The organism is Ornithinimicrobium cavernae (assembly GCF_003121625.1).
Taxonomy (GTDB): Bacteria; Actinomycetota; Actinomycetes; order Actinomycetales; family Dermatophilaceae; genus Ornithinicoccus; species Ornithinicoccus cavernae.
On the sequence record NZ_QDDJ01000008.1, the window covers coordinates 1 to 57,671 of the forward strand.

Below are 57,671 nucleotides of genomic sequence, written 5' to 3' on the forward strand. Positions count from 1 at the left end.
TCCCGCTGCCGATCCGCCTCACCCTGCATCACGCAAGGATCCCAGCCAGCGCTCAGGCCGAACGCACGCCACGCGGATTCTTCAGCAGTCTCCTAAGGGCCCAGGGGCGCCGTGGGCGCGACTGAGTTGAGCCCACGTCGTGGGCGCGACTGAGTTGAGCCCACGCCGCCGTGAGCGCGACCGGGGATAACCAGCCGCAACCGGCATCCCCGGGCCGGGCACCCGCCTAGGGAGTGTGGGCCACTCCGGCCCGCACCGCCGCACGGACCTGCTCCAGACCCTCGGCCGAGACCAGGCCGAGCTCGTGCGCCCGGGCCGCGGCGTCGTCATACCCGTCGAACAACCAGATCCCCTCGGCGGCTAGTGCGGCACGCTCGTCCTCGCCCGCGCCGGTCACATTGTGGATGAAGACCGCCCGCACGTGGTCCGGGTCCCTGGCGAGCATCGCTCGCCCGACCTCGACGTCCGCCTGCCCGTTGTCGCCGATGAAGACGACCTGGCACTCGGGGAACAGCAGCCGGGACCGGTCGAAGTTGACCATCTTGCGCTCGGCGATGCGGCCCTTGGTCGCCAGGTTGAGGATGTGGCCGGTCATCACCGAGTGCTGCGGGAGCCCCAGGCCGGCCAGGCCGTTGCGGGTGTAGCTCTCGACGAGCCCCCGTGGGTCGCTGGGCCTGGCCGTGATGAAGGTCAGGTCTCCGGGACGTCCGGGGTGTTGCGCGGCCCCACGGTCCAGTGCCTGGAGGAGCTCCACGACACCCGGATAGACGCTCCCGCGGGGGTAGCGCTTGTCGTGCAGCATGCACAGCACCGTGTCGTCGATGTCGCACAGGATGCGCAGGTCCTCCGACGGGTTGCCGGCGGCCTCCCGTGCGATGTGCGTGAGGATGTCGGCCCGCACCCCCTCGTCGTCGATGTCGTCGAAGACGAGGTGGTCCAGGTCGTGGTGGCTGCCGGCGGTGTTGGTCAGCGTCTTGAACAGGCGGAGGTCCTCACCGCGCAGGGAGAGCACGAGGTCGCGGATCGCGTGCTCGTGGCTGCGCGGGGTGGGCCCGGTGTGCAGGGCCCGCACCAAGCGGGTGAGGGTCGCCAGGGACAGGTGCTCGCGCCGCTCGCGCACGAGCAGGTCCAGCAGGTCACTGCGGTGGTCGGGCCCGAACCGGCGGTCGTCGACCTTGCGCACCAGCGACACCAGGTCGAGCTCGGTCAGCACGTCGTCGAGCTCAGCGGGTGGGGTGTGCCGCAGCAGCTGGACGATCCGCGCCTCGGCCCGGCGCCCGGCCCAGCCCCTCATGAGCTCCGCGATCTCGGTGGCCCGGGCCGAGCGGGGTGTCCGCACCGTGAGCGCCCGGGGCAGCACGGTCGCGTCGACCTCGAGCACCTCGGGGTGCGGGTCGCCGTCGATCTGGATCGTGACCGGGTCCTCGCTGAAGACCCGCAGCCCGCGCCCCTGCTGGTAGGCCAGGCCCGGCACGTCCCGGCGCCAGCCGAGCAGGCCCTTGAGGGCGATCGGCCCCCAGTGCAGCACGCTCGGCGGGGCGACCCGGACCAGGTCGAGCAAGCCGTCGTCCAGCTCGGCGTCCGCCACGACGGTGATGCCGGCCGGGATCAGGCCGCAGTTGCCGATCAGCATGCTCCAGGCCGGGACGTCCTGTCGCGGCCCGCCGTCCACCTCGAGGCGCAGCGGGAGCAGGGGGCTGCCGAGCCGCCGCGCGCCCGGGGCGAAGTAGGCCAGCCAGCGGACCCACCGCTTCAGGTCCTGCCGTGTGTCGGCCACGGTGGCGGCGTCGTGACCGATCCCGACCAGCACGAGGAAGTGGTGCGGCGAGGACTCGACCGGGCCGGCCGGCCCCAGCTGGACGTAGGTCACCAGCCCGACGTCGAGCTCCCGCTGTCCGCCCTGCAGGGCTACGCGGACCATCTCCTGGACCCCGTGGCGGGGCAGCCCGAGGTTGCGCGCGAACAGGTTGGCGGTGCCCAGCGGCAGGATCCCCAGTGGCACGCCCGTGCCGGCGAGCACACCCGCGACCTGGCGGACGGTGCCGTCACCGCCGCCGGCCAGGACCAGGTCCGCCCCGTCCTGCAACGCCTCCCGCGCCTGCCTGGCCCCCGGCTCGGTGACCGTCGTGTAGCGGACCACCGGGTCCGGCCAGCCCAGCACACGGCATACCCGGTGCAGCTCGGCCTGCGCGGCCCAGGCACGGTCGGCGGCCGGGTTGAGCACCGCCGCGACCTGTGTGGTCCCGGACATGGGTCGCTAGTCGCGCAGGCGTTCGGTGAGGGACGTGGCGATCGTGTCGGGGGTCAGGCCGATCCGCTCGAGGACCTGGCCGCGGGAGCCGTGGTCCAGGAACTGCTTGGGTATGCCGTAGGTCCAGACCGGGGTGCGGTGCCCCGTCGCGCGGAGCCGGGCGGCCAGGGCCGCGCCGATGCCGGTGTCGACCACGTTGTCCTCGATCACCGCCACGGCCGCGGCGCGTGAGGCGAGGTCGAGCAGGTCGTCGCTGACCGGCAGCACCCACCGTGGGTCGACGACGCGGGTCGACAGTCCCTGGGCGCCCAGCTTCTCGGCGACCTCGGTGGAGATCCCGGCCATCGAGCCGACCGAGACCAGCAGCAGGTCCGGGGCCTCGGCCTCGCGCAGGATGTCGACGGAGCCGTGCGCGCCGACCGCCTGGATCGGCTCGGCCACGGTGCCCTTCGGGAAGCGGATCACGGTGGGCGCGTCGGTGACCTCGACGGCCTCGCGCAGCGCCGCGCGGATCTGGGCGCCGTCGCGTGGTGCCGCCAGGTGCAGGCCGGGCACGATCGAGAGGAGCCCCATGTCCCACATGCCGTTGTGGCTGGCGCCGTCGGTGCCGGTCACCCCTGCCCGGTCGAGCACGAAGGTGACCCCCTGCCGGTGCAGGGCGCAGTCCATGAGCAGCTGGTCGAAGGCGCGGTTGAGGAAGGTCGCGTAGATCGCGACCACCGGGTGCATCCCGGCGAAGGAGAGCCCGGCGGCCATGGTCACCGCGTGCTGCTCGGCGATCCCGACGTCGAAGACCCGCTCCGGGTAGCGGTGGGCGAACCCCGACAGCCCCACCGGGATGAGCATCGACGCGGTGAGCGCCACGATGTCCTGCCGCTCGTCGGCCAGGTCCAGCAGCTCGTCGCTGAACTCGTCGGTCCACGAGCGTCCGGACAGCTCGAGCGGCAGCCCCGTCTCGGGGTTGATGACACCCACCGCGTGGAAGCGGTCGGCCTCGTCACTGGTCGCGGGCGTGTAGCCGTGGCCCTTCTCGGTGATGACGTGCACGAGCACGACCCCGCCGAAGTCGTGGGCCCGGCGCAGCGCGGTCTCCACCGCCGGCAGGTCGTGGCCGTCGACCGGGCCGAGGTACTTCAGACCGAGGTCCTCGAACATGCCCTGCGGGCTGACGATGTCCTTGAGACCCTTCTTCACGCCGTGCAGCGTGCCGTACATCTGCCGGCCGACGACGGGCGTCCGGTTGAGGACGCGCTTGCCCCAGGACAGGACGTTCTCGTAGTTGCGCGTGGCACGCAGGGAGGCGAGGTAGTCGGCCATGCCGCCGACCGTCGGCGCGTAGGAGCGCTCGTTGTCGTTGACCACGATGACCAGCGGCAGGTCGGGGTTGGCGGCGATGTTGTTCAGCGCCTCCCAGGCCATCCCACCGGTGAGTGCACCGTCACCGATCACCGCGACGGTGTGCCGGTCGGTCTCGCCCCGCAGCTTGCGCCCGGCGGCGATGCCGATCGCCCAGGACAGGGAGGTGGAGGCGTGACTGTTCTCGACGACGTCGTGCCGCGACTCGGTCCGGCTCGGATACCCGGAGAGGCCGCCCTCCTTGCGGAGCGTGGCGAAGTCGTGCCGGCCGGTCAGCAGCTTGTGCACGTAGGACTGGTGCCCGGTGTCGAAGACAATGGAGTCGCGGGGGCTGTCGAAGACCCGGTGGATCGCCATGGTCAGCTCGACCACACCCAGGTTGGGCCCGAGGTGACCACCGGTGCGGGAGACGGAGTCCACCAGGAAGGCCCGGATCTCCTCGGCGAGGTCGAGCAGTTGTGTCGGGGACAGCCGTCTGAGGTCGGCTGGTCCGGCAATGGTGCTGAGCAGACCCACGATGCGTCGGCGCCTTTCCTGCGGGGACGTGGCACCCGAGTCTACGACCAGTTGCTCCCACCACCCTCAGAGAGCGCCCGCAGCACACACGATCGGCACAGAACCCTCACGTCCTCACGGGGGCACGCACCCGCATCGCCTCCAGCAGCAGCTCGGCGCTGCGCAGCGCGGCGCGGAGCCGCAACCCCTCCTGGGTCAGCGAGCCCAGCACGTCCCCGAGCGAGCCCGGTGGCAGCAGCGGCCCGAGGTCGGCACGGACGTCCCGCCAGGCACCTCGCATCGCGTCCAGCTCGGCCCGCAGGTGACGCACGGTGATCCAGGCCAGCGCCACCGGGTGCCGGCGCCACGCGCGGTACGCGCGGTAGTCGGCCGGGCACTGGTCGAGCAGCCACGCGACCGCGGCCTCCTCCCACCCGGGCACGCCCGTGGGCGGCACGCGCTCTGGCCATCCGGGCGGTCCTGACATACGAACAAGTGTACGACAGCAAAGGCAGCTACGGAGGCAGCAGTGGCGGGCACCGGGGCATACCACGGCGAGCACGCTCGTGAGTGGCTTTCCACACCCCTGGAGGGGCTCGCAAGCCACTCACGAACCGCACCAGCGCGGCCACCGCAGCCACCGCGGGCGCGGTGTGACATATACGACAGGGCGACGTTTGATAATTCACGGGACGCCAGGTTAGGTTTGCCTTACTCAAGCCACTGCCTTCACACATCGGAGCACGCAGACCATGACCCGGATGACGATCCGCACCCGCCCCCTGGCCGCCCTCACGCTCACCGCAGCCCTCGCGCTCACCGCGTGCGGCTCCGACTCCCAGGCCGACGAGGGCGCGGGCGCCGGGGGCGAGACCGTCTCGATCACCGATGCACAGGGGCGCACGGTGGAGGTCCCGGCCGACCCCGGGGTCGTCGTGACGACCGACTGGAGCGTGGCGCGGACGCTGTCCGACCTGGGCGTCGAGGTGGATGCCGTGCCGGTGTCCAACACCGCCCTGCCGGAGGACCTGTCGGAGTACGACGGCGGTGACATCCCCACCGTGGGCACCGTCAAGGAGCCGGACTACGAGGCGATCAACGAGCTGGAGCCCGACCTCATCATCATCGGCTCGCGCACGGGCACCCCGGAGGTGCTCGCCGAGATGGAGAAGATCTCCCCGGTCGTCCTCGACATGTCGGTCCGTTTCGAGGAGCCCGGCGAGCAGCTCCCGATGACCGAGGAGCGGGTCGTCCAGCTCGGCTCGATCTTCGGCAAGGAGACCGAGGCCCAGGCGCTCATGGACGACCTGGCCACGCAGGTGGAGGAGATCGGCACCGAGGCCGCCGACGGCGGGGAGACCGCCCTGTTCGTGCAGGTCTCCGGCGGCACGGCCAGCGCCTACGGGCCGGGCTCGCGCTTCGGCATCGTCTACGACGCGTTCGGCTACGCCGACACCGGGGCCCCCGTCGACGAGGAGGGCTCGCACGGGCAGGAGATCAGCCAGGAGTTCTTCACCGAGTTCAACCCCGGCGTGCTGCTGGTCCTGGACCGCGCCGCGGCGATCGGCTCCGACGAGGCGCCGGCCCTGGAGGTCCTGAACAACGACCTGGTCAACACCACCGACGCCGCCACCAACGACAAGATCCACGTCGTCGACGGCTTCTCCTGGTACATCGCGAACGCTGCCCCGAGCTCGATCCAGCAGATGATCGACGACGTGCGGGCGACGCTCTGAGCGTGACCGCTCCCCCGGCGACCACAGCCCCCGCCCCGGCTCCGAGCCGGGGCGGGGTGCGTGCCGTCCACCTGGTGATCGCGGTCGCGGTCCTGGTGCTCGGCAGCTACGTGTCGCTGGGCATCGGCGCGGCCAGCAGCGTCGGCGTCGCGGACCTGTTCCCGCCCAGCGCGCAGGAGTGGCACCTCCTGGCCACCTCCCGCATCCCCCGGCTGCTGGCCATCCTCATGGCCGGTGCGTCCCTGGCGGTGGCCGGGCTGATCATGCAGCGGATCACCGCCAACCGCTTCGTCTCCCCCAGCACCTCCGGGACCGTCGAGGCCGCGGTGCTCGGCATCCTGGTCGCCACCATGTTCTTCAACTCGACGTCGCTGGTCGTCAAGATGCTGATCGCCATCGTCACGGCGATCCTCGGCACGATGGTCTTCCTGCAGATGCTGCAGCGCATCCAGCACCGGGAGGGCATCGTGGTGGCCCTGGTGGGGCTGATGTACGGCGGCGTCCTGGCCGCGGTCACCACCTTCGTCGCCTACCAGCGCGACATGGTCCAGTACCTCGACATCTGGACCACGGGCTCGTTCTCCGGGATCCTCGAGGGTCGTTACGAGCCGCTCTACACGGTGCTGGTGGTCGGGGTGGTCGGTTACCTGTTCGCCGACCGGTTCACCGTCATCGGCATGGGCGAGTCGTTCGCCACCAACCTCGGCCTGAACTACCAGCGCATCCTCTACACCGGCCTCATCGTGGTCTCGGTCATGGCAGCGGTCGTCGTCGTGGTGGTCGGCGCGATCCCCTTCCTCGGCCTGATCGTGCCCAACGTGGTCACCCTGCTCATGGGCGACAACGTCAAGAAGGTGCTGCCGGTCACTGCCCTGGCCGGGGCCGGCTTCGTGCTCGCCTGCGACGTCGTGGGCCGCCTGGTCATCCACCCCTACGAGATCCCCGTGGCTACCATCGCCGGCGCGATCGGTGGCGTGGTCTTCATCTGGCTCATCCTGAGGTCTGCCCGGGGGGCGGCCGTATGACGACACTCCAGTCCCGGCGCGAGCGCGCCTCCGTCCCGGGCCGGGTGCGCCCGGACAGCACCCACGCCAGCCCGGTCGAGCAGCGGCGGCGCCGCCGGATCAGGGTGAGCCTCGGCATACTGGCCCTCCTGTGCGTCCTGGGGGTCGTGGCCTACCTCACCTACGACGTGCGCGGCTCCTGGGAGTACGCCATGGACCTGCGCGGCCGGCAGGTCGGCTCGCTCGTCGTCGTCGGCGCCGCGGTCGGCGCCTCCAGCCTGGTCTTCCAGACGATCGCCGGCAGCCGGATCCTGACCCCGAGCGTGATGGGGTTCGACGCGCTCTACCTACTGGTGCAGACGGTCATCGTCTTCTTCTTCGGCGGGACGGCGTTCCTGATGATGGGCGTCGGTGAGCGCTTCCTGCTCAACACGGCCGTGCTGACGGTCTTCGGGATGCTGCTGTTCCGCTGGCTGTTCGGCCGCAACAGCCGCAACCTGCTCGTCCTGGTGCTGGTCGGCATCGTCATCGGCTCACTGTTCGGCTCCCTCACCTCGCTGGCCTCGCGCGTGCTCAACCCCAACGACTTCCTGACCCTGCAGGACGTCATGTTCGCCACCTTCAACACCGTGGACGGGACGCTGCTGTGGTTCGCCGCGGCCGTGTGCCTCCTCGGGCTCGCCGCCCTCGTGCCGCTGCTGCGGTCCCTCGACGTGGTGGACCTCGGCTACGACAACGCGGTGGCGCTCGGCCTGCCGTACCACCGGGTCGTCACCCTGACCCTGGCCGTGGTGACCGTCCTGGTCGCCGTGTCGACCGCGCTCGTGGGACCGATGCTGTTCCTCGGTCTCATCGTGGCCAACCTGGCCCGGCAGGTGCTGCCGACCCATCGGCATACCGAGCTGGTCCTGGGGTCCGTGCTGGTCGGGGTGCTCTGCACGGTCGGCGGCCAGTTCGTGGCCGGCCACCTGATGGACAACGGCACCACCCTGAGTGTCGTGGTCAACCTGGTGGGCGGCATCTATTTCATCCTGCTCCTGATGAGGACGGTCAAGCTGTGATCAGCGTGCGCAAGGTCAGCCACCGCTACGACAAGCAGGTCGTGCTCGACGACGTCGGGCTGACGCTGCCCGTGGGTCAGCTCACCTCGATCGTCGGCGCGAACGGTGCCGGCAAGTCGACCCTGCTGTCGGTGATCAGCCGGCTCCTGAGGCCCGAGACCGGCACGGTGTTCATCGACGACCTCGACGTGCAGAGCGCCGGCGACGACGCCATCGCGCGGAGGCTGGCCGTGCTGCGGCAGGACAACCGGGTCACCGCCCGGCTGACCGTCGTGGACCTGGTCCGGTTCGGGCGCTTCCCCTACAGCAGGGGACGCCTGACACCCGAGGACCACGCGCTGGTCGACGAGGCGCTGGACTACCTGGACCTGCAGCCCCTGCGAGACCGGTTCCTCGACCAGCTCTCCGGCGGCCAGCGGCAGCGCGCCTACATCGCCATGATCCTGGCGCAGGACACGGACTACATCCTGCTGGACGAGCCGCTGAACAACCTGGACATGAAGCACTCCTCGTCGATGATGACCCTGCTGCGGCGCGCGGCCGACGACCTCGGCAAGACCATCGTCCTGGTGCTGCACGACATCAACTTCGCCTCGTGCTACTCCGACCACATCGTCGCGATGCGGGACGGGCGGGTCGTCGTCCAGGGGACGCCCCGGGAGATCATGCAGCGCGAGGTGCTGCGCGAGGTCTTCGACATGGACATCCACGTCCAGGACCTGCACGGGGTGCGACTGGGCATCTTCTGGACCACCGGAGCGCCCGTCGGGCCCGGCCCCCTCGCGCCCGAGCCGGGCGAGGTCGGACAGCCAGCGGTCACCGTCGGCTAGCCACTGCTCGGCTGGCCGCCCACCGGTCCGCCGCCCGTCGGCTCGTCCCCTCCGGCTGCGGCCACGGTCACGCAGCAGCGCCCGGGCGCGGGCTCGAGCCGCGCGGTGAGACGCGCCGGTGCCAGCTCCTCGGTCAGCCCCTCCAGCATGGCGTGGTTCATACCGCACACCAGCTGGGTGTGCCGCTGCGCGAGCGCATGGAACGGGCAGTTCGCCAGGACCACCCGCTCCCCCTCGGGCCGCGGCTCGTAGCCGTGCTGCTCCAGCACCGAGGACACGCGGGCGAGCGCCGCACCGGAGTCGGGAGCGACCGGCGCTCCGCGCACCGCCTCGCGACCGAGGGCGGCGCCGCGGGTGGCGGCGACCTCGTGCAGCACCTCGCGCACCGGTCGGCCGTCGTCCGCCGCTCCCTCGACCGCCTCGGCGAGCAGCTCACCGGCGAGGGCGTACTCGCGCGGCGGCAGGGAGACGGCCACCTCCTCCCCGCTCGCGCGGTACACCTTGGCGGGCCGCCCCGCACCAGGTCCGGTGCGGCCACCGAGGCGCTGGTAGTCCACGCTCAGCAGCCCGTCGTCCGCCAGGCGGTCGAGGTGGAACTTCACGGTGTGGTGGGCGATCCCCGTGGCCTCGGCGACCTCCTCGCGGCCGACCGGCTCGTCCCGGCGGCAGACATAGCGGTACAGCTCGCGGCGCACCGGTTCATTCAGTGAGGCGATGCCGCTGACGGCGCGGCCGAAGGGGTCCTCCGGTCCGCTCGCGGTGTCGCCCGGGCCGGCAGGGTCCTCGTGCGCGGCAACCATCAGAACTCCTCTTGCGATCCGTCTCCAACAGGTCTAACGTCAACTGTACTCTCCGTTAGAAGCGCCGTCCAGGAGGACCCAGGTGACGACATACTCAGAGCTCTCCCCCAGCCCGGTGCCACACGCCGTGGACCGGCTCGAGGAGGCGACCCGCGCCGCGGCCGCCTTCCTCGCCGCCCTCGGCGTCGACTGCGACACCGAGAGCATGGCCCGCAGTCCCCGCCGGATGGCCCAGGCCTACGCCGCGATGCTCACCGCCCGGCCGTTCGAGATGACGACGTTCGACAACGACGAGGGCTACGACGAGCTGGTCCTGGTCCGCGCCATCCCGGTCCAGTCGGTGTGTGAGCACCACCTGCTGCCGTTCACCGGTATCGCGCACGTCGGCTACCTGCCCGGCTCGCGCATCCTCGGCCTGTCCAAGTTCGCCCGCGTCGTGGAGCTCTTCGCCCGCCGCCCGCAGGTGCAGGAACGGCTCACCCAGCAGATCGCCGACTGGATCGACGGGGAGCTCGCCCCGCGCGGCGTCGGTGTCGTCGTCGAGGCGGAGCACACCTGCATGACCCTGCGGGGCGTCCGTGCCCGGGGCACCACCACCCGCACCAGCGCGCTGCGCGGCACCCTGCGCGACCCCGCCCAGCGCGCCGAGTTCCTCACCCTCATCAGCTAGGAGCACCTCATGAGCAGCCAACCCAGCACGGACGCCGGTGTCGTCGTCATCGGCGCCGGTCTCGCCGGCGCACACGTCGTGGAGGCACTGCGCGAGCGGGCGTATGCCGGACCGCTCACCCTGGTCGGTGACGAGCAGGACCGACCCTACGAGCGCCCTCCGCTGAGCAAGGGCTACCTGCAGGGCGCCGCGGAGATCGAGGAGGCCTACGTGCACCCGGAGGGGTGGTACGCCGAGCACGACGTCTCCACGCGGTTCGGGGACGCCGCCGTCGCGGTCGACCGGGAGGCGCACGTGGTGGAGCTGGCCGACGGTGAGCGCCTCCCCTACCGGACGCTCGTGCTGGCCACCGGGGCGACACCGCGGCGCCTCAGCGTGCCCGGCTCCGACCTGGGGGGCGTCCTGACCCTGCGCCGGATCGCCGACAGCGACGCCCTGAAGGAGGCCATCGGCAGCCACCGTCGGATGGTGATCGTCGGCGGTGGCTGGATCGGGCTGGAGGTTGCAGCTGCCGCCCGTGCCGGCGGGTGCGAGGTCACCGTCCTCGAGATGGCCGAGCTGCCGCTGCTGCAGGTGCTCGGGCCACGGGTCGCGGAGTACTTCGCGCAGCTGCACCGCGACCAGGGGGTCCGACTGCGGACGGGGGTGGGCGTAGAGGAGATCACCGGCACGGACGGCCGGGTGACCGGCGTGGTGGTCGACGGGGAGACGATCCCCGCCGATGTCGTCGTGGTGGGGGTCGGCGCCGCCCCGAACACCGACCTCGCGCGCGCCGCCGGCCTCTCCGTGGGCTCCGGCGTCCTGGTGGACGAACACCTGCGGTCGGTGGACGACCCGGACGTGCTGGCGGTGGGTGACGTGGCGGAGGCGCGGCACGTCCCGACCGGCGAGCCGTTGCGGGTGGAGCACTGGGACAACGCGATCCGGCAGGGCAAGCTGGCCGCCGCCAGCATCACCGGTGGCCCGGAGGTCTACGACTGGGCGCCGTACTTCTACACCGACCAGTACGACCTGGGCATGGAGTACGTCGGGCACGGCGGCGCCGCCGACGACGTGGTGATCCGTGGCGACCTGACCTCTGGTGAGTTCATCGCCTTCTGGCTGCGTGACGGTGTCGTGAGCGCCGCGATGAATGTCAACATCTGGGACGTCAGCGACGACCTGCGAGCGCTCCTCGGGCGCGAGATCTCCCCCGAGCGGCTATCGGACGAGAGCATCGGGCTCACCGAGCTCTGAGGCGACGAGGGACGTCCCAGCGACCGGTCAGGATCTCAGGGCCCTGACCCACTTGGGGCCCGCGCGGCAACACCTCAGCCGTCGAGGCTCCGAACGGCACGCAGCACGGCCTCGACGGAGACGTCGATGTCCGCGGCGGTGGTGAGGTGGTTGGAGACGGCGATCCGCATCAACCGCCGGCCGTGCCAGGTGGTGCCGCCCATCCAGCAGGTGCCGTCCCGCTGGATCCGGGCGATCACGGCGTCGGTGCGCCGGTCGGCCTCCGCCCCCTCCCCGCCGAAGCCCACGAGCACCTGGTTGAGGACCACGTCGTTGACCACCTCGAGGCCGGCACCGGCCAGCGCGTCAGCGAAACGCCGGGCGTGCTCGCAGCACCGGTCGACCAGGTCGGCGATCCCCTGCCGGCCGAGCTCCTGCACAGCCGCCCACACCGCGAAGCCGCGGGCGCGGCGGGAGGACTCGGCCGTGTAGTCGGCCACCCCCGGCGCCACGCCGGAGCCGGTCAGGTAGGACGCGGTGTAGGACATCGCGGCCGTCTGCACGTCGGGGCGGGAGCAGAACGCGAACCCCGAGTCGTAGGGCACATTGAGCCACTTGTGACCGTCGCAGCCCCAGGAGTCCGCCAGCTCCACGCCGTCGACCAGGTGCCTGAGGGAAGGGCTCGCCGCGGCCCACAGCCCGAAGGCGCCGTCGACGTGCACCCAGGCACCGTGCTCGTGAGCCAGCGTGATGGCAGTGCGCAGGTCGTCGACGGCACCGGTGTTGACGTTGCCGGCCTGCAGGCACAGCACCGTCAGCACATCGTGGTCGTCGCCCTCCGTGGCGAGCACCCGGGCGAGGTCGTCGGTGTCGATCGCGCCCTGGGCGTTGACGGCGACCTCCTGCAGCGCGTCGGAGCCGAGCCCCAGCAGCCGCAGCGACCGGTCGATGGTGGCGTGCCGTTCGGCGCCGGCAAGCACCCTGATCCGCGGCGCCCCGAACAGTCCGCGGCGTTCGACGTCCCAGCCTGACTCTCGCATCAGGTGGTGCCGCGCCGCCGCGAGCCCGACGGTGTTGGCACCCTGGGCACCGGTCACGAAGCCGACGCCGGCTGAGGCCGGCAGGCCCAGCAGGTCCTTGAGCCAGGCGCCGGCGACCTCCTCGGCTGCGGCAGCGGCCGGCGCCAGGTGACCGTTGAAGGCGCACTGGTCCCAGCCGACAGCGAGGATGTCCGCGGCCGAGGCGGCGGGCAGGGCGCCACCGATGACGAAACCGAAGTAGCGCGGCCCCGGCGTCGCCATGAGACCGGGTCGGGCGGCGGTGATGAGCTGCTCCACCACCTCCCCCGGGTCGCGCGGTCCGTCGGGCAACGGCACGGCCAGCAACCGCTTCGCGTCGGCCTGGTCGGCCGGCGCCTGCACCGGACGCGTGTCCAGGGACTCGCGGAAGTCGGCGGCCTCCTCGGCGGCGAGGTGGAACAACGAGCGCAGATCGGCCATGGCGGTGATGCTACGGCGGTGTCGCCGGCGACCACGAGCGGGTCCCGACCCGGCCGCGCGACGCTGCGTCACCTCCTGGCCACCGGCCGCGCGCTGCTCACGGCAGCGCGCCCTTCCCCCGCACCGACGTGACGCGCAGCCTGGATCCATGACGACAGAGACGACCGACTCCGCCCAGGGGCTCGACCACGAGATCTACCGACAGCTCTTCGACCGCCGCACCCTGGTGCTGGGCGAGGCGCTGGAGGAGCGCAACAGCAACCGGCTGTGCACCGCGCTCCTGCTGCTCGCCGACGCCGACCCACGGGAGGACATCCGCCTGCTGATCAACTCGGTCGGCGGCTCGGTCCCGGGCATGCTCGCCATCCGCGACTGCATGCGGATGATCCCCAACGACGTCGTGACGGTCAATGTAGGCATGGCCTACAGCGCCGGCCAGTTCCTGCTCTCCTCCGGGACCAGGGGCAGGCGCTTCACCATGCCGCACGCCAAGGTGCTCCTGCACCAGGGCTCCGCGGGCATCGGCGGGAGCGCCATGGACATCGCGATCCAGGCCGACGACCTGCGGCACACGCGGGACACCGTCCTCGGGTGCATCGCCGAGGACACGGGTCAGCCCGTCGACCGCGTCGAGGAGGACTCGCGCAGGGACCGCTGGTTCTCGGCGGAGGAGGCACTCGACTACGGCTTCGTCGACGCGATCGTCGGCTCCCTCGAGGACGTCATGCCCGGGCGCACCTCCCGGATCGGGTTGGGGAGCACGCGATGAGCACCTACTCCCTCCCCTACGTCACGACGCAGAGCCCGCGGGGCGAGCGCACGCTCGACATCTACAGCCGGCTGCTGGCGGACCGGATCGTCTACCTGGGCACCGGCATCGACGAGGGCGTCGCCAACGCCGTCATCGCCCAGCTCCTGCACCTGGAGAACGAGAACCCGGACGCACCGATCGCGCTCTACCTCAACTCGGTGGGTGGCTCCATCCCCGCCACCCTGGCGATCTACGACGCGATGCAGTTCGTCCGACCGCGCATCGACACCACCTGCGTCGGGCAGGTCGTGGCCAGCTCGGCCGTCCTCCTGGCCGGGGGCGCGGCCGGTCACCGCTCGATCCTCCCCCACGGCCGGGTCGTGATCCACGCCCCCGCGGCGGAGGGCCGCGGCACGGTGCCCGACCTGATCCTGGAGGCGGACGAGGTCGAGAGGGTGCGACGGATGCAGGAGGAGATCCTCGGCCTGCACACCGGCCACCCTGCGGAGCAGGTGCGCCGGGACACCGACCGCGATCTCATCCTCACGGCGCAGGCCGCTGTCGACTACGGCGTGGTCGACCAGGTGCTCGCCTCGCGCGTGGCACCGGCCCTCACCGCGTGAGCACCGGCGCCCAGGTGGAGCCTGCACCCGGCAGACGGTAGGCCGCCCCTGGCCCCGGAGGACGCAGCACCGGCGATCACGACCGACGCCACGGGAGTCTCGTCAGCTCACGCAGCGAGCAGGACCGGTCCGGTCGCCTGACGCTGCGGCGGCACCGCGCCGAGGTGGGCTCCGGCGCGGCGGGTCAGGTCGATCACGGAGAGGTCGAGGGCCCCGGCCAGCGCCTCGAGCATCTCGGACGACGGGTCCTTCTTGCCGCGCTCGAGCTCGGAGAGGTACTGCGGCGAGAGTCCCGCCCGCCCGGCCACGTCGGCGATGCGCTCGCCGCGGAACTCCCGCTCGCCGCGGAGCTGGCGCCCGAGCGCCTCGCGCCACAGGGGCGCGGGCCGCAGAGGCACCTCGGCGGGCAGCCCACGTCCCGGATGCTGCGACCGACGCCTCGCGCGCGCCAGTCGGTCGGGCAGTCGCACCATGTCTCCCATGGCGCAACGCTAGCGCCGAGCGCTCTCCGCCGGGAGGGTTTTACGCCCTCGGCGGAGGGCTTGACCCTGCGCCCGCCCGGCCGGCCGTCGCTGCGGGTGAGCGTCCCGGAGGACGTGAGCGACGGCATACCGCCTCTGGTCAGTCGGCGGCGCGGACGTTGATCAGGTTGGCCCACGGGTCGTCGAAGGAGACGGTCCGACCGTCGTCCCGGGTCGGCACGCCGTAGTGCGTCATCCGCTCGGTCAGGGCACCGACCTCGTCCGCCGTCGGCACCACGATGTCGACCTGGCCCAGTCCCAGCGTGCGCTGGCGGGGGCCGGCTCCACGGGAGTTCCACACGTTCATCGCCATGTGGTGGTGGTACTTGCCGGCGCTGACGAACAGCGCCTGGTCGCCCAGCGACGCGGTCGTCTCGAAGCCGAGCTTGTGCACGTAGAACTCCTGAGCGCTGCGCACGTCACCCACGGACAGGTGCACGTGACCGACGACGGCGCTGCCCAGGGAGGTCGGGTCCGCCAGGCCCCGCTCGCTGAGGTGCTCGCGCAGGAACTGGTTGGGGTCCAGGTAGAGCGTGGACATCTCGACCTGACCGTGGGTCCAGCTCCACTGGGTGCGGTCCCGGTCCCAGTAGAGCTCGATGCCGTTGCCCTCCGGGTCGTCGAAGTAGAACGCCTGGCTCACCAGGTGGTCGCTCGAGCCGACGAACCGGACACCGGGGTACTGCGCGGCGGTTGCCACCGCGGCGGCCAGCGCCTCCTGGGTCTCGAACAGGATGGCGGTGTGGAACAGGCCGGCCTGGCCGGGGGTGGCGGCCTTGAGGGCCGGGCTGTGCCGCAGTATGACGACGGGCTCGGTCCCGCGTCCGAGAGTCACCTGGTCGCCGGTGCTGGAGACGACCTCCAGCGCGATCGCGTCGCGGTAGTAGGCGGTCATCACGTCGAGGTGGGCGACGTCCAGCGTGACCGCACCCATGGCCGTGTCGGCCGCGAGCAGGTCCTTGGGGGCGAGCAGGTCAGGGGTAGCCATCGGTTCCATCCTCTGAGTAGTTGATTGTTCAAGTATTACAACAGAGGGGTGCCCGTGTCCATTCCCGAGGTAGGACGTGGTGCCCGAACGCGGGGCAGGCCCCGCACCGATCATGCTGGTGCGGGGCCTGCCGGGGCGGTCTGCGGCGCGTGTCAGGCAGAGACGAGCGAGCGCAGGACGTACTGCAGGATGCCGTCGTTGCGGTAGTAGTCCGCCTCGCCGGGGGTGTCGATGCGGAGCACCGCGTCGAACTCGACCTTCTCGCCGCCGTCCTTCTCGGCGGTGACGTGCACCGTCTCCGGGATCGTCCCGTCGTTCAGCGCGGTGATGCCGGTGAACGAGAAGGTCTCCGTGCCGTCCAGGCCGAGGGACTCGGCCGTCTGCCCCTCGGGGTACTGCAGCGGCAGCACACCCATGCCGATCAGGTTGGAGCGGTGGATCCGCTCGTAGGACTCCGCGATGACGACCTTGACGCCCAGCAGGCGGGTGCCCTTGGCCGCCCAGTCCCGCGAGGAACCCGAGCCGTACTCCTTGCCGGAGAGGATCACCAGCGGGACACCGGCCTCGGCGTAGGTCTGGGCCGCGTCGTAGATCGCGACCGGCTCGGTCGAGCCGTCCAGCAGGTTGCGGGTGAAGCCGCCCTCGACCCCGTCCAGCAGCTGGTTGCGCAGCCGGATGTTGGCGAAGGTGCCCCGGATCATGACCTCGTGGTTGCCGCGGCGCGAGCCGTAGGAGTTGAAGTCCTTGCGCTCGATCCCGTGCTCGGCCAGGTAGCGACCGGCGGGGCTGTCGCCCTTGATCGAACCGGCCGGGCTGATGTGGTCGGTCGTGACCGAGTCACCCAGCTTGGCCAGGACCCGCGCGCCGGAGACGTCCTCCACCGGCGCCGGCTGCGCCTGCATGCCCTCGAAGTACGGAGGCTTGCGGACGTAGGTCGAGTCCTCGGCCCACTCGAAGGTGTCGCCCTCCGGGGTGGACAACGACTGCCAGCGCTCGTCACCGGCGAACACGTCGGCGTAGTCCTCGGTGAACATCTCGCGGCTGATCGAGGTGGCGATCGTCGCCTCGACGTCCTCGGGGTTCGGCCAGATGTCCTTCAGGAACACCTCGTTGCCCTCGGTGTCCACCCCGAGCGGCTCGGCCTCGAAGTCGAAGTCCATCGTGCCGGCCAGGGCGTAGGCGATGACCAGCGGCGGGGACGCCAGGTAGTTCATCTTGACGTCCGGGTTGATCCGCCCCTCGAAGTTCCGGTTGCCCGACAGGACCGAGGTCACCGCGAGGTCGCCTGCGTTGACCGCCTCGGAGACCTCCTCGATGATCGGGCCCGAGTTGCCGATGCAGGTGGTGCAGCCGTAGCCCACCAGGTGGAAGCCGAGCTTCTCCAGGTAGGGCCACATGCCGGCCTTCTCGAAGTAGCCGGTGACGACCTTGGAGCCCGGCGCCATCGACGTCTTGACCCACGGCGGCACGGTCAGCCCGCGCTCCACGGCGCTCTTGGCCAGCATCGCGGCCGCCATCATCACCGAGGGGTTGGAGGTGTTGGTGCAGCTGGTGATCGAGGCAATCACCACGTGGCCGTGGTCGATCTCCACCTCCTTGCCGTCCAGGTTGACCGTCACCGGGTTGCTGGCGCGCGTGCCGTTGGCAAAGAGTGCCGAGTGCGTGGGACGACCAGCCTCCTGGGACTCCTCGTGCGCGTCGTGCGACGGGGCGTCCGAGGCCGGGAACGTGTCGCGCAGCTCCTGGTCCACGGCGCTCTTCTCGATGCCGTTGCCGTCGACCACGTAGTTCTTCAGGTCGGCCCAGAACTGCTGCTTGGAGTCGGTCAGGGCGATCCGGTCCTGCGGGCGCTTCGGCCCGGCGATGGAGGGCACCACCGTGGACAGGTCCAGCTCGAGGCGCTCGCTGTAGCGCGCCTCGACCGAGGCGTCCAGCCACATGCCCTGCTCCTTGGCGTAGGCCTCGACCAGGGCGACCTGCTCCTCGGAGCGGCCCGTCAGACGCAGGTAGTCCAGGGTCACGCCGTCGATCGGGAAGATCGCGCAGGTGGAGCCGAACTCCGGGCTCATGTTGCCGATGGTGGCCCGGTTGGCCAGCGGCACCTGGGCCACGCCCTCGCCGTAGAACTCCACGAACTTGCCGACCACGCCGTGGTCGCGCAGCATCTCGGTGATCGTCAGCACGACGTCGGTGGCGGTCGCACCGGCCGGGATCGACCCGGAGAGCTTGAAGCCCACCACGCGCGGGATGAGCATGGAGACCGGCTGGCCGAGCATCGCCGCCTCGGCCTCGATGCCGCCCACACCCCAGCCCAGCACGCCCAGGCCGTTGACCATCGTGGTGTGGCTGTCGGTGCCGACACAGGAGTCCGGGTAGGCCGTGAGCTCACCGTCGACCTCCCGCGTCATGACCGTCCGGGCCAGGTGCTCGATGTTGACCTGGTGCACGATGCCGGTGCCCGGCGGCACGACCTTGAAGTCCTCGAACGCGGTCTGGCCCCAGCGCAGGAACTGGTAGCGCTCGCCGTTGCGCTCGTACTCGATCTCCACGTTGCGCTCGAAGGCGTCGGGCCGGCCGAACACGTCGATGATCACCGAGTGGTCGATGACCAGCTCGGCGGGGGCCAGCGGGTTGATCTTGGTCGGGTCGCCGCCCAGGTCGACCATCGCCTCGCGCATCGTGGCCAGGTCGACCACGCACGGCACGCCGGTGAAGTCCTGCATGATCACCCGCGCGGGGGTGAACTGGATCTCGGTGCTCGGCTCGGCGGTCTCGTCCCACTGGGCGAGCGCGTTGATGTGGTCGGCGGTGATGTTCTTGCCGTCCTCGGTGCGCAGCAGGTTCTCCAGCAGCACCTTCAGGCTGAACGGGAGGTTCGCCGCGCCCTCGAGGTCGGTGATGCGATAGATCTCGTAGCTGGCGTCACCTACCTGGAGGGTGCCCTTGGCCCCGAAACTGTTGGTCGTGTCGCTCACGCCGACTCCTCTCAGATTATCTTGACGTCAAGATAGTTCTATCACAGAACCGTCCTCAGCAGCCAGTCTCCCCCACCCGACCAACCCCGTCCACGGAAGGCTTGCCTAACTGCGGCACGTCCCCGCTGCCGCACCGGTGACAGTGACCTGCCCCTCTGTCAGCCGGTCGCGGGCGGGATGTTGTGGTTGTGCCGGAAGAGGTTGCCCGGGTCATAGGCGGCCTTGACCGCTCGCAGCCGCTCCCAGGTCGCCGGCGGATAGGCGTCGGCAGGCGCGACCGGGCCCGGGGAGCCCAGGAAGTTGACGTATGCCGCACGGTCGCCCTGGTCCAGCGCCGCGAGGAGGTCGTCGGCCCACTGCGTGGCCTCGGCCAGCGTGTCCGGGCCGGTCGCCATGCACGACAGGTAGCTCACCATCGAGCGGTCGCGGAACCCGAAAGCCGTGGCGTCCTCGGCCGGGTCGCTGATCGCACCCCCGAGGACCCGGAGCTGGACCAACCGCGTGGGCCCCGGTCCGTCGGCGACGGCGCGGATCACGTCGGCGGCCAGCTGCTCGTCGACCCGCTCCAGGAAGTTGGTCCTCGACACGAACGTCATCCTGGGGATCTCCTCCCAGCCGAGCAGGTCGGCATACGGCGCCGGCCGGATCAGGTCGGCCAGGGGTGTCGCCAGCGCCCGGAAGGCTGCGATCGCCTGCTCCGCCTCCTCAGGGGGACCGACATGGACCAGCGTGCCGAAGAGCACCGGGGAACCGTGGTGCTCGGTCGCCACGAACGGCACCGGCGGGCACGGCATCAGGGTGGCGATCGTGGTCAGCTCGCGCGGCGCCCGCCCGGCCGCTGCCAGGAAGCCGGCCAGCACGTCCGGGGTCGCGGGCAGCACGAGCGGCCCACCCGTGGTCTGGCTGACGTCGTCGAGCCGGAACGTCATTGCCGTGACGACTCCCAGGTTGCCGCCGCCCCCGCGCAGCGCCCAGAACAGGTCCGGCTCGCGGTCGGCGTCGACCTCGCGCACCCGACCGTCGGCCGTGACGACCTCGGCAGACAGGAGGGCGTCGATCGTCAGGCCGTAGCGGCGGCTGAGCAGCCCCACTCCCCCGCCCAGCGTGATCCCGGCGATCCCGACCGCCGCGGTGTCACCGAAACCCGTGGCCAGGCCGTGCTCCCCGGCGGCCCGGACGTAGTCCCCGGCGGTCAGGCCCGCCCCCGCCCGGGCGGTCCGGCTGTCCGGGTCGATCGACAGACCCCGCAGTCCCGAGAGATCGAGGACCAGACCACCCTCGACGGTGCCGTGAGCCGCCGCGCTGTGCCCACCGCCACGGACCGCCAGCACGGTGCCCGACCCACGGGCCGCGTCCACGACCGCCCGAACGTCGGCGACATCGCGGGCCCGGACGATGGCCAGGGGCCGCACGTCCGGGTGACTGGCCTCCGTGAGGCGAGCCACGGCATACTCCTCCGCCTGCTCCGGGGTGATCACCGCACCACTGACGGTGGAAGCCAGCCGGGCGATCAGAGCCTCTGTCGAGTCCATCCCCACACCGTGGCACCCCGCACCGACAGTCACCCCGGCTCCGTGGAGGATCACCGTCTCAGCGACCCTCCGGACCCGCCGTGCGTCAGCGTGCGCCGGACTCCCGGTCGACGACGTGCATGCCGTGGTGCCGTTGTGGGGGCGCGGCGCCGTGCTGCCCACTGCGCAGGTGCCACGCCACGGCCTCGGCGCGTCCCCGCACTGCGAGCTTGCGGTAGATCCGGGAGGTGTGGTGCATCACGGTCTTGGGGCTGATCCCGAGGGTGGCCGCGATCTCACGGTTGGTCTGGCCGGAGGACAGCAGGGTCAGGACCTCGAGCTCGCGCGGGGTGAGCTCCTCCTCCCCACCACGGTCCTGCAGGATCTGGGCCATCCTGATCACCCGGGCGGCAGGCAGAGCGGCTGGCTGGGGAGCGGGGGGCTGCGATGCGACTGCGGCCAGCAGGCGGCCCGCCTCCGCCGCATACGACAGCGCAGCCTCCACGGCAGCGTCCGGCGACAGGGCCGCACCCCAGGCCACCTCGACATCGGACCGGGACCGCGGCACCCTCGCGGTGTAGGCGACGACCGCGCCGTCGTAGGCCCTCACGGCAGCCGGGGGGACGGATGGCCGGAGCACGCCCAGCCGGCGGGTGAGCATGCCGTGCAGGCGACCGGCCCAGGTCAGGTCGGCACGGGCCAGCGCCACGAGGAACAGGCACAGCATCGGCGGCCACGCCCGCGCCTCGGCACCCGTCACCCGGCTGCGTCTCAGGGTCGCGGCACTGTGCCGCACCGCTCCCCCCAGGTCACCGGCGTGCAGCGCCCCGAAGGCGGCGACCGGCTCCAGCCAGTCCAGGCTGCGCAGGTCGCCGGCGTCCCGGGCCAGGACGACCAGCTGCTCGGGGCGGGGCACGTCGTCGGGACCGCGCACCTCCTGCGGCAGGCTGCTGAGCAGACCGGCCGGCGACAGGAGCAGGGACTGGTCGTCGACCTGCCGGGCGTGGGCCACGGCGGACCTGGCCCACCGGGCGGCCTCCGCGAGGTCCCCCCGCTGGTGCGCCATCATGCCGCTCCAGGTCTCGAAACGCACCAGGCGCGGCAGGTCGCCGCGCCGCGTCGCGATCTCCACGCCCTCGCGGGCCCAGCCCTCCGCCGCGGTGCGGTCGGACATCGCCCGGGCGGCCTGCACGGCGACGTAGCTCACCTTCAGGAGCGGGTGCTCACCGAGCGCACGCGCGTCCTCACGCAGCCGCTCGAGCACGGGCGTGGACACGACGACCTCCTCGGCCGTCGAGGCGAGCTCCACGCGGAACAGCTCGCGCCAGGCGGCCAGGAGCAGCCACTCCGCCGCGGTGCCGGGCGCGTGGGCCGTGCCGACTTCGTGCAGACGCAGCACGGCATCGATGGTCGCCACGTGCTCGGGCGTCGCTCCCCGGTTGAACCACATCGGTAGGAGGCCGAGGCTCAGGGTGCTCGCCGCGGGGGCGTCACCGGCAGCGAGGGCACCCGTGAGGGCGTCGACGAGGTCGGGCTCGGCTGCGGTGACCAGCGAGCGCGCGGTGCTCAGGTGGCCGGACTCCTCCAGGGTGGCCGCCTCGCGGGCGACGCGACACGCCCAGCGCGTGTGCCGCCGGAGCCGTTCGGCCGGCGGGGGCCAGGCCCCGGCGCGGCGCAGGTGCTCCCGGACCAGCGGAGGCAGCACGAACCGGCTGGTGCGCCCGTCGTGCTGGGGATGGACCAGGTGGGCGTCGACGAGCGCTGACAGGTCGTCCAGGACGTCCGCGCCGACGCACACGTCCTCGATCACGTCCAGCGGGACCAGCGACCGGAAGATCGTCAGGTCACCGAGGAGCTCCTGCTGGTCCGGCGTCAGGAGGCTGATGCTCCAGGCGACCGCCGTGTCCAGGTCGTGGTCCGGGGTCGCCGGGGACCGGAGCAGCTGCGAGGGCACACGGTCGAGCAGGTCCACGAGGGTGGCCGGCGAGAAGGTCGCGGCACGGACCGCGACCAGCTGGATCGCCAGCGGCAGTCCCCCGACCTGTCGGCAGACCTGGGCGATGTCGCCCAGGACCCCGTCCTCCAGCACCACTGATGTGCCGGTGCGTGCCGCCACATCGAGGAAGAGCCGGACCGTCGGGTGGCGCCGCAGGGCTCCCGGCTCGTCGCGCGGGTCGGGCAGCGGCAGGGGCAGCACCCGCACCACGACCTCACCCGGGAGCCCGACGGGCGTCCGTGAGGTCAGCAGCACCCGGACGTCGGGGCGCGACCGGCACAGCTCGTCCAGCACGACTCGCGCCTCGTCGACCCGGTCGACGTCGTCGACCAGGACCAACGCATCGGGGGCCGCGGCCTCCAGGGCGACCGTGAGCCCCTCACGGGTGGGGCTCCGGCGTCCCTCGACGAGGCAGAGGCCGGGCTGGGTGTCCGGGCCCGCGGCGACCACACGCTCGGCGGCTGCCCGTGCCAGGGAGGTGGTGCCCGCTCCCGGCAGCCCGGTCAGCGTCACCACGGCACCCGGTGCCTCCAGGGCACGCACCGTGGTGCGCATCTCCTCGTCGCGCCCGTACAGGTTCGCGACCATGAGCGGCAGTATGGCAGCCCGCGCCCTGGTCGCGCAGGGCGGCTCGTCAGCCCTCGTCGTCGTCCCGCTCGACCCGGATCCGGCTCTCCGGGTTGAGCGTGACCGCCAGCTGGCGCTCGGCCTCGGGCGGGCAGATGAACAGGATCTCGTCCCCGGCCTCGATCGCCTCGTCACGGCTGGGTGAGACCGCCTGGCCGTCGCGCAGGATCGCGATGAGCGAGGTGTCCTCCGGCAGGGGGACGTCGCCGACCCGGGCACCCACGAACGGGCTGGACTCGGGCAGGGTCAGCTCGACCATGTGGGTCTCACCGTGCTGGAACTCGAAGAGCCGGACGATATCGCCGACCGAGACCGCCTCCTCGACCAGCGCGGTCATCAGGCGCGGGGTCGACACGGCCACGTCGACGCCCCACGAGTCGTTGAACAACCACTCGTTGCGGGGGTTGTTGACCCGGGCGACAGTGCGCGGCACGGCGAACTCCGTGCGCGCCAGGAACGAGACGACGAGGTTGACCTTGTCGTCCCCGGTCGCGCAGACCACGTGGTCGTAGGTCTCCAGCTCGGCCGTGGTGAGCGTGCTGATCTCGCACGCGTCACCGATGATCCAGTCGGCGGCGGGGACCATCGAGGTCCGCTCCTCGGTGGCGTCCCGGTCGATGATGAGCACGTCGTGCCCGTTGTGGATGAGCTCGCGGCAGATGGAGCGACCCACGCTCCCGGCACCGATGACAGCGACCCGCACGGCGTCTCCTCACTCCTCCGGCCGGACGGTGTCCAGCCGGTGCTCGAGCTCGGCCAGCGAGCCGCGGGGGGCGACCAGGTGCAGCTCGTCGCCCTCCTGGTAGACGGTCTCCCCCGTCGGGATCAGCGCGTCGCCGAGCCGGGTGACGAACGCGACGCGGACACCGAAGGTCTCCTCGATCTCGGTGAGCCGCCGTCCGGCCCACCGGACGTTGACGTGGATCTGCGCCAGCACCAGCGTGCCGCTGGGGTCGAAGTAGTCCGGGGTGCTGCCCTCCGGCAGCAGGTGGTGCAGCGTCTGGTCCGCGGTCCACCGCACCGTGGCCACGGTCGGGATCCCGAGCCGCTGGAAGATCTCGGCCCGCCGGGGGTCGTAGATCCGGGCGACGACCCGCTCCACGCCGAAGGTCTCGCGGGCCACCCGCGCGGCGATGATGTTGGAGTTGTCGCCGCTGCTCACCGCGGCGAACGCGTAGGCCTGCGGCACGCCGGCGTCCTTCATGACCTCCCGGTCGAAACCGACACCCTTGATCCTGCGCCCGGGGAAGTCCGACCCGAGCCGACGGAACGCGGCCGGGTCCTGGTCGATGACGGCCACGTCGTGGCCGCGTTGGATCAGGCTGTGCGCGAGGGTGGCCCCCACGCGCCCGCAGCCCATGATGACGAAGTGCACGGAGTCGACGCTACCGCGGCGCCCGCCGAGATGTCGGACTCAACGCCGTTCCCTCCCTAGAGTGGCCACCATGGAGTCCGGCAGCCTGCTGAAGCGGGTTCTCATCGGTCGCGCCCTGCGCACCGACCGGCTCAGTGACACCCTCCTGCCCCGTCGGCTCGGGATGCCGGTGTTCGCCAGCGACGCGCTGTCCTCGGTGGCGTATGCCGTGGACGAGATCGTGCTGACCCTCGCCCTGGCCGGTGGTGCGGCGGTGTACTTCTACTCCTGGGAGGTCGGGGTCGCCGTCGGTCTGGTGATGCTGGTGGTCGTGGCCTCCTACCGGCAGACGGTGCACGCCTACCCCGGCGGCGGCGGGGACTACGAGGTCGCGTCGGACAACCTCGGCCCCCGGGCCGGTGTGGCCGTGGGCTCCGCGCTCATCGTCGACTACACGCTGACCGTCGCGGTGTCGGTCTCCGCGGGGGTGCAGAACGCGGCGGCGGCCCTGCAGTTCATCAGGGGCTACGAGGCCGCCGTCGCCGCTGGTCTGATCGCCCTGCTGACGCTGATCAACCTGCGCGGGGTCCGCGAGTCCGGCCGGGCGCTGGCGGTGCCGGTCTATGCCTTCCTGGGCTCGCTGGCCATCCTCATCCTCACGGGCGCCGTGCAGCTGTTCACCGGCAATCTCGACCGCGCCGCGAGCGCCCGCTACGAGCTGCTCCCCGCCCAGGGCTACGAGGAGGCGACGGGGCTGTTCCTCGTCTTCCTGCTCCTGCGGTCGTTCGCCTCCGGCTCGGTGGCGCTCACGGGTGTCCAGGGTGTGGCCAACGGCGTGCCCGCCCTGCGACGACCCAAGAGCCGCAACGCCGCCTCGATCCTGGCGGTCATGGCCGCGATCTCGATCACGATCACGGTCTCGGTGCTGTGGCTGACCCGCGAGAGCGGCATCCAGATGGCCGTCAACCCGCAGCAGCAGCTCCGTCTGCAGGGCGAACCGGTCGGCCCGGACTTCGTGCAGGACACCGTGCTGGGCCAGCTCTCGCAGGTGGTCTTCGGCCAGGGCAGCTTCGGTGTCCTCCTGGTCGCGGTCACGACGGGCGTGATGCTCTTCGTGGCCGCCAACACCGCCTTCAACGGCTTCCCGGTGCTCGCCTCCCGCCTGGCCCGGGACCGGTTCCTGCCGCGAGGACTGGTCAGCCGCGGGCAGCGCCTGACCTACTCCAACGGCATACTCCTGCTGGCCGCCGCCTCCGCCGCCCTGGTGCTGGTCTACCGGGCCACCGTCACCGAGCTGATCCAGATGTACATCGTCGGGGTGTTCATCTCGTTCACCCTCAGCCAGGCGGGGATGGTGCGGCACTGGAACCGGCGGTTGCGCACCGAGCTCAGCCTGCGCGAGCGGGTCGGCATGGTCCGCAGCCGCACCATCAACCAGGTCGGCGTCGTCGTCTCGGCGTTCGTCCTGGTCATTGTCCTGCTCACCCGCTTCACGAACGGGGCGGGCCTGTCCCTCCTCGCGATCGGTCTCATCTGGATGGGGATGACCATGGTCTACCGCTACCACCGCACGATGGACAACGACATCTCGCTGCCCGCCGAGGGCGTCGATGCCAGTCAGGTGGTGCCCTCCCGGGTGCACGCCCTCGTCTACGTCCCGCAGCTGGACCGCCCCACGATGCGTGCCCTGGCCTACGCCCGCGCCACCAGGCCGCACACCCTGGAGGCGGTGACCGTCGACGTCGTGCCCGAGGCCACCCGTGAGCTGCGCACGGCCTGGCAGCAGCGCGAGCTGCCGGTGACCCTGCGGGCGCTGGACTCGCCCTACCGCGAGTCCGCCCGGCCGGTGATCGACTATGTCCGCCGGGTGCGCCGGGACCGCCCCCGGGACGTGGTGGTCGTCTATGTCGCCGAGTACGTCGGGCGCGAGGGCTGGTGGATCCGGCTCGTCCGCGACCGGACCCTGGAGCGCCTGCGGCGGGGACTGCTGCGCACCCCGGGTGTGATGCTGGTGACCGTGCCGTGGCAGGGAGAGGGACTGGATGAGGACTGAGCAGGGCGAGGCCGCTGTCGGCGACCTCCTGGTCGTGGACGTGGGGCCGGTGGCGCACGGTGGCCACTGCGTCGCCCGCCACGAGGGCCGGGTGCTCTTCGTCCGGCACACGCTGCCCGGTGAGCAGGTCCGCGCCCAGGTGACCGAGATCGGCCCGGGCGGACGGTTCCTCCGCGCCGACGCCGTCGAGGTGCTGCGCCCCGCGCCGGCGCGGGTGGCCCCGCCGTGCCCGTGGTCCGGCCCCGGCCGGTGCGGCGGGTGCGACTGGCAGCACGTCGGGCTGGACGGCCAGCGCGCCCTGAAGAGGGACGTGGTCCTCGAGCAGTTCTCCCGCCTGGCGGGTCTGGACCTCGTCGCACACCTGGGCCGTGACGTGGTCGTCGAGGCGGTGCCCGGCGACCGGGACGGTCTGGGGTGGCGCACCCGGGTCGAGTTCGCGGTGACCGCCGAGGGCCGGCCCGGGCTGCGTCGCCACCGCAGCCACGACATCGTCCCGGTCGATGACTGTCTCATCGCGGACCCGCAGGTGACCGGCACGGGCGTGCTGTCGGGGTCCTACCCGGGCGCGACGGCGGTCGACGTGGTCGCCCCGTCGGTCGGCGAGCCCGTGGTCGTGCCGGTGCCTGACGGACCGGTGCCGGTCCTGCAGGAGCGGGTGGCGCTGGCCGACGGCGACCTGGAGCTGGAGGTCTCGGCGCGCGGGTTCTGGCAGGTGCACCCGGGGGCCGCCCGGACCTTCGTGTCGACCGTCCTGGAGTGGCTCGCCCCGCGCACCGGCGAGCACGCCCTCGACCTGTATGCCGGAGTGGGCGTCTTTGCCGCCGCGCTCGCCCGACGCGTGGGTCCCCAGGGCTCGGTCACCGCTGTGGAGGGTGACCGGACCGCCACCGGGCACGCCCGGGACAACCTGGCACAGTTCGCGTCCGTGGAGGTCCTGCGCGACCGGGTCGACCGTGCGGTCCGCCGGATGGCACGCAGCGGCCGGGTGACCGACCTGGTCGTCCTCGACCCACCGCGCACCGGCGCCGGCCGGCAGGTCTGCCGGGACGTCGCCGCACTGCGCCCCCGCGCGATCGGCTACGTCGCCTGCGACCCCGCGGCCCTGGCCCGCGACGTGGGCTATCTGGCGGAGCACGGCTACGTCCTGCGTGACCTCCGAGCGTTCGACGCCTTCCCGATGACCCACCACCTGGAGCTCGTCGCGGTCCTCGATCCGCCCTGAGAGCCGTCCGCGTCCGGGCCAGCCCGACCCAGCCCACCGGCGGATAGCCGCTCCTGCGGGACGGGCGCGACGGCCCTACCTCGAGCACCTACGCCATCTGGGAGCCTCCTCGTGCCGGCTCGAAGAACCACGTGCCGCTCCACGACGGTGTGCTCCCGTCGGGGCAGGCTCGGTGGACGCTACTGCGCGACGGTGCCGGAGCCCTCGGCGTGGGCGGCGAGCCGCTCCAGCGAGGCCTCGAGGGACTGGGTGGTGGTCGCGCGGGCTCGAGGGAGCCGGGACTCGTCCGTCAACCGCGTCCAGTCGTAGGTGTGGGTGACCAGGGTGTGCGCGGTGTCGACCGGCTCGAGCTCCCACCGCCACAGGTGGCCCGGCGGCTCCTTCCCCGGCTCGGCCGGTTGCCACGCGATCAGACGGCCCTCGTCGAACTCGACGACGTGGTTCTCCCGCTGCTTGCCGTTGGTGAGTGTCATGACGAACACGTCACCGGCGGCGCGGACGCGTTGCCCGGAGGGGGCCTCGGCGAGGTTGTCATTGCCGTCCCACGCCGGCTGACGTGCCGGGTCGGCGATGAGCTCGAAGATCTGGTCGGCTCCGGCGGCGACCTGCCGCTGGGCGGTCACGACGCGCACAGCGTCATCGGGGCGTGTTGTCATGCCTGCATCAAAGCACCTTGCCGGTGCCGGGCGCTCACTCGCCGGATCGCTGCGCCGCGCCCTGGCCGCTCTGCGTGCCCTCGTCCTGCGTCACCGGGGTGCGGCCCGTGGCGAGCATGAAGCCCATGATGACGACCGCCGTCAGGTAGGCCGGCCACCCCAGGGCGATCTTGGTCACGCCGAGCCAGGCGACCTCCCCTGCCAGGTAGAGCGGCAGCATGATCGCCACACGCACCACGAACAGGCCCACGAGCACCCAGGTCAGGCGGCTGCAGACCCGCACCAGGGCCTTGTCCTGACGCCACTGGGTGGGGTGCTCGGCATACCCCGGATCGCCGGCGGCGACGATGAAGCCGACCGCGGGCCACCGCGCGAGGATGGAGACCAGGGTCCCCACGCCGTAGGCGGCCGAGGTGAGGATGCCGGGCAGGAAGGCGTCCTCGGCGTTCCCCGACCGCAGCGCGAAGAACGCGGCGATCGCCGTGGCGAAGATGGAGGTCAGCACGAACCGCACCGAGCCACCGATGGACAGCCGGATCCCCAGGAGGATGATCGCCACGCCCCCGGCGGCGAAGAGGGCCGGTCGCACCTCGTCACGGAGCAGCCACAGCACGACGAAGGCCACGGTGGGCAGCGCGGTCTCCAGCGAGCCGTACCACCCGCCGAGGACGTCGGAGATGCGGCGGCGGATCACCTGCTCCACGGTCTCCACGACCTCGACCTCATGCTGAGGTCCAGCGCCCTGCCCGGCTCCGGCCGCCTGCTCAGGCATTGCTCGGCAGCATCTGGTAGCCGGGGTTGAAGATCGTGCGCCGGCCGTCCACCATCGTCACCCGTCCGGTGAGGGTCAGGTAGGCCCCCGGGCGGATGCCGGTGATCTCCCGCCGTCCGAGCCAGATGACCTCGAGGATGCCGGTGCCGTCCCAGAGCTCGATGCGCAGCTCCGGTGCCCGGTCCGCGGGCAGGACGGCGATGCTGTGCACCGTGCCCGTGACCGAGGTCAGGCTGCGGACCTGGAGGTCAGCGATGCGGGTGCACCCCGGCCGGGCGCACTCGGCCGCGAGCTCCTCGGCCTCCAGCTCGGAGGAGTCCACGGCCAGGTCGTCGAGGGCCTTGCGCAGGCTCATCGCTCGGTCTGCCCCGTCCCGTCCGCCGACGACTCACCCGGGGCCGCTGCCTGCGCTGTGCCGGGGGCACTGGTGGTCGTGCCGCCCGTTGCCGGCGCGGCCCCGGACTGCTCGGCGGCCTTCGCCTCGGCGGCCGCCTGCTGGGCGGCGGCCCGGCGCCGGGCGGCCTCCTCCAGCACGGCCTGCGGCGGCGTGAGCGCGAGCACCTCGCGCGGCGGTCGCGGCTCGCTGCCGCGGTTGACGACCACCTCGCGCAGGAACGTACGGATCGTGGCGAGCTGGGTCGGGTCGGTCGCGGCCGGTCCGTTGACCACGGCCCGGAGGAACCAGCGCGGCCCGTCGACACCGATGAACCGGTTGGGCGCATAGGCGACCCGTCCCGAGGAGTCGCGCCCCGGCATACGGGCCAGCAGCTCCTTGCCCATCACGCCGTCGGGGTCGACCTGGGAGGAGCCCCCCGCGGCCTTGATGCCGTCGACCAGGCCCTGGCGGATCTCGTCCCACAGGCCCTCGCTGCGCGGGGCCGCGAACGCCTGGATCTGCACCTTGGTGCCGGCGAAGGTGCAGGTGACGCCCACGATGCGGTTGGTGTCCTTCTCGAGGTCCAGCCGCATCTCCATGCCGCGGACCGCGGGCACCCGGAGGGCACCCAGGTCGACCCGACCGGTCAGCTCCTCGCGCTCGGCGAGGTCGTAGGGACCGTCGAACTCGCGCTGCCAGTCGCGGTCGACACCCGGCTCGCCCTCCGGCACGACCGGTGCGGTCTCTTCGACCGCCTCGACGGTCTCCTTCTTCTTGCGGCCGAAGATGCCCACGGGGTGTCAGTCCTTCTCAGTCTGGAGGGTGTCGCTGGTGGTCAGTGTGGCGTCCGTCCCGAACCCACCGGAGGCGCCGTGCCCGCTGCTCCCCCGGGCGCTGCCCGGCAGGACGCTCACCTCGGTGAAGGCCACGACCGACACCGGCTGCACGATCAGCTGGGCGATCCGGTCACCGCGCCGCACCGTGAACGCCTCGCTGGCGTCCGTGTTGAGCAGGTTGACCATGATCTCGCCGCGGTACCCGGCGTCGATGGTGCCGGGCGCGTTGACGATCGTGATGCCGTGGCGCGTGGCCAGGCCGGAGCGCGGGTGCGTGAAGGCGGCGTAGCCGTCAGGCAGCGCGATCGCGACCCCCGTCGGCACCAGGGCCCGCTGCCCCGGCGCGAGGGTCACGTCCTCGCGCGCGTGCAGGTCGACCCCGGCGTCACCCGGGTGTGCCCTGCCGGGGACCGGCAGGGCTTCGTCGAGCCGGTGCAGCAGCACCGGTACGGGTTGGGTGGTCACGTGGCACGAGGGTACCCGCAAAGCGTGGGCACCCCGCCCCCACGGGTGGTCAGGCCGCGCACTCGGTGCACACGGGCTGGCCCCCGACCTCCTTGGCGAGCTGGCTGCGGTGGTGCACCAGGAAGCAGCGCGAGCAGGTGAACTCGTCGGCCTGGCGGGGAAGGACCCGCACCGACAGCTCCTCACCCGACAGGTCTGCCCCCGGGAGCTCAAAGCCCTCGGCGTGCTCCGTCTCGTCGACGTCGACGCTGGATGAGCTCTTGTCTGCCCGCCGTGCCTTCAGCTCCTCCAGAGAGTCCTCATTGATGTCGTCCTCAGACTTACGAGGTGCGTCGTAGTCAGTTGCCATGACGTCCCTCTCCTCTCTCGAGCTGGTGTCGCAGGATCTGGCGTGAGCCTGCGGTGTACGAATGGTCTGGGTGTGAACGTCGGATGATCCGATTTTGTGCCCGACTCCGGCAAGTGCTTCACCGGGGCCGGACGGCTACGTCGCGGCGTCGCTGCCGCAGGTGCGGATGCACCCGAAACGCGTTCGTCGCCGGGATTGTGCCGTATGAGGGGTGGTCGAGTCGAACCGGGGGGTCACCGGGTCCTCGTCGCCCCGTCCTCCGGTCGGCCCACCAGGTCAGCAGACACAGTCCCACGGCCGCCAGCTCGACCCGGTCGACCAGCACGCGAGCGCGGGTCACCTCCCGCGTCCGGGGGCGCGGCCCGTCCCCCAGTCGCGGCCGGTCCTCGGTCCGTTCGCCGTAGCGGAGCGGGCCCCCCAGCTTCACGCCCAGGGCACCTGCGAGGGCGCTCTCGGCGACCCCGGCGTTGGGTGAGGGGTGGGCACCGGCGTCCCGGCGCACGGTGGCCACCACCTGCCGGGCGCGGCGGGGAGTGCACCCGGCCAGCAGGACCGGGAAGGCCCTGGCCGGGGCCCAGGCGAGCACGTCGTCCAGCCGCGCCGAGGCCCAGCCGTAGCGCTCGTAGCGCACGCTGTGGTGCCCGACCATGGCGTCCAGGGTGTTCGAGGCGCGGTGGGCCAGCGCCCCCGGTGCACCGCCGACGAGACCCCAGAACGCCGGCGCGAGCACCGCGTCCACGGTGTTCTCCGCGAGCGACTCCACCACGGCAGCGGCCACGCCGGAGGCGTCGAGCTCCGAGGGGTCGCGCCCGGCGAGCCAGGGCAGCCTTTCCCGTGCCATCGTGAGGTCGTCCCGGCGCAGGTGGTCCTCGATCTGGCCGGCGGTGTCGCGCAGCAGACGGCCCGCACTGGCGAGCCACACGGCCACGGCGGTCGAGAGCACCTCACCCTGAGAGCCTCGGGCGCCGGTGGACCGTCGCAGCACTCCCCCGGCCGTCACACCGAGCCCGACCCCGAGCGCCGCGTGCCACGTGCCTCGGGGCCGGGAGTCGGCATACAGCACCTGTTCCACCCGCTGCATGGCCGTGCCGAACCACGCGACGGGGTGCAACCGGTCGGGTGGCTCACCGAGCAGGCGGTCCAGCACCAGGCCCACGGCGACGCCGAGCGCACGGTCACCCAGGCGGCTCACCAGCCCGGCTCCGCGCCGGGCTCGACCGCCGTCCGGGCCAGCTCCAGCAGGCCCGGGACGTCCAGGTGCGCCTCGAGCCAGTCGGCCAGGTGGTCGAGGTGGGCGTCCAGGGCCCGGGCGTAGGGCGTGTGCGAGGGCGTGAAGGAGCGGTCACGCTCTGCGGCCACCTCGGCCAGCAGCCCGTGGCGCAGCCCGTCGCTGTCGAGCACACCGTGCAGGCTGGTGCCGTGCACCCGGCCGTCGGCGCTCCGGCAGCCCTCAGGCCCTTCCTCCAGGTGCAGCCACGCCTGGCCCGTGCCGTGGCGCTCCGGGTGGCCCCACCGGATCTGGTAGCCGGACACGTGAGGCGTCCCGGCTGGGCCGTCGGCGACGCCGCTCGACCGGGTGACGACCTTCGGTGCCGCGAACGTCGTGGCGACGGGCAGCAGCCCCAGGCCGGGAACCGTCCCGGCCCCGGACTCCACCTCGTCGTGGACGACCTCGCCGAGCATCTGGTAGCCGCCGCAGATCCCGAGGACCCGGGCGCTGCTGGTCGCGACCGCCCGGTCCAGCCCCCGCTCCCGGAGCCAGGCGAGGTCGGCCACCGTGGCGCGGGTGCCAGGGAGCACGATCAGGTCGGCGTCGGCCAGGTCACCGGGCCGGGTGGCCCAGCGCAGCTCGACGGACGGCTCGAGCACCAGGGGGTCCAGGTCGGAGGGGTTGGCCAGCCGGGGCAGGTGGATGACCGCCACGCGCAGCGGCCGGGCGGGCGCGCCCTCGCCGTCCTCCGGCTCCGGCGCCGGTCTCCCGGGCGACACCAGGTCCAGTGAGTCCTCGACCCCCAGCATCAGGTGGTCGCCCAGGTGGGGCAGCACCCCCAGCACCGGCAGCCCCGTGCGCTCCTCCAGCTCCCGCAGCCCGTCGGCCAGCAGCGACGCGTCGCCGCGGAAGCTGTTGAGGACGACGCCGGCGAGGCGCTCGCGCAGCCGGTCGGGCAGCAGTGCCCAGGTGCCGTAGGCCGCGGCGAAGGCCCCTCCCCGGTCGATGTCGACCACGAGCACGGCCGGGACGCCCGCGGCAGCCGCCAGCGGCAGGTTCACCAGGTCGCGGTCCAGGAGGTTGATCTCCGCGGCCCCGCCGGCGCCCTCCAGCACGACCACCTCGTGCATGGCCCGCAGCCCGACCAGCGACCGGAGGACCAGTGGCCGCAGCCGCACGGCGCGCTCGCCGTAGCCGTCGGCCTCGTCGACGGCCACCTCGTCACCCAGCACGACCACGTGGGAGGTGCGCGCCCCGGACGGTTTGAGCAGGACCGGGCCCATCCGCCGGTCGGTGTCGACGCGGGCGGCCAGCGCCTGCATCGCCTGCGCCCGACCGAGCTCACCGCCGTCGGGGGTGACGGCGGAGTGGTTGGACATGTTCTGCGCCTTGAACGGCGCGACCTGCACACCCCGGCGCGCCAGGGCCCGGCACAGCGCGGACACCACGGTCGACTTGCCGGCGCCGCTGGTCGCTCCCACGACCATGAGCGCTCCGCGGGCGGTGCTCAATAGTCGATCCCGCGCCGTGCCCGGATCCCGCGCTCGAAGGCGTGCTTGACCTTGACCATCTCGGTGACGGTATCGGCCACCTCGATGACCGGCTCCGGCATCTCCCGGCCGGTCAGGAAGACGCTGACGTCCTCGGGGCGGTCGCGCAGGGCACCGGCGACCTCGGCGGGGTCGATCCAGCCCCAGTTCATGGGGTAGGAGATCTCGTCGAGCATCACCATCCGGTGCGACCCTGCGGCGATCAGGTCCTTGCTGAAGGACCAGGCCGCGACCGCCTTGGCGCGGCTCTCGTCCAGGTCGGTGGACTCCCAGGAGAAGCCGTCCCCCGCGCTGGCCCACTCCACCCCGAGCTGACGGAGCATCGCCTCCTCCCCCGTGCGCCACTTCCCCGACTTCAGGAACTGGACCACGACGGTCGGCCAGTCCCGCGCCCTGCTCCGCAGCAGCGTCCCGAAGGCCGCGGTGGACTTGCCCTTGCCGTGGCCGGTGGTGACGAGGACGAGGGACGGCGCCGAGCGCAGTGCCCTCCGGTCGTAGGGCCGTGCGGTGCGCGGCTCGGTGTGCTCGGGGTCGTTCACGAGACCTCCTGGGCTCGGTCGGGGACGGGTCGGTGGTCGGTGGGGACGCCCCACGACGGGGCTGGTGCGGCACTGTGGTCCGGGACGGCGTCGGTATGCCGTGGGGCCCGGGGGGCGGGCACGACGACCAGGTGCCCGTCGAGGTCGTGGACGTGCAGGGGCCAACCGTAGACCTGGCTGAGCAGCGCGTCCTGCAGCACCTCGCGGGGCGTGCCCAGGGCGATCCGCCTTCCGCCCTCGAGCAGCAGCAGCCGGTCGGCGTAGCGGGAGGCGATCCCCAGGTCGTGCATCGCGGCCACCACCGTCAGCCCGTCCCGGTGGCGCAGGTCATCGACCAGCTCGAGCACCTCCACCTGGTGCCCGGGGTCGAGGGCGCTGGTCGGCTCGTCGAGCAGCAGCACCGGCGCCTGCTGGGTCAGGGCGCGGGCGATGACGACGCGTTGGGTCTCACCACCGGACAACCCGCGCAGCGTCCGGTCGGCGAACCCGCCCATCCCGAGCCGGCGCAGCGCGTCGACGGCGATGCGCCGGTCCGCGGCCGACTCCCGCTCGAGCCACCCGAGGTGCGCGGTGCGCCCGAGGAGGACGTACTCGACCACGGTCATCCCGGGCGGCAGCTCGGGGGCCTGGGGCATCAGCGACACGTCCCGCGGGCCGGGGGCCGTGCCGTCGCCGAGGTGCACCCGCCCCGTGCTCGCGACCATCCCGACGAGGGACCTGAGGAAGGTGGACTTGCCCGACCCGTTGGGGCCGATCAGGCCGAGCCACTCACCTCGGTGCAGGTCCAGGTCCACCCCGGCGAGCACCTCCACCCCGCCGAAGCCGACCCGCACGTCGCGGGCGCTCAGGACCACGGCGGAGCGGGAGGTCGAGGACCTCATGCGTCGTGCCTCCGCCGCCACAGGATGACGCAGAAGAACGGCGCGCCGACGAAGGCGGTGATGACGCCGACCGGCAGCTCTGCCGGCGCGGTCAGGGTGCGTGCCCCGATGTCGACCAGGGCCAGGAAGCCACCTCCCACGACCGCGGACAACGGCACGATCGCCCGGTAGGAGTGCCCGACGAGGAGCCGCACGATGTGCGGTGTCACGAGGCCGACGAAGGCGATGAGGCCACTCACCGACACCGCGGCCGCCGTGATGAGGGTCGCGGCTGTCACCACGAGCAGGCGAGAGCGGGCCGGTCTGAGTCCCAGGGCGCGGGCCTCGTCGTCCCCCAGCCGCAGGACGTCCAGGTGCCGGGCGTGCAGCAGCAGGACCAGCCCGGCGACCAGGACATACGGCAGCAGGAGCAGCACGGGGTGCCAGCCGTCGGCGGCCAGCCGGCCGAACAGCCAGGACAGCACCTCCCGCGCCCGGGTCTGGTCCAGCCGTTGCAGGGCGAACGTCTGGGCCGCCGAGAACAGGGCTGCCATCGCCACCCCGGCCAGGAGCAGCGTCGCCGGGTTCCGGAACGAGGCCCTGGCCACGAGCACGGACCCGGTGACGGCCAGCAGCGCGCCGACGAACGCGGCCATCGGCAGGGCCGCGACGGGCCCGAGGGCCAGGTCCAGGCCGAACCCGAGGGCCAGCACCGCCCCCAGCCCGGCGCCCGCCGAGACCCCCAGCAGGTAGGGGTCGGCCAGCGGGTTGCGGAAGACCCCCTGGTAGCCGGCCCCGGCCACGGCCAGCGACGCGCCGACCAGGGCCGCCAGCACGGTGCGCGGGAGCCGGATCTGCCACAGCACGGCCTCGTGCTGGGACGACAGCGTCCGGTCGACCTCGACGAAGGGGACGGCGTCCAGCAGGGAGCGGATGACGCCACCCACCGGGAGCCCGGCGGCGCCCTGCGTGGCTGAGAGCAGGCACGCGAGCAGCAGGAGGGCCAGGCTGCCCACCAGCGCGGGAACGGGCAGCCGGAAGGCCCGCTCGGCGGACTGCTCCAGGGTGTCGGCCGAGCTGGTGGCGTGCGCGCGGGTGGTCACCGACCGACCGGGGCCCCGACCTGGCTCATCGCCCCGGCCACGGTCTCCACGAGCTGGGGAAGGCGCGGACCCCAGCGGGAGGCGATGTCGGCATCGACCACGACGATGTTCCCCTCCCGGACGGCGGAGACGTCGGCCCAGCCCGGCCGTGCCGCCACGTCCTCGGCGGTGTACGACACCTGGTCGGTGATCACGATGAGCTGCGGGTCGGCCTCGATGATGGCCTCCTCCGTGAGCTGGGGGTAGCCGGCCCGGTCGGCGTCGGCCTCGTCGGCGATGTTGACCGCCCCCATCCGCTCGTACACCGACCCGATGAAGCTGTGGCTGCTCGCGGAGTAGAAGCTGTCGTCGAGCTCGTGGTAGACGCGCAGCCCCTCCTCCTGCGGAGCACCCTGGAAGGCCGCGTCGATCTGGGCGCGCAGGTCCTCGACCACACCCGCGGTCTCGTCCACGCGACCGGTGGCGATCCCGAGGGCCGCCATCCCGTCGTAGCCGGCCTCGATGTCGGCCGGCGCCGGGTTGACCAGGACGGGGATGTCGAGCGCGTCCAGGGAGGCGACGAGGTCGTTGCTGTCGTTGGCGACGACCACCAGGTCCGGTTCGTAGCCGACGATGGCCTCGACGTTCGGGTCGTAGCCGGACAGGTCGGTGACCGGTGCCTCCTCCGGGTAGGTCGAGTAGGCGTCGACGGCGACGACCTGCTCGCCGGCGCCGATGGCGAACAGGGTCTCGGTGGCCGACGGGGACAGCGACACGATGCGCTGGGGCTGCTCGTCGATGGTGACCTCACCGGCGGCGGTGTCGAGTGTCACCGGGAACGCGGCCGCGGCGCTCGTCGTCGCGGAGTCGTCACCCGCCGAGGTGCCGTCGGCGGCGTCCGGTGCGGTGGTGGCGTCCTGCGCGTCGGGGGCCGGGTCCCCCGTCGGGTCGGCACCGCCGCAACCGGTCAGCACGAGAGCCAGGGAGAGGGTGAGGGCCGCGGGTGCGGCCGCCCGGGAACGGATGGTCATGTGATCTCCTGTCGGTCGAGGTGGGTGCTCGAGCGACAGCAGTCCTGGTCAGGATCCGTCTGCCGAACCAGCCCTTGTCCTCGAGGGCAAAATGGTGCGGTTCGTCGGGCAGTTCGACCGGACTCGACCACCTCTGACCTGGGTCTGGGCGGCTCCACCGTTGCGGGACAGTGCCGGGTTCTCACCGGACTTCGTCTGCACGACGCTGGCACTCTACACAGCGCCCGGGACCTCCCCGGCCAGGGCCCGGTGCAGCGCACGGTCCAGGCGCTCCAGCCCGTCTGCACCGGGGACCGCGACCCGCGCGGTGCCGGGCAGGCCGAAGCTGGCACAGTCGCGGACCAGCACCCCGTGCGGCGCGAGGCGCTCCCGCAGGCCCCTGGCCTCCTCGACCAGGACCCAGGGCGCGTCGGCGGCCCGCACCGTCAGCCCGTGCCCGCGGAGCAGGTCGACCAGCTCGCCGCGGAGTCCCGCGATCGCCCGGCACCAGGCGGGGAGGTCGGCACGGGCCAGCAGGTCGGGCAGGACCGCCAGGCCGAGGGTGCTCACCGACCAGTGCGGTTGCGCGCGAGCGAGCCGCTCGATCAGCTCCGGGGCGGCCACGACGTAGCCCAGCCGCAGACCGGGGCAGTGGAACGTCTTGGTGAGGGATCCGACCGCGACACCCGGCCGGGAAGCGCTCCAGCGACCGGTGGCCAGGGCGTAGAACGCCTCGTCCCACACGTCGGCGTGCTCGTCGGGGCCGGCCAGCAGGCCCGTGGGGCTGTGTGGGTCCGTGCGCCACACGGGCCCCGTCCCGACGGGTCCCCGCGGGTGCAGGCCGAACTCCGGCTCGCTGCGGACGTGCCCGCCCAGGACGGTGCCGACCAGGTGGATCGCCTCACTGCCCCCGTTGGTCAGGAGCACCCGCTCCGGCCCGACGCCCAGGGCCGCGGCCAGGAGGGCGGTCGCCTCCCGGGCATCCGGGTAGCGCCCGAGCGCGTCGAGGTGTCGGGCGACCAGCGGCGCGATGTCCGGTGCCACCGGGTTCATGTTCTGGGACAGGTCCACGAACCCGGCGGGGTCCAGCCCCAGGGCCCGCGCCACCGCGAGCCCGTCGCCCCCGTGGGTTCCGGCAGCAGGAACCGGGGTCGCGCTGGCGCGGGTCCCCGCGTCGTGGGGCACCCGGGACATACCGGCTCCTCAGTCCGCGCCGCAGGCGGCGGGCTTGGCGACGCGCAGGTTCGGGCAGCAGCCTGGCGCACAGACCGACGGCCACGGCTGGGCCACCGGCCAGGACGGCCGCTCCGGGGACTCGCCGCGCGCCTCCGCGGCACGTTCCACGACCAGGTCGACCAGGCCCGAGACGAACTGCGGGTCGATGCCCACGGTCGGCACGCGCAGCACCTGGATGCCCACCTCAGCCGCGGTCTCCTGCGCCTCGGTGTCGAGGTCGAAGATGACCTCCATGTGGTCGGAGACGAAGCCGATCGGCGCGAGGACCACCTGCTGCACACCCTCGCCGGCGAGCTCGCGCAACCGGTCGTTGATGTCCGGCTCGAGCCACGGCTGGGTGGGCGGGCCGGACCGGGAGCAGTAGGTCAGCTCGCCGACCACGTCCTCCCCCAGGGTGGCCCGGATCTCCTCGGTGATCGCACGGGTCAGGGCCTCGTGCTGGGCGCTGTAGACGTTGCCCTCACCGTCACCGGGTCCGGACGTGTCGTCCATCGCGTTCGGGATGGAGTGGGTGACGAAGACCAGGCGGGGAAGCACGCCGGTCCTGTCCCGGACCTGGCGGGCCGCCTCGGTGACGAGGCGGGCGTTGGTGGAGGCGAAGCCGGGGTGGTTCCAGTACTGCCGGACCTTGTCGACCCGCACCGGCGTGCCCTCCTCGGTCAGCTCGGCGATCGACTCGGCGATGTCCTCGCGGTACTGCCGGCAGGAGCTGTAGGAGGAGTAGGCGCTCGTGGTCACCGCCAGGAACCGGGTCATGCCCTCCCCTGCGGCCGCACGCAGGGTGTCGGTGAGGAACGGCTCGGAGTTGCGGTTGCCCCACAGCAGCGGCGTGCTGATGTCCCGGCGGGCGAACTCCTCGCCCAGGGCCGCCAGCAGCGCGCGGTTCTGGTCGTTGATCGGGCTCTTGCCGCCGAAGGCGTGGTAGTGCTCGGCCACGTCCTCCAGCCGCTCGTCGGGGATCCCGCGCCCTCGGGTGACCCGCCGTAGGAAGGGCATGACCTCCTCGGGTGCCTCGGGACCCCCGAAGCTCACCAGGACGACGGCGTCGTAGGGGTCGGCCTCTCCCGTGCCCGCGTGGGCGACCTCCTCCTCGAGCTCGGCGAGGGTCTCGGCGGTCTCCCGGGGCTGGCCCTGCGGCATACCGGCGGGGGGCGGTGCGGTGCCCTCCTGGCCGGGGTCGGTGGGATCGGCGATCGGTTCGCTCATCGGTCGTCTCCTGTCGTGCGCAGTGCGGTTGGGGCATTGAGGTCCAGGGCGACGGCCGCGATCCGGATCACGAAGACCAGCGCGACGGCGCCCCAGATGAGTAGGGGGGTGAGGATGTCCAGAGCATGCCCGACGACGATCAGCGTCGCGCCGATCAGGGCGGGGATGGCATACAGCTCGCGGCGCAGAACCTCCGGCACCTGGCCGGCGAGGACGTCACGCAGGGCACCACCGCCCGTGGCGGTGAGCACACCGAGCAGCACCGCGGCCAGGGCGCCGGCCTGGAACTCCAGCGCCTTGAGCGCACCACTGACCGCGAACAGCGCCAGGCCACCGGCGTCCAGCACGCGCACCGAGCGACCGATGACCTTGGCCCGCACGTCGGCGCGGAGGGGCAGCACGGACCGCAGGTGGCGGTACCAGAGGAAGGTGCCCAGACCCGCCAGGGCCGCCGGGACGAGCAGCCGCCAGTCGCTGATGCCGACCGGCGGGGTGTCACCGAGCAGGACGTCGCGCATGATGCCGCCACCCAGGCCAGCGACCCAGGCGAGCACGACGACACCCACGAGGTCCAGGCCCTTGCGCACCGCGACCAGGCCGCCGGAGAGCGCGAAGACGAAGACCCCGAGGATGTCGAGCAGCAGTTGGAGGTCGTAGTCCTGGGTCACCATGGTTATGCCTAAGGTAGCCCTCCGGGCGGCGTGGCCTGCTTCCCGCGAGGGGTGAGAAGTGGCACAGTCGGAGCACGGTCGACACGAGGAGAGACTGATGGAGCAGCTGCGGTTCACTGCCGTCCACGAGGACGGGCAGCACCTGGTCCTGTCGTCGCCCGACGGCACGGAGCTGCTCCTGCCGATCGATGCCCGGCTGCGCGCAGCCCTGCGCACGCGCAGCGCCCCGCCGGACGCCCCGGCCACCCCACTGAGCCCGCGTGACGTGCAGGCCATGATCCGCGCAGGTCAGAGCCCCGATGAGGTCGCCGAGATCACCGGCTGGCCGGCCGAGCGGATCGCTCGGTTCGAGGGCCCGATCCTGGCCGAGCGCGAGCACGTCTCCGGTATGGCGCAGGCCGCCCACGTGCGTGGGCGCGCCACCGAGGGTGGCCACCCGACGCTGGGCTCCCGGGTGCTGGAGCGCCTGGCCGCCCGTGGCGTCGACACGGACAACGTGGGCTGGGACGCGACCCGCCCCGAGGGTGGCTCCTGGACCGTGGTCGTCAGCTTTGTTGCCGGGCAACGACAGCGCTCCGGTGCCTGGCGCTTCGACCCCGCCGACCGGACCGTCGAGGCCCTGGATGACGAGGCCCGCTGGCTGAGCGAGGACGAGCAGGCGCTGCCCGGCAGCGCGGCGGGCAAGGCGCTGCTCGGCACCGGTGGGGCCTCTGAGGAGGTCGACCTGATGACCTCGATGCGGGAGCGCTCCCGGTCCCGCGGCCGTCGCCGCAAGGCCTCGACCAGCACGTCCGACCCTGCGGGACTGCCTCAGCTGGAGCACGCCCCCGAGGATGTGCTGCCTCTGGAGGACCTGGCCTACGACCCCGACACGATGGGCCTGCCGCCCGCCGCGCACGGTGAGCCTCCCGCGCCCGGCGCCGCAACCGAGCTCCCTCCCTCCGACGTTGCTGACTCCGACGACGGTGCCGCCGCCGGCCCGGAGCAGGACGTCGACCCTGCCGACGGCACCACCAGCTATGACGTGGAGTTCGACTTCGACGACGAGGGTGACCCGTTCGGCCAGCCCACCGAGACAGATCCGGACACCGCGCCGCAGGACGCCACACTGGCCGACCTGTTCGGGGGCGACGACACCGACCTGGACGAGGCGGTCGAGGCCGAGGTCGGTGCCGAGCCGGTCGCCGAGGACGCGGTCGAGCTGGGTGGGGATCTCGAGGAGTCTGCCGCTCCTGGTGCGGCTGAGACCGGTGACCTGGAGTCCGCCCCGGAGCCGACTGACGGGGCACGGGCAGAGACCGACCCGACCGAGGACCTTCAGCCAACCGCTGAGTCAGGGTCCGAGCCGGACCCTGAGCCGGACTCCGCTCCCGAGCCCGAGCCGACCCCGGAACCGGAGCCGACGAAGAAGCCGGCCAAGCGCAAGGACGGCCGCCCGGGCGTCCCGAGCTGGGACGACATCATGTTCGGCGCCAAGGACCGGCGCTAGCCTGCGCGCTGTGGGTTGGGCGTTCACAAGCCAATCACCACCCACGTGGCGATCCCAGGTTCTCGTGGCTCCAGACAGAGGTGCACAGAAGGAGACTGGAGCGATGAAGCGATGGGCAGTCACTGCAGCAGTACTGCGGGACTAGCGCTTTCGGGGTGCGGCAGCGCGGTCACGGAAGCGCCACAAAGGAGTGGTCAGCCCACCTCTCCTGATGCAAACTCCCCGAGGCCGCCGCCAAGGAGAGCACCAGTAATCCAGCCCAATATGGTGGAGAGCCACCCTCCGACGACGCAGATGTCACGCTTAACGGGAGCGTTGAAGAGGTCGGCAGTGACGCATGGTGGGCCGACACCGCAGTGATGTCGTGGTGGGGAAACCTCAGCCCGGAGGATGAAGAACAGGTCTGTTCACTAGCCGATGAGCACGGAGCTGAAGCTGCAGCCGCGGCCCTTGTGACAAGCATGAACAAGCAGCTGGCCGAAGCTGAAACGGCTGTGGATGCCATTACCGTCGCGCGGTGGCTGGAACGAGAATGCCCCTAGAGACCGCGAGCCTCGGCCGGCGCCTTGGCGATGGCGTAGGACAGTTCACCACTGCTCGCGGTGGACGGACGTGCGCGCCTCGGCCGGTGAGCCACCGCCACGCACGGCTCATCCCCGCTCGCGCGGGGCGAACCTGCTATTACATGCGCTGTGAGCGGGACGCAGGGCCCATCCCCGCTCGCGCGGGGCGGACAGGGTTTCGCCGTTGCCCTGGTGGACGGTGATGGGCTCATCCCCGCTCGCGCGGGGCGGACACGGGGCGGGTGCAGGTGCGGCGCATCCCCGACGGCTCATCCCCGCTCGCGCGGGGCGGACAGATTCTCACCCGCGTCATCCTGGCTCTGGCGCGGCTCATCCCCGCTCGCGCGGGGCGGACCACCACTGCCGCACCGGTGCCCGGCGGGATGCCGGCTCATCCCCGCTCGCGCGGGGCGGACTTCGCGCGGGTCGCTGGCATGTCCGCTGCCGAGGGCTCATCCCCGCTCGCGCGGGGCGGACGTCGCGAACGCACCCGTGCGGGCGGTGTCGTCGGGCTCATCCCCGCTCGCGCGGGGCGCACGCCGACGGAGACAGCGCTGCTGGCCTGCGACCGGGCTCATCCCCGCTCGCGCGGAGCGGACCGCTGTCCGACCTGCACGTCGTCGGGCGGGCAGGGCTCATCCCCGCTCGCGCGGGGCGGACACTCGCCTGCATCCACAGGACCGTGTCGCACCACGGCTCATCCCCGCTCGCGCGGGGCGGACTACTACGACATCACCATGGTCGGCGGCAGCGGGGGCTCATCCCCGCTCGCGCGGGGCGGACGCCATCTCGCCCCTGGCAGACCGCGACTCGACGGGCTCATCCCCGCTCGCGCGGGGCGGACCTGGAGCAGTCCATCGGCGGTGTCGACGCCGTCGGCTCATCCCCGCTCGCGCGGGGCGGACTCCGTCCGGCTCCTGGATGGTCGCTCCTTCGAGGGGCTCATCCCCGCTCGCGCGGGGCGGACCAGGTGGTGGTTCCGTCCTTGGCTGTGTAGGGCGGCTCATCCCCGCTCGCGCGGGGCGGACCTGCTCGGCGTGCAGGGGGCCACGGCCGACCCGGGCTCATCCCCGCTCGCGCGGGGCGGACCAGACGACTGGCCCGGCTGGGACGGTGGCGCAGGGCTCATCCCCGCTCGCGCGGGGCGGACACCCGTTCGGACCGACGAAAACCACGATGCCGGGGCTCATCCCCGCTCGCGCGGGGCGGACCGCACGTCCCGCTTGCGGAGTTGGTGGAGCCAGGGCTCATCCCCGCTCGCGCGGGGCGGACGATCGACTCAAACGGCACCCAGTACCCGAGCCCGGCTCATCCCCGCTCGCGCGGGGCGGACGTTCTGTCGCTGGTCTTGGCCGTGTTGCGGGTGGGCTCATCCCCGCTCGCGCGGGGCGGACATCGGCGCAGCGGTCGTCGGGCTGGGCAACAACGGCTCATCCCCGCTCGCGCGGGGCGGACGCCTCGATCTCCTCGTCCAGGTCGATGTTCATGGGCTCATCCCCGCTCGCGCGGGGCGGACGTCCGCCGTCGTGACCATCTTCTGAGTGATGACGGCTCATCCCCGCTCGCGCGGGGCGGACAAGCTCCTCCGCGAACGCAGCATGACGCAGGACGGCTCATCCCCGCTCGCGCGGGGCGGACTCAGTCCTCCTCGTCTGTTTCTCGGATCAGGTGGGCTCATCCCCGCTCGCGCGGGGCGGACTCTCCGGCTGCCACTGGCGGCATGGGCCGCGTGGGGCTCATCCCCGCTCGCGCGGGGCGGACACGCCTCGCTGGTCGAGGTGGACCGGGTGACGGGGCTCATCCCCGCTCGCGCGGGGCGGACAATCCGCCTCAATGCGATGTACATGGGCGATGCCGGCTCATCCCCGCTCGCGCGGGGCGGACCGGGGGAGTGTTCGGGACGTTGCGGAGCAGCAGGGGCTCATCCCCGCTCGCGCGGGGCGGACAGGCGCAGAAGCTGAGCGAGGATCAGCGCCGACGGCTCATCCCCGCTCGCGCGGGGCGGACGCCGCGGAGAAGATCTCCACCCTCAACGGTGAGGGCTCATCCCCGCTCGCGCGGGGCGGACACGTTCGGCAGACCCACTCCGGATCAGCACCTGGGCTCATCCCCGCTCGCGCGGGGCGGACCTGATCACCTCCGTTGTGAAGCGGTGCAAGGCGGGCTCATCCCCGCTCGCGCGGGGCGGACCTGTTCGGTCGCCCGCAGCTGGCGTTCCGCGAGGGCTCATCCCCGCTCGCGCGGGGCGGACGCCGATGCGGTGCAAGGCGTAGATCATGGTGCCGGCTCATCCCCGCTCGCGCGGGGCGGACCCGCGCCGCGATCGCAGCAGAGGAGAAGATCCGGGCTCATCCCCGCTCGCGCGGGGCGGACGACTACGCCCGCGACGCTGCCGAGCTGCAGATGGGCTCATCCCCGCTCGCGCGGGGCGGACCGTGCCGAGCGTCACGCGCCGGGTGCGCCTGCCGGCTCATCCCCGCTCGCGCGGGGCGGACACCTATTACGACGGATTCGGGGCGCCGGTCTACGGCTCATCCCCGCTCGCGCGGGGCGGACGTCGGGATCAGCCCGGGCGTCTCAGCCTCGGGGGGCTCATCCCCGCTCGCGCGGGGCGGACCTCTCGTGCTCGCTGTCTGGCTGCTGCGATCTGGGCTCATCCCCGCTCGCGCGGGGCGGACAGACCTCTTACGACTTCGAGGAAGGGGTCGAACGGCTCATCCCCGCTCGCGCGGGGCGGACACACCGGAGCCGACCGGACAGACGACACCGATGGGCTCATCCCCGCTCGCGCGGGGCGGACTCCCGGCAGCGCGCGCTCTCCTGCGTCCGGTCGGGCTCATCCCCGCTCGCGCGGGGCGGACGGCCTCATCCTCGGCGGCGTCACGGTCGTGCTGGGCTCATCCCCGCTCGCGCGGGGCGGACTACATGCACCTGCTGTCTGCCCCGACATTGAACGGCTCATCCCCGCTCGCGCGGGGCGGACGTGATCCGCGCCCACCAGGCGGTCGGCTGGACCGGCTCATCCCCGCTCGCGCGGGGCGGACGGGTGGCGCTTCAAGGGCCACGCCGAGGATCCGGGCTCATCCCCGCTCGCGCGGGGCGGACCTCCGACGCAAGGCCGACCAGGCCGACGAGATGGGCTCATCCCCGCTCGCGCGGGGCGGACGATGCCGTAGTGCTCGGCGCGCTCGTAGGCGACGGCTCATCCCCGCTCGCGCGGGGCGGACGGGTACTGCTTCCATGTGTCCTTGCCGGTGAGGGGCTCATCCCCGCTCGCGCGGGGCGGACACGGCCTCGTCGGCGACCTGGACCCCGCCGCCAGGCTCATCCCCGCTCGCGCGGGGCGGACGGTGCGCTGTTCGGGCAGGACACTCGCAGCGACGGCTCATCCCCGCTCGCGCGGGGCGGACATCAACTCCACCGGCGGGTACGCCGGCGCCTGGGGCTCATCCCCGCTCGCGCGGGGCGGACCCCCTGCAACTCCTCGCGACGGTCCAGGGCCTCGGCTCATCCCCGCTCGCGCGGGGCGGACGTCACCCGCGGCTACCAGCACGCCTCGTCAACGGGCTCATCCCCGCTCGCGCGGGGCGGACTCCTCGGCAGGGACGCGGATGCGCTCGCCATCCGGCTCATCCCCGCTCGCGCGGGGCGGACCGCTAGACCTCCGGCAGCAATGTGATGTGACTGGGCTCATCCCCGCTCGCGCGGGGCGGACGAGTACGCCCGCGACGAGGCCGAGCTGCAGATGGGCTCATCCCCGCTCGCGCGGGGCGGACGCAGCGGCGCCACCGATGAACGCCGGGAGAAGAGGCTCATCCCCGCTCGCGCGGGGCGGACCTCTCCACACCCACACAGCGCGGTGGGTGTCCAGGCTCATCCCCGCTCGCGCGGGGCGGACGCCCTGGCGGCCAGGTATATCTCCCCGAACATGGGCTCATCCCCGCTCGCGCGGGGCGGACTCCGCCGCTGATGCAGCCGCGACCACCGGCACGGGCTCATCCCCGCTCGCGCGGGGCGGACGATGTCTTCGACGAGGGCACCCTCGCCCACGAGGGCTCATCCCCGCTCGCGCGGGGCGGACTAACTATTCGGCCCGATCCAGGTGCGGTCAGCGGGCTCATCCCCGCTCGCGCGGGGCGGACGTCGGATCCTTATCGACCGCCGTCGCGCCACCCGGCTCATCCCCGCTCGCGCGGGGCGGACGGGCGTGTGTGCTGCCGTGCAACCGGGGGGCTCGGCTCATCCCCGCTCGCGCGGGGCGGACGTCACCAACCTGTTGTCGCCGCGGGCGTCGGTGGGCTCATCCCCGCTCGCGCGGGGCGGACTACCGCTACGGCCGGCTCGATCTGGCCGCGCCGGGCTCATCCCCGCTCGCGCGGGGCGGACTGGCTGCAGTCAGCACACGGCTCCACGGTCCGCGGCTCATCCCCGCTCGCGCGGGGCGGACGTCCCCGACGGCGGCGAGTACGTGTCGCCATGGGGCTCATCCCCGCTCGCGCGGGGCGGACGCGTTGGCAGGCGTGAGGGTGCCGGCGGTCATGGGCTCATCCCCGCTCGCGCGGGGCGGACGTGGCGAGCGCCCCGGAGATGACACGGCTCCAGGGCTCATCCCCGCTCGCGCGGGGCGGACTATGCCGGTGAGCCGACCGGCGGCGACGAAGCAGGCTCATCCCCGCTCGCGCGGGGCGGACGCACGCCTACTCGATCCACAAGGCCAGCCTCTGGGCTCATCCCCGCTCGCGCGGGGCGGACGCCGCCGTCGGGGACGGTCCCGGCGCCGGACAGGGCTCATCCCCGCTCGCGCGGGGCGGACCTGATCGCCGAGTGGGTCGAGACGAAGGACGACGGCTCATCCCCGCTCGCGCGGGGCGGACTCGGTCATGAGTGTGAATCCGAGCATCGGGTCGGGCTCATCCCCGCTCGCGCGGGGCGGACACCTTCGCCTTCACCTTCCTGGAGACGAACGAGGGCTCATCCCCGCTCGCGCGGGGCGGACTGTCGCAGGCGTCCTCGGAAACCTCCTCCGCGGGGCTCATCCCCGCTCGCGCGGGGCGGACGATGGGAACACGGCGTCGGTCAGTGGGTAGATGGGCTCATCCCCGCTCGCGCGGGGCGGACGCTCCGCGCTGGTGAGATCCCATGCTGAACCCAGGCTCATCCCCGCTCGCGCGGGGCGGACCTCCGCGCGAAGGGCAACATCGCGTGGACCGACGGCTCATCCCCGCTCGCGCGGGGCGGACACCGCGTCCGGGTCCTGGGGCGGGCCGTCACTGGGCTCATCCCCGCTCGCGCGGGGCGGACTACTTCACGGACCGGATACTCCGTGAGTGCGGGGGCTCATCCCCGCTCGCGCGGGGCGGACCACACCCACCACGGGCAGCAGATCCCGTTCAAGGGCTCATCCCCGCTCGCGCGGGGCGGACGCGACCGACGCCGCCGCCGTGCGTGCGTGGCTGGGCTCATCCCCGCTCGCGCGGGGCGGACCCCGTCGTGCCCTCCTGGCTGCGACGTCTCCGAGGCTCATCCCCGCTCGCGCGGGGCGGACTGACCGATGGGCTCACGGACGCCGGCCTGTGGGGGCTCATCCCCGCTCGCGCGGGGCGGACCAACCCCTCGGCCAACGGGACCATGGCGCTCGGGGCTCATCCCCGCTCGCGCGGGGCGGACACTTCGTGACCTGGGACGTTACGCGGAGGGAGGTGCAACCGCAATCACTCCAGAGCCGGACTCAGGTCAACGGCGTCTGCGCCTCGACGCCTTGCTCCACCCTTTCCGTGGAGCACCCGCGTCATGCCCCTCCGGTGAGTCCGCAGCGCTTGGCCGCAGCATGAGTGTGAGCCCATCGTGGTCCACCACGCTCCAGTGGTGCTTGTTGACCTGGAAGCTGAATCCTTGTTCTGTGTCGTCCTGGAACACCATGACGGCTCGCCCATCCTTGGCTAGCTCAGTGACGCGCTGCCACAGTTCGGCCCGAACGCGCGCGCTGACCCTGCCGACGAAGACGCCGGCGCTAATCTCCAGCAGCCACCTGGTCAGATGCCCTCTCAGACCCGCGGGGCAGGCCGTGAGGACGAGCATCACCACGGCACGTCTACTTCGGCGGCATAGTCGGTCCCCCCGGCAACGCGGCCGGCGCTGCCGTCCCAGAGATAGATCACGTCCCAGTCCTCGACAAGGGAACTGTCGCCCTCCGCGAGCAGGGACTGGATGTCCTGCACACAGCGCTGCAGCAACCGCTGCCGGTGGATCTCGTCGCGCATGGCGCGCCGAGTGTCCCCGGGAATGTCTGCGCTTGCCGACGTCGCGATGCGGAAGGCGACCGGGATAGCTGAATCAGTCTTGTACAGGTCGGCGACATCGAAGACGAAGGACCGCTCATGACCGGTGTGAACCACACCCAGGGCCGGCGAGCAGCCAAGTGCCACGACCACGGCGTGCACCACGCCATACAAGCACGCCGTGGCCGCCGAGAGGGCCTGGTTCACCGGGTCCCCACTGCTGAAGTCAGCGCTGTCATAGGTCCGTTTGCTCCAGTCCAGACCGACCGCGTCAGCCGCACTACGGTAGGCCCGTTTGACTCGGGCACCCTCGCGGCCACGCAGCTGCTGCATCGTCGCGCCCGTGACGTCCTCGTCAGGGAACCGCCTGCCGTACATGTCACGCGCCACCGCAAGTCGCCGGTTGCGGTTGCTGACGATGGCGGCCTGTGCCTCGATCCAGCGCGAGCTCCTGGACAGTCCCCGGCCGTGCGCGTAGTAACGCACGCCCTGCTCTCCCACCCATACTGCGGTCGATCCACTGTCAGCAAGGAGCATCATCGCCTGGTGGGTGACTCTGGTTCCTGGCCCCAGAACGAGGGCACCGATCGTGGCGGCCGGCACGTGGATGACGCCGCGCTGATCCGTGACCGTTACCGCATTCGCGTCTCGGTGGATTGTGCTCCGCTCGGTGTAGACGAAGCTCAGCCGGTCGCCGATCCGGGACAGTTCCGAGACCCTCGCCGGCGGGGTCCCTGGGATCGGCTTCATTGTGCTGGGGCAAGCGTGAGCAGCCCGCACCCATAGGCCTTGGCACGCCCGATCCCCTGCGTCAGTGCCTCTCGGAGCAGGTCAGGGTCCTGGACGGTCAGTATGCCGTCAAACTGGGCGCGCGTGATGGTCGCCCGCCGCCGTGGACCAGACGCTTCCGACTTGTCGAAGGCGTTCCTGTCCCGGCGGGTGACCTGCACCGTCGGGTCCTCCGGGTCACCCAGCGAGAAGCCGTGTCGTTCAGCACGTTCCAGCAGCCACGTGAGTTGCTGCCGAGCGGTTACGTGCGGGACGACCTTGCCCCGCTGGCCAGGGCCGGCGGCGACGCTACGCACGGGATTGCCTGTGAGGCGAAAGACCCACCGCTGACCGGTGCCGAGGCGCTCCAGGAACGGACCGTACTCCCGGGACTGTCCTCCAGGATGCTGCTCCCACCCAGCCTGCTCATCGAGATGCTCCATGCTCGGAGCCTTGGGGCTCACCATGTAGAGATTCCGCTCGTATCGTGAGGGCTCATCGAGTCGCCACAGGACCCGCTGGTGTTCCTGCCCACCCGGCGGTGGGAAGGATGCCAGCACTGCAGCGTGCATCCGCTGCGGGGATGCCACGAGCCGGACCGTACCGCGCCGTGCCGGGTTGAGTTGGTACCTCGTGAGGAACACCGTCACAGCTCCACCGCCGTCATGAAGTCGGGCTCGGCTGAGTCCTGGGGCGCACGGACGGTGACCGACTCCTCGACGACATCTCTCCAGCCGTGCTCGCGCCGCCTCGGGTCGTAGCTACGGGGCACGTCCCTGATCGACTCGTGCCGAGTCTCTCCCGCCTGCGCGTCGGCGTACATCCTGAGCTCGGCCATGCTTCCGCGCTGCCGCCGATACCAATTGGCGGCTTGCCACGGCGCGCTCCGCACAGCCGTACGGACGTCGCCCTCCGCGACCCCCAGGTACAGAGGCCAGGCCGGAGGACAGGCCCGCCGCCCGAGGAACGGCGCCCACACGGGACTGCGGACAGCATCGGCCAACCCCTGGATGAGACTCGGGTCGCCACCCACACCAGCCACGAAGACAGCGTCCGCCAGGTAGTAGCGGCGGGACAACGGCATACTTTGCCCTGTCTCCCAATTGATCGCGGTCTGGAAGTCACTGAGCACCGTGCCTTCCTGGTCGATGCGCACGGCGAAGTCCAAACTGATCAGGTCCTCGACCGGGTCGGTGCGTCGCAGCCCCTGTGCAGCGGCCAGGAGACCGAGGACACCGCTCTTCGTCGGCTCGCGGCGAGTCTGCCGTTCGGTGAACCGACTGCTGTCACCCCACGCTTGCAGGGGCCCAGCAAGCCGGAGCAGCAGCGTCCTCATGGCGCATCCGCGACTGCACTCGCCGCGATCATGGCCTCCACATGGGCGCCCATCTGCTCTAGCGAAGCGGCCTCACCGAGACCCGCCAGGGCCTGAGTGCGTTCTCCCACCCGGAGCACCATGGTCTTGGTCGGGGCGTTCCCGTAGGCCTCGCCGACGTCCTGGGCATAGGCAGCGAGAGCCTCGCAGGACGCCTGGATATAGCCCATTCCGTCCGCTCGCACCGGCACCTCGAAGGCTCCCACAAGGTTGATCGGCTGGTCTTCCCGGACCATCAGCACGACGGCGTCCGGCACCGTCCCGTTAGCAAAGGTGTTCTGCTTCCCGGTGGGCATGCTCGTCGCGAAGCTGCGCACAAATGTCGCGGCTGCGCGGGCGGCCGCGGCCGTCTGGCCCATGTTCTTCACCAGTGCGTCAACGTTGACCGTCGCGTAGCGGTACAGCGTGGAGGAGTTGAACTCGATGGTCCCGATCATTCCGGCACCACTCTCTTCGGACTCGTGGCTCAGGTCATCGACGGCGGTGTAGTAGTCGGCCTCTGTATCGACCGCATGCGTGCTCAGGGCGTGGGCGACCTGCACGCTGGCGTCCACATTGAGCGATGCGTCGTCAGCCACCATGCGGCCGAAGAGCGACAGGGAAATGCCATGGTCGCGGTCCGCGCGCTCTCGGGCCTCCTTGCGGCTGGGCTTGTCCGTGCTCAGCGCGAGCTCGGCCAGCTGGTCGAGCTGGTCCGAGCTGAAGAACGCAAGGTAGGACGTGGACTCGTAGGGCGTGGTGTCTTCCTCGGACTGGTTCTTGCGTCGCTTGGGCTCCAGCTTCATCCCCAGCGCATTGAGCACGGCCCCCGCCCGTGTGGCCCGGTCCTCCTCAGACAAATCTGGGTCGAGCCTGCCAAGGCGCTCACCAATCAGGGCAGCGGCCTGCTTGGTGCGGTATCCCAGCCCGGACGGGTCCAGTTCGCGGCGAAAGTGTGCCCGAGTGGCCCGTTTCCAGGCCTGGCTTGAGACGCGGGCACGGCGCACTCCCCCATACACAGCCGACTTCGGCGAGCCCGTGTCGTCCCTGTTGACGTTGCTCGGTGGGAGGGTCTGGATGATGTGGAGGTCGAGATAGGTGCTCATGCTGGCGCTCCTGGTGTGCTGGTCTGGGTGTCTGTCTCTGGTGGGTTGTTGATGCCGTCCTGCCTCTCGTCGGCGAACCGGCTGTGGAGGCCCCGGCCCCAGTTGAGATGGACCGAGGCTGCTGTCGACGGCGTCAGCAGCCAATAGATGTCCTGGGCAAGGCGTCCGTAGTCCAAGGCCACCGGTGAGGCGGCGCCCTTCATCAGCGTCACCAGGCCGCGCAGCGCGTGCGCCCGCAACTCATCGGTCTGAGCCAGAGAGACCCGGTGCAGTCGTTGCACGACCTGCTCGTCCAGGTCACCGGCCCCCTCGCCGCGCACCCGCTGCCTGGCGAGCCGGCGGGTCGCCTGGCCCAGGGTTACCCCTGCAACGTGCATAGGCTGCCGTTGCCCCTGCTGGTGGATGGCGTATGTCGTCAGTGCCGTGAAGATGGAGCGCTCGGCCCGCGTGGGGCGGCTCAGACTGCCGTGGGAGGGGACGGACAGCGCGTCGGGCAACCCGTCCAGGACGAGCGCCCAGGATCGAGGGTCGGCGCGGCCCGCAGCGCCGATCGCGCGTCGCAACTCGGCCAGGAACTGGACCGCGGCGCTGGTCGCCGCCACACGGCCCTGCCTGGCGTAGCCACCCTGGACACGCAACACGACGCCCGTGACGTGCTGACGCACGAGCGCACCCTCCGATCCTCGATCTGGAGGACGTCCTGCCGGTGCTGCAACCGCCTGCTCACTCATCGCTGTGCTCCTTCTCCGTCGTCGCGTCGGCCTGGTCGCTCTCCGTGCGGTCAGCCTGGAGGTCGTCGGTCACCAATGGGATGTCGATGCGCAGTTTCCTGGTGAACCACAGGTGGGCCAGTGCTGCATCAACCCGCTGTGGGCGACCGTTGCGGTCTGCACGCACCCGGCCGCGGATCGCTGCGGGGGAGGCAGCCGCATACATCTCGTCGCCCAGCTGAAGGATCTGTTCGCGGACCAGCTGGCGCCAGGCCTCCTCCTGCGGAGCCATCTGCGCGCCCGACAGGTCACGCACCCAGCCCCGGAACCGGGGATCCAGCATCTGGAGTCCGTGCTCGGTGCCCCGGTCCCGGTCCGGAACCCCGTCCCGCCCTTCCGCGACCGCGAGGTCCTGTCCCAGCCGTCCGAGGGTGCGAGCGCCGGCCTCCGCCACCGTTGCGGCTCGGACCGCCGCGTCCTGCAGGGCGGCGTCGCTCAGGACCTCGGCACGGAACGCGATGCGGTCACTGATCAGTGTCTCGATGAAGGCGCTCTGCGTGCCGTAGACCGCGCCAACGGCGTGGATGGTCACGGGCAACTCGCGAGGCAGTAGCCCGGCGGTACGCAGACTCGCCACCCAGTGGAGATTCTCCGCCTCCAGCGCCTGCTCTCCGTCCCTGGCTCCCCGCGCCACGGGCGGCGCAGCGACCAGGGACTGCAGGCCACGCCAGACTGCTCGGTCGCTGGCGTGCTCCCGCGGCATGTACGTCTGCGGTTCGCCGTGCTTCTTCTCTTGGGCCGCGCTACGACGCCACCCCGTCATCGTCTCGACATGGTGCTGGTTGCGGACCCGGATCTGGTCTCCATTGCTGATGAGCACGTCGCGGATGCGTCCGTCACGTGGGAAGAGTCGCACCCGCCGCTGCTGCCAGGTCATCGCCTGTGCCGGTCCGCGCGGCGCGACCTGATCGGTTGGTGCCGCGGTCCACTCTCCGACCTCCCAGGGAGGCAGGTCATCCTCCGGACTGGGCCGAGCCAGCACGAGGTTGAGCAGGAGGGCCTGCGCCAGGTTGGCCCCTTCCACCACCACGACCCCCAGGTTGCCGGTCCACCCCGTCCCGATCGGATAGCCTCGTCCACCCTTGACGCGTGGGTCCCCGACCGCACCGGTCTTGATGCCCGAGGGATCGAACGCCTGGCAGTGCACCAGCCACCGGGCCGCCTCCGCCAGGGAGAGGGATTCTGCTCCATAGCCGGCGCGGTTGGTGAAGAACTTGTGCCCCGCAGGTAGGTCGGCGATGACCTTACCGAGGCCTGAGGTCTTGCCCGAGGCGGTGTGCAAGTCGGCCACCTGGAAGAAGGGCTGCGACGTGGAGAGCAGGTCGAACTTGTCGCGGAACGTCTCCAGGTAGCCCACCACGTGTTCTGCCGGCAGGGCGCCGGCCTCCCACCACTGCCCCCAGGTCTCCCGGACCTGCTCCTCGTCTCCGGTCACCTGGAGCGCGCGATGGAGCACCGCGAGGATCAGGCGGAGGATCGCCACGTCCTGGGTTGGGAGCTCACCAGCGAGTCGTCGCAACCGCGGGGCTCCGTCCACCACCTGCAACAGGGAGAGTGCCTGCTCCCGACCGTCCAGGTCGACCGCCAGGATCCAGGGCTGATCGAGGAGGTTGTAGCTCGGGGGTTCACTCATGCCTGCTCTCCTGTCGGATGGGGGTGACGTCCAGCCCGCGCTCGCTGCTGTAGGTGACGAGATGGCCGTTGAGGGTGGCTTCCAGGGACTCGTCCAGGATCAGGACGAGTTCGCCTCCGAGCCAGCGGGACTCCTGCCACTGGGCCACCTCGGGCGTGGCTTCGAGCTCAGAGACCGTCCGGTGCCAGTTCGCCCCCTTGGTCAGGGCCTGTGGCAGGTTCACCGTGCACGCCGCAATCTGACGTGTCAGAGGGTCGCGATCCTCCGGCTGGATGGGAATATCCCGGGAGGCGCCGGCGAAGTCGCCGGGCAGCATCCGCAGCCCCTGCTCGGTCCGCTGCACGACGATCACCTCGATGCCGTCCTCGGTGTCGCGGACCGCGGCACGTGCGCGCTCGTCACTGTCCTCGCCAGGCGTGCGTACCCAGTCAGTCAGGGAGGTCTTGACCGCCACGGGTGGCACCTGGAAGGTGCCTGCCTTGTCCCGGCTATTCTCGTCCTTGACCGCCCGCAGCGTGCCCGCTTCCTCCCAGGTGTCCTCCCAGCCCGGCGGCGGGACCATCGCAGGGTCGTAGGCCGCGTGGACCAGGCGCGGTGCCTCCGACGGCAGGGACAAAGGACGGCCTGCGAGTGCCGGCTGGAGCACGGCTAGAGAGCGGTAAAGCAGCGCAGCGTCGTACACCGCCAGAGCACCCTTCTCTGGGCGGGGCGGGAGGCTGTCCCAATCCGCTATCCCCGTGACGACACAACGGGGCTGGCGCAGCCGCAGAGGGCGAGCACCGTCCGCACGCGGGTGGCGGTGCAGCCGGCCGATCCGCTGGATCAGCAGGTCCACTGGGGCAATGTCGGTGACCAGCAGGTCCAGGTCGATGTCCAGGGACTGCTCGAGCACCTGCGTGCCGACGATGATGAGGCGTCGTGGACGCTGGCTGGCGCCAGGTCCGAGACGGTGCAGGAGGTCTCGCTCACGCTCCGCCCGGTCGCACGCCAGGAAGCGGCTGTGGAACAGTTCCACGTCGTCGCCGTAGTGCTCGCGCAGGAGGTCATAAGTCTCTTGTGCCCGACGCACGGTGTTGCGCAGGACCGCGACGCAGCCACCGTGCTCGAGCGCGGTGGCCATGAGGTGGACCAGGGCTGGGTCCGTGTCCTGAATCGCCTCGATGGTGACCGACCGACTCGGCGTGTCGTCCACGACCGGGAGGTGCTGATCCGTGGCGGTCACCGTGGTGACGAGCGGGTAGGCCTCGGGGCCGGGCCCCGTGGCGGGAAGCTCGGAGACACTGGTGGCCAGGTGTGTCCATGGACCGTCGGCTGGGGCCGTGCGCCGAGGCGCCAAGGGGACCAGCCCGCCAGCCTTCTTCGCTTCGCGGGAGGCCCGGCCACCTTGGTAGGCACCGACCAGGCCTGCCCGCGCAACGGGGGCAAGGGTGGCGGACAAGAGCACCACCGGGGTTCCGTAGGCACCCAGGTACTCGAGGACCCGCTCCAGGTAGCTCCCCATGAACGCATCGACGGAGTGCACCTCGTCGATGATCACGACCTTTCCCGACAGCGCAAGGTGGCGGAGCACCAGGTGCCGAGACTGCAGGGCCCCCATGAGGACCTGGTCGATCGTGCCGACCACGACATTGGCGAGCAGACCCTTCTTGCGGCCGAACAGCCAGCCGGATACCCGGGCCTCCGCCGTCGTCGTCTGCGAAGAGTCCCCTGACGGGGACTCTTCGTCGAAGACGGAACGGGTCCAGCTCGCGCGCACTAGCCCCGCGAAATCCTCGTTGAGCTGGGCCTTTCCATGCGCGAGCCAGAGGGCCGGGTCTTCCCCGCTCCCCCAGTGCTCCACCCAGCGCAGCACCCGGCTGAACATCGCATTGCTGGTGGCCATCGTTGGCAGCGCCAGGAACACACCACCGCAGCCGAACCGCGCGGCCAATGCCTCGGCCGCCATCAGGGCCGCTTCGCTCTTGCCCCCACCAGTCGGCGCCTCGATGACAAGCATGGGGCTGGAGTCCGCGGCGAGCGCAGCCTCCACTGCAGCGGTCTGGAGCGCGCTCGGCGAGTGATCGGCCAGGTGCGGGAAGCGCTGGGGGAAGAGGTCGGTGGCCCCGGAGACGGGTTCCGGCGACCAAGGCGGGCACAGGTCCAGGGTCTCCACCGCCGCAGCCAGTCGCTGCTCCTGGGGCCTACTCAGGGCGTAGGGGAAGCGTTCTGCGTCGCTGGCGATCCAGTCGGCAAGGATCACGATCGCACTCAGGTCGATGAGGGTGGTCAGACTCTACTTGCGCGTGCGCAGCGAGTCGAGGGTGTCCCGTGAACCGGCGAGGTCCGTGATCCCGTCAAGGATCTCCTCCCGCACCCTGCGCCAGGCCTCGCCGCCCATGGACGGGTCACGACCAGCACGATCCACATCCGCCGACGGCGGCGGAAGCCCGTGATGCGCCCCCACGACGGACGCCAGTGCTCCGGCCCGGAAGGATGACCACCCCTGCTGCGCCAACCACTCCGCGACCGCGACCTGCCCGGTCACGTCATGCCGCCACCGGTCGGACCTGGCGAGCGCCGGACTCGTGAGCCCCGCGCGGGACATGGCATCGACAAGGTCACCCATGTTTACGTCCCTGGCCAGCTGAGCGAAGGCGGGCGTGGCCTTGCCGACGTCGTGGACTCCCGTCACCCACACCGTGAGGGTGCGAGCGGCCTCCAAGGAACCGAGGTCGCGAGCCATCCGGTCTCGGACGGCCGTGGGGACCCAGGTGTCCCAGAGGTGCCCTGCTACTCCCGCACTGTCCTGGAGATGCTGCACCAGCGACATCCAGGCGTCCAGCTTTTGGTCAGTCTTGCCCCACACGGTCGCTGCGACCGCGCTCCAGGCAGTCAAAGAGACCTCCCCCGAGCTCGGCTGCCCCCTGAAACGCGCGGTTTACGTGGCCAGGTACGCAGCCCGACAGCCTTGCCGTCTCGCCGGGCTCCCCCGCACCCCACCATCATGTTGAGCAGCGTGCCCGACGCTAATGTGATCGTCAAGCATTGGTCAGAGTTCGTTATCGCCTAGTGACCTGCAGTGTCAGTGGCCGCCCAGCTCGCCGACATCGTTCGACGTGTCGACCCGCACGGCCCTGCGGCCGCGGGAGGGCAGTAGCACCACGAGCAGCCAGGCCACGAGCACGACGGCGATCACCGTCATGCCCACCGTGGCGTCCGCAGGCAGCAGGACGGCCAGTCCGCCACCGATCACCCAGGCCAGCTGGATCAGCGTCTCGGAGCGGCCGAACACCGACGTCCGGGTGTGCTCCGGCACCGACTCCTGGATCACCGCGTCGAGCGCGAGCTTGCCGAGCTGCTGACACATACCGACGA

The 57,671-nt window shown here is 71.8% G+C and carries 48 protein-coding genes and 1 CRISPR repeat array (1 of these 49 running past the window's edge); of the genes, 11 read left to right on the top strand and 37 right to left on the bottom strand.

Going from position 1 to position 57,671, the window contains the following annotated elements:
• Positions 1-226: 226 nt before the first annotated feature.
• The 3 genes from DA085_RS10295 to DA085_RS10305 form a co-directional block, all read right to left on the bottom strand.
• The gene (locus DA085_RS10295) at positions 227-2,251 is read right to left on the bottom strand and encodes a diacylglycerol kinase family protein (protein WP_109472890.1); all 2,025 of its coding nucleotides are present in this window, start codon (positions 2,249-2,251) and stop codon (positions 227-229) included.
• Between the two features lie 6 nt (positions 2,252-2,257).
• Positions 2,258-4,123, bottom strand: a complete 1,866-nt coding sequence (dxs, locus tag DA085_RS10300) for a 1-deoxy-D-xylulose-5-phosphate synthase (protein WP_109472891.1) — start codon at positions 4,121-4,123, stop codon at positions 2,258-2,260.
• Between the two features lie 106 nt (positions 4,124-4,229).
• Positions 4,230-4,589: a hypothetical protein gene (locus tag DA085_RS10305; RefSeq protein ID WP_109472892.1), complete on the bottom strand. Its 360-nt coding sequence runs from the start codon at positions 4,587-4,589 to the stop codon at positions 4,230-4,232.
• Between the two features lie 274 nt (positions 4,590-4,863).
• Between DA085_RS10305 and DA085_RS10310 the strand changes: the two genes are divergently transcribed.
• From DA085_RS10310 to DA085_RS10325, 4 genes are read left to right on the top strand one after another with little or no spacing between them, the layout of a single operon-like run.
• Positions 4,864-5,838: a siderophore ABC transporter substrate-binding protein gene (locus tag DA085_RS10310; protein WP_237565438.1), complete on the top strand. Its 975-nt coding sequence runs from the start codon at positions 4,864-4,866 to the stop codon at positions 5,836-5,838.
• A 2-nt stretch (positions 5,839-5,840) separates the two neighbouring features.
• Positions 5,841-6,863 (top strand): ABC transporter permease, encoded by a 1,023-nt coding sequence (locus DA085_RS10315; protein ID WP_237565439.1) that lies wholly within the window; start codon positions 5,841-5,843, stop codon positions 6,861-6,863.
• Positions 6,860-7,903, top strand: coding sequence for an iron chelate uptake ABC transporter family permease subunit (locus DA085_RS10320; protein ID WP_109472894.1), 1,044 nt, complete (start codon positions 6,860-6,862; stop codon positions 7,901-7,903). The genes DA085_RS10315 and DA085_RS10320 overlap by 4 nt, the downstream gene beginning before the upstream one ends.
• Positions 7,900-8,733 (top strand): iron ABC transporter ATP-binding protein, encoded by an 834-nt coding sequence (locus DA085_RS10325; RefSeq protein WP_109472895.1) that lies wholly within the window; start codon positions 7,900-7,902, stop codon positions 8,731-8,733. The genes DA085_RS10320 and DA085_RS10325 overlap by 4 nt, the downstream gene beginning before the upstream one ends.
• On the opposite strand, the gene DA085_RS10330 is transcribed toward DA085_RS10325, so the two are convergent.
• Positions 8,730-9,533, bottom strand: coding sequence for a helix-turn-helix transcriptional regulator (locus DA085_RS10330; RefSeq protein ID WP_109472896.1), 804 nt, complete (start codon positions 9,531-9,533; stop codon positions 8,730-8,732). The two genes, DA085_RS10325 and DA085_RS10330, sit on opposite strands and share 4 nt — an antisense overlap.
• Before the next feature lie 82 nt (positions 9,534-9,615).
• Here DA085_RS10330 and folE point away from each other — a divergent pair, with 82 nt between their 5' ends.
• Complete coding sequence (folE, locus tag DA085_RS10335) at positions 9,616-10,203, top strand: GTP cyclohydrolase I FolE (RefSeq protein ID WP_109472897.1); 588 nt, start codon at positions 9,616-9,618, stop codon at positions 10,201-10,203.
• 9 nt (positions 10,204-10,212) lie between these two features.
• The gene (locus DA085_RS10340; RefSeq protein WP_109472898.1) at positions 10,213-11,439 is read left to right on the top strand and encodes an NAD(P)/FAD-dependent oxidoreductase; all 1,227 of its coding nucleotides are present in this window, start codon (positions 10,213-10,215) and stop codon (positions 11,437-11,439) included.
• 74 nt (positions 11,440-11,513) lie between these two features.
• Here the strand turns inward: DA085_RS10340 and DA085_RS10345 are convergent, their stop codons facing one another.
• Entirely contained in the window at positions 11,514-12,917 is a 1,404-nt protein-coding gene (locus DA085_RS10345) for a pyridoxal phosphate-dependent decarboxylase family protein (protein WP_109472899.1), read from the bottom strand.
• Between the two features lie 148 nt (positions 12,918-13,065).
• Between DA085_RS10345 and DA085_RS10350 the strand changes: the two genes are divergently transcribed.
• Both DA085_RS10350 and DA085_RS10355 read left to right on the top strand, forming a co-directional pair.
• Positions 13,066-13,686, top strand: a complete 621-nt coding sequence (locus tag DA085_RS10350; RefSeq protein ID WP_109472900.1) for a ClpP family protease — start codon at positions 13,066-13,068, stop codon at positions 13,684-13,686.
• Positions 13,683-14,291 (top strand): ClpP family protease, encoded by a 609-nt coding sequence (locus DA085_RS10355; RefSeq protein ID WP_109472901.1) that lies wholly within the window; start codon positions 13,683-13,685, stop codon positions 14,289-14,291. Before DA085_RS10350 ends, DA085_RS10355 begins: the two co-directional genes overlap by 4 nt.
• Positions 14,292-14,398: 107 nt before the next feature.
• On the opposite strand, the gene DA085_RS10360 is transcribed toward DA085_RS10355, so the two are convergent.
• The 7 genes from DA085_RS10360 to DA085_RS10390 form a co-directional block, all read right to left on the bottom strand.
• Positions 14,399-14,773 (bottom strand): helix-turn-helix domain-containing protein, encoded by a 375-nt coding sequence (locus DA085_RS10360; RefSeq protein ID WP_237565440.1) that lies wholly within the window; start codon positions 14,771-14,773, stop codon positions 14,399-14,401.
• A 139-nt stretch (positions 14,774-14,912) separates the two neighbouring features.
• Positions 14,913-15,800 (bottom strand): VOC family protein, encoded by an 888-nt coding sequence (locus DA085_RS10365; RefSeq protein WP_109472903.1) that lies wholly within the window; start codon positions 15,798-15,800, stop codon positions 14,913-14,915.
• 152 nt (positions 15,801-15,952) lie between these two features.
• The gene (locus tag DA085_RS10370) at positions 15,953-18,775 is read right to left on the bottom strand and encodes an aconitate hydratase (protein ID WP_109472904.1); all 2,823 of its coding nucleotides are present in this window, start codon (positions 18,773-18,775) and stop codon (positions 15,953-15,955) included.
• Between the two features lie 158 nt (positions 18,776-18,933).
• Positions 18,934-20,307 carry an FAD-binding oxidoreductase gene (locus DA085_RS10375; RefSeq protein ID WP_154402162.1) on the bottom strand — a complete coding sequence of 458 codons (1,374 nt, stop codon included), beginning with the start codon at positions 20,305-20,307 and terminating at the stop codon, positions 18,934-18,936.
• 85 nt (positions 20,308-20,392) lie between these two features.
• Complete coding sequence (locus DA085_RS10380; protein ID WP_109472906.1) at positions 20,393-22,870, bottom strand: LuxR C-terminal-related transcriptional regulator; 2,478 nt, start codon at positions 22,868-22,870, stop codon at positions 20,393-20,395.
• A gap of 46 nt (positions 22,871-22,916) precedes the next feature.
• A complete protein-coding gene (locus DA085_RS10385) occupies positions 22,917-23,612 on the bottom strand; it encodes a potassium channel family protein (protein ID WP_109472907.1) in 696 nt (231 codons plus the stop codon).
• A gap of 9 nt (positions 23,613-23,621) precedes the next feature.
• On the bottom strand, positions 23,622-24,284 hold the full coding sequence (locus DA085_RS10390) for a potassium channel family protein (RefSeq protein ID WP_109472908.1): 663 nt from the start codon (positions 24,282-24,284) through the stop codon (positions 23,622-23,624).
• Between the two features lie 70 nt (positions 24,285-24,354).
• Between DA085_RS10390 and DA085_RS10395 the strand changes: the two genes are divergently transcribed.
• Complete coding sequence (locus tag DA085_RS10395; protein ID WP_109473086.1) at positions 24,355-26,316, top strand: APC family permease; 1,962 nt, start codon at positions 24,355-24,357, stop codon at positions 26,314-26,316.
• Entirely contained in the window at positions 26,306-27,538 is a 1,233-nt protein-coding gene (locus DA085_RS10400) for a class I SAM-dependent RNA methyltransferase (RefSeq protein WP_109472909.1), read from the top strand. The genes DA085_RS10395 and DA085_RS10400 overlap by 11 nt, the downstream gene beginning before the upstream one ends.
• 179 nt (positions 27,539-27,717) lie before the next feature.
• Here the strand turns inward: DA085_RS10400 and DA085_RS10405 are convergent, their stop codons facing one another.
• The 15 genes from DA085_RS10405 to DA085_RS10475 all read right to left on the bottom strand — a co-directional run bounded on the left by DA085_RS10405 (position 27,718) and on the right by DA085_RS10475 (position 40,356).
• Positions 27,718-28,194, bottom strand: a complete 477-nt coding sequence (locus DA085_RS10405; RefSeq protein WP_109472910.1) for an SRPBCC family protein — start codon at positions 28,192-28,194, stop codon at positions 27,718-27,720.
• 34 nt (positions 28,195-28,228) lie between these two features.
• Complete coding sequence (locus tag DA085_RS10410) at positions 28,229-28,966, bottom strand: DUF3159 domain-containing protein (RefSeq protein ID WP_109472911.1); 738 nt, start codon at positions 28,964-28,966, stop codon at positions 28,229-28,231.
• Complete coding sequence (locus DA085_RS10415) at positions 28,959-29,321, bottom strand: OB-fold nucleic acid binding domain-containing protein (protein WP_109472912.1); 363 nt, start codon at positions 29,319-29,321, stop codon at positions 28,959-28,961. Before DA085_RS10415 ends, DA085_RS10410 begins: the two co-directional genes overlap by 8 nt.
• Positions 29,318-30,136, bottom strand: a complete 819-nt coding sequence (locus DA085_RS10420) for a DUF3710 domain-containing protein (RefSeq protein WP_109472913.1) — start codon at positions 30,134-30,136, stop codon at positions 29,318-29,320. Before DA085_RS10420 ends, DA085_RS10415 begins: the two co-directional genes overlap by 4 nt.
• Before the next feature lie 6 nt (positions 30,137-30,142).
• A complete protein-coding gene (gene dut, locus DA085_RS10425; protein ID WP_202619185.1) occupies positions 30,143-30,643 on the bottom strand; it encodes a dUTP diphosphatase in 501 nt (166 codons plus the stop codon).
• 49 nt (positions 30,644-30,692) lie between these two features.
• A complete protein-coding gene (locus tag DA085_RS10430; RefSeq protein WP_109472915.1) occupies positions 30,693-30,992 on the bottom strand; it encodes a DUF4193 domain-containing protein in 300 nt (99 codons plus the stop codon).
• Between the two features lie 118 nt (positions 30,993-31,110).
• Entirely contained in the window at positions 31,111-32,184 is a 1,074-nt protein-coding gene (gene cbiB / locus DA085_RS10435) for an adenosylcobinamide-phosphate synthase CbiB (protein WP_109472916.1), read from the bottom strand.
• Positions 32,181-33,689 carry a cobyric acid synthase gene (locus DA085_RS10440; RefSeq protein ID WP_109472917.1) on the bottom strand — a complete coding sequence of 503 codons (1,509 nt, stop codon included), beginning with the start codon at positions 33,687-33,689 and terminating at the stop codon, positions 32,181-32,183. The genes cbiB and DA085_RS10440 overlap by 4 nt, the downstream gene beginning before the upstream one ends.
• Before the next feature lie 20 nt (positions 33,690-33,709).
• The gene (cobO, locus tag DA085_RS10445) at positions 33,710-34,291 is read right to left on the bottom strand and encodes a cob(I)yrinic acid a,c-diamide adenosyltransferase (RefSeq protein ID WP_109472918.1); all 582 of its coding nucleotides are present in this window, start codon (positions 34,289-34,291) and stop codon (positions 33,710-33,712) included.
• Complete coding sequence (locus DA085_RS10450; protein WP_109472919.1) at positions 34,288-35,172, bottom strand: ABC transporter ATP-binding protein; 885 nt, start codon at positions 35,170-35,172, stop codon at positions 34,288-34,290. Before DA085_RS10450 ends, cobO begins: the two co-directional genes overlap by 4 nt.
• A complete protein-coding gene (locus DA085_RS10455) occupies positions 35,169-36,254 on the bottom strand; it encodes a FecCD family ABC transporter permease (protein WP_109472920.1) in 1,086 nt (361 codons plus the stop codon). Before DA085_RS10455 ends, DA085_RS10450 begins: the two co-directional genes overlap by 4 nt.
• Complete coding sequence (locus DA085_RS10460) at positions 36,251-37,264, bottom strand: ABC transporter substrate-binding protein (protein WP_109472921.1); 1,014 nt, start codon at positions 37,262-37,264, stop codon at positions 36,251-36,253. The genes DA085_RS10455 and DA085_RS10460 overlap by 4 nt, the downstream gene beginning before the upstream one ends.
• Before the next feature lie 213 nt (positions 37,265-37,477).
• The gene (locus tag DA085_RS10465; protein WP_154402164.1) at positions 37,478-38,437 is read right to left on the bottom strand and encodes an aminotransferase class I/II-fold pyridoxal phosphate-dependent enzyme; all 960 of its coding nucleotides are present in this window, start codon (positions 38,435-38,437) and stop codon (positions 37,478-37,480) included.
• 9 nt (positions 38,438-38,446) lie between these two features.
• Entirely contained in the window at positions 38,447-39,685 is a 1,239-nt protein-coding gene (locus DA085_RS10470; RefSeq protein ID WP_109472922.1) for a ferrochelatase, read from the bottom strand.
• On the bottom strand, positions 39,682-40,356 hold the full coding sequence (locus DA085_RS10475) for a trimeric intracellular cation channel family protein (RefSeq protein ID WP_109472923.1): 675 nt from the start codon (positions 40,354-40,356) through the stop codon (positions 39,682-39,684). Before DA085_RS10475 ends, DA085_RS10470 begins: the two co-directional genes overlap by 4 nt.
• 97 nt (positions 40,357-40,453) lie before the next feature.
• Here DA085_RS10475 and sepH point away from each other — a divergent pair, with 97 nt between their 5' ends.
• Positions 40,454-41,845 carry a septation protein SepH gene (gene sepH, locus DA085_RS10480; RefSeq protein ID WP_109472924.1) on the top strand — a complete coding sequence of 464 codons (1,392 nt, stop codon included), beginning with the start codon at positions 40,454-40,456 and terminating at the stop codon, positions 41,843-41,845.
• A 647-nt stretch (positions 41,846-42,492) separates the two neighbouring features.
• Positions 42,493-48,075: direct repeats of the CRISPR family, unit length 28 nt; unit sequence GGCTCATCCCCGCTCGCGCGGGGCGGAC.
• Between the two features lie 66 nt (positions 48,076-48,141).
• Here the strand turns inward: sepH and cas2e are convergent.
• The 10 genes from cas2e to DA085_RS10530 all read right to left on the bottom strand — a co-directional run.
• Positions 48,142-48,486, bottom strand: coding sequence for a type I-E CRISPR-associated endoribonuclease Cas2e (cas2e, locus tag DA085_RS10485; RefSeq protein ID WP_237565455.1), 345 nt, complete (start codon positions 48,484-48,486; stop codon positions 48,142-48,144).
• On the bottom strand, positions 48,486-49,436 hold the full coding sequence (gene cas1e, locus DA085_RS10490) for a type I-E CRISPR-associated endonuclease Cas1e (protein ID WP_109472926.1): 951 nt from the start codon (positions 49,434-49,436) through the stop codon (positions 48,486-48,488). Before cas1e ends, cas2e begins: the two co-directional genes overlap by 1 nt.
• Positions 49,433-50,104, bottom strand: a complete 672-nt coding sequence (gene cas6e, locus DA085_RS10495; protein ID WP_237565441.1) for a type I-E CRISPR-associated protein Cas6/Cse3/CasE — start codon at positions 50,102-50,104, stop codon at positions 49,433-49,435. The genes cas1e and cas6e overlap by 4 nt, the downstream gene beginning before the upstream one ends.
• Positions 50,101-50,790, bottom strand: a complete 690-nt coding sequence (cas5e, locus tag DA085_RS10500) for a type I-E CRISPR-associated protein Cas5/CasD (RefSeq protein ID WP_109472928.1) — start codon at positions 50,788-50,790, stop codon at positions 50,101-50,103. Before cas5e ends, cas6e begins: the two co-directional genes overlap by 4 nt.
• The gene (gene cas7e / locus DA085_RS10505; RefSeq protein ID WP_109472929.1) at positions 50,787-51,914 is read right to left on the bottom strand and encodes a type I-E CRISPR-associated protein Cas7/Cse4/CasC; all 1,128 of its coding nucleotides are present in this window, start codon (positions 51,912-51,914) and stop codon (positions 50,787-50,789) included. The genes cas5e and cas7e overlap by 4 nt, the downstream gene beginning before the upstream one ends.
• Positions 51,911-52,579 carry a type I-E CRISPR-associated protein Cse2/CasB gene (casB, locus tag DA085_RS10510; protein WP_161958483.1) on the bottom strand — a complete coding sequence of 223 codons (669 nt, stop codon included), beginning with the start codon at positions 52,577-52,579 and terminating at the stop codon, positions 51,911-51,913. The genes cas7e and casB overlap by 4 nt, the downstream gene beginning before the upstream one ends.
• A 58-nt stretch (positions 52,580-52,637) precedes the next feature.
• Complete coding sequence (gene casA / locus DA085_RS10515) at positions 52,638-54,317, bottom strand: type I-E CRISPR-associated protein Cse1/CasA (RefSeq protein ID WP_109472931.1); 1,680 nt, start codon at positions 54,315-54,317, stop codon at positions 52,638-52,640.
• Entirely contained in the window at positions 54,310-56,556 is a 2,247-nt protein-coding gene (cas3, locus tag DA085_RS10520; protein ID WP_109472932.1) for a CRISPR-associated helicase Cas3', read from the bottom strand. Before cas3 ends, casA begins: the two co-directional genes overlap by 8 nt.
• 33 nt (positions 56,557-56,589) lie before the next feature.
• Positions 56,590-57,192, bottom strand: coding sequence for a CRISPR-associated endonuclease Cas3'' (locus DA085_RS10525; protein ID WP_154402165.1), 603 nt, complete (start codon positions 57,190-57,192; stop codon positions 56,590-56,592).
• Between the two features lie 186 nt (positions 57,193-57,378).
• Positions 57,379-57,671, bottom strand: the 3' portion of a protein-coding gene (locus DA085_RS10530; RefSeq protein ID WP_109473088.1) for an MFS transporter. It continues 1,258 nt past the right edge of the window; 293 of the gene's 1,551 nt are visible here — the last part of the coding sequence; the start codon falls outside the window, past its right edge — the gene reads right to left on this strand; its stop codon occupies positions 57,379-57,381.

Excerpts from the sequence above, each read along its gene's own strand:
- cas5e (WP_109472928.1), bottom strand. The coding sequence starts at position 50,790 with ATGAGGACGCTGCTGCTCCGGCTTGCTGGGCCCCTGCAAGCGTGGGGT.
- DA085_RS10465 (WP_154402164.1), bottom strand. The coding sequence starts at position 38,437 with ATGTCCCGGGTGCCCCACGACGCGGGGACCCGCGCCAGCGCGACCCCG.
- DA085_RS10470 (WP_109472922.1), bottom strand. The coding sequence starts at position 39,685 with ATGAGCGAACCGATCGCCGATCCCACCGACCCCGGCCAGGAGGGCACC.
- DA085_RS10405 (WP_109472910.1), bottom strand. The coding sequence starts at position 28,194 with ATGACAACACGCCCCGATGACGCTGTGCGCGTCGTGACCGCCCAGCGG.
- DA085_RS10415 (WP_109472912.1), bottom strand. The coding sequence starts at position 29,321 with ATGAGCCTGCGCAAGGCCCTCGACGACCTGGCCGTGGACTCCTCCGAG.
- DA085_RS10460 (WP_109472921.1), bottom strand. The coding sequence starts at position 37,264 with ATGACCATCCGTTCCCGGGCGGCCGCACCCGCGGCCCTCACCCTCTCC.
- DA085_RS10340 (WP_109472898.1), top strand. The coding sequence starts at position 10,213 with ATGAGCAGCCAACCCAGCACGGACGCCGGTGTCGTCGTCATCGGCGCC.
- DA085_RS10330 (WP_109472896.1), bottom strand. The coding sequence starts at position 9,533 with ATGGTTGCCGCGCACGAGGACCCTGCCGGCCCGGGCGACACCGCGAGC.
- DA085_RS10360 (WP_237565440.1), bottom strand. The coding sequence starts at position 14,773 with ATGGGAGACATGGTGCGACTGCCCGACCGACTGGCGCGCGCGAGGCGT.
- cas1e (WP_109472926.1), bottom strand. The coding sequence starts at position 49,436 with ATGAAGCCGATCCCAGGGACCCCGCCGGCGAGGGTCTCGGAACTGTCC.
- sepH (WP_109472924.1), top strand. The coding sequence starts at position 40,454 with ATGGAGCAGCTGCGGTTCACTGCCGTCCACGAGGACGGGCAGCACCTG.
- DA085_RS10345 (WP_109472899.1), bottom strand. The coding sequence starts at position 12,917 with ATGGCCGATCTGCGCTCGTTGTTCCACCTCGCCGCCGAGGAGGCCGCC.
- DA085_RS10395 (WP_109473086.1), top strand. The coding sequence starts at position 24,355 with ATGGAGTCCGGCAGCCTGCTGAAGCGGGTTCTCATCGGTCGCGCCCTG.
- DA085_RS10430 (WP_109472915.1), bottom strand. The coding sequence starts at position 30,992 with ATGGCAACTGACTACGACGCACCTCGTAAGTCTGAGGACGACATCAAT.
- DA085_RS10375 (WP_154402162.1), bottom strand. The coding sequence starts at position 20,307 with ATGGACTCGACAGAGGCTCTGATCGCCCGGCTGGCTTCCACCGTCAGT.
- cas2e (WP_237565455.1), bottom strand. The coding sequence starts at position 48,486 with ATGCTCGTCCTCACGGCCTGCCCCGCGGGTCTGAGAGGGCATCTGACC.
- casA (WP_109472931.1), bottom strand. The coding sequence starts at position 54,317 with ATGAGTGAACCCCCGAGCTACAACCTCCTCGATCAGCCCTGGATCCTG.
- DA085_RS10410 (WP_109472911.1), bottom strand. The coding sequence starts at position 28,966 with ATGCCTGAGCAGGCGGCCGGAGCCGGGCAGGGCGCTGGACCTCAGCAT.
- DA085_RS10310 (WP_237565438.1), top strand. The coding sequence starts at position 4,864 with ATGACGATCCGCACCCGCCCCCTGGCCGCCCTCACGCTCACCGCAGCC.
- DA085_RS10450 (WP_109472919.1), bottom strand. The coding sequence starts at position 35,172 with ATGAGGTCCTCGACCTCCCGCTCCGCCGTGGTCCTGAGCGCCCGCGAC.
- DA085_RS10355 (WP_109472901.1), top strand. The coding sequence starts at position 13,683 with ATGAGCACCTACTCCCTCCCCTACGTCACGACGCAGAGCCCGCGGGGC.
- DA085_RS10380 (WP_109472906.1), bottom strand. The coding sequence starts at position 22,870 with ATGGTCGCGAACCTGTACGGGCGCGACGAGGAGATGCGCACCACGGTG.
- cas7e (WP_109472929.1), bottom strand. The coding sequence starts at position 51,914 with ATGAGCACCTATCTCGACCTCCACATCATCCAGACCCTCCCACCGAGC.
- DA085_RS10295 (WP_109472890.1), bottom strand. The coding sequence starts at position 2,251 with ATGTCCGGGACCACACAGGTCGCGGCGGTGCTCAACCCGGCCGCCGAC.
- DA085_RS10365 (WP_109472903.1), bottom strand. The coding sequence starts at position 15,800 with ATGGCTACCCCTGACCTGCTCGCCCCCAAGGACCTGCTCGCGGCCGAC.
- DA085_RS10320 (WP_109472894.1), top strand. The coding sequence starts at position 6,860 with ATGACGACACTCCAGTCCCGGCGCGAGCGCGCCTCCGTCCCGGGCCGG.
- DA085_RS10475 (WP_109472923.1), bottom strand. The coding sequence starts at position 40,356 with ATGGTGACCCAGGACTACGACCTCCAACTGCTGCTCGACATCCTCGGG.
- DA085_RS10400 (WP_109472909.1), top strand. The coding sequence starts at position 26,306 with ATGAGGACTGAGCAGGGCGAGGCCGCTGTCGGCGACCTCCTGGTCGTG.
- DA085_RS10305 (WP_109472892.1), bottom strand. The coding sequence starts at position 4,589 with ATGTCAGGACCGCCCGGATGGCCAGAGCGCGTGCCGCCCACGGGCGTG.
- DA085_RS10440 (WP_109472917.1), bottom strand. The coding sequence starts at position 33,689 with ATGGTCGTGGGAGCGACCAGCGGCGCCGGCAAGTCGACCGTGGTGTCC.
- DA085_RS10350 (WP_109472900.1), top strand. The coding sequence starts at position 13,066 with ATGACGACAGAGACGACCGACTCCGCCCAGGGGCTCGACCACGAGATC.